Origin of the sequence: Klebsiella sp. GW_Kp181 (assembly GCF_040062315.1) — a bacterium.
Lineage (GTDB): Bacteria > Pseudomonadota > Gammaproteobacteria > Enterobacterales > Enterobacteriaceae > Klebsiella > Klebsiella oxytoca.
In genome coordinates, this window is record NZ_JBEAFR010000046.1 from 1 (window position 1) to 57,671 (window position 57,671).

52 protein-coding genes and 2 tRNA genes (1 of these 54 running past the window's edge) are annotated in these 57,671 nt (G+C 54.2%); 31 read left to right on the forward strand and 23 right to left on the reverse strand.

The features are described from left to right. Positions 1–104: 104 nt before the first annotated feature. From ABLV11_RS09025 to dkgB, 8 genes are all read left to right on the forward strand, one after another. Positions 105–181: transfer RNA gene (locus ABLV11_RS09025), tRNA-Asp, on the forward strand. A gap of 863 nt (positions 182–1,044) precedes the next feature. Then, on the forward strand, positions 1,045–1,533 hold the full coding sequence (gene tssB / locus ABLV11_RS09030) for a type VI secretion system contractile sheath small subunit (RefSeq protein ID WP_004099108.1): 489 nt from the start codon (positions 1,045–1,047) through the stop codon (positions 1,531–1,533). Positions 1,534–1,598: 65 nt separating this feature from the next. Next, positions 1,599–3,131 (forward strand): type VI secretion system contractile sheath large subunit, encoded by a 1,533-nt coding sequence (tssC, locus tag ABLV11_RS09035; protein ID WP_004099110.1) that lies wholly within the window; start codon positions 1,599–1,601, stop codon positions 3,129–3,131. Positions 3,132–3,490: 359 nt separating this feature from the next. Further along, entirely contained in the window at positions 3,491–3,982 is a 492-nt protein-coding gene (locus ABLV11_RS09040) for an Hcp family type VI secretion system effector (protein ID WP_004099111.1), read from the forward strand. Positions 3,983–4,170: 188 nt separating this feature from the next. Next, on the forward strand, positions 4,171–6,804 hold the full coding sequence (tssH, locus tag ABLV11_RS09045) for a type VI secretion system ATPase TssH (RefSeq protein ID WP_126488498.1): 2,634 nt from the start codon (positions 4,171–4,173) through the stop codon (positions 6,802–6,804). A 164-nt stretch (positions 6,805–6,968) separates the two neighbouring features. Then, positions 6,969–8,573, forward strand: a complete 1,605-nt coding sequence (gene tssA, locus ABLV11_RS09050; RefSeq protein ID WP_126488500.1) for a type VI secretion system protein TssA — start codon at positions 6,969–6,971, stop codon at positions 8,571–8,573. A 336-nt stretch (positions 8,574–8,909) separates the two neighbouring features. Continuing rightward, positions 8,910–10,277: a VasL domain-containing protein gene (locus tag ABLV11_RS09055; protein WP_126488502.1), complete on the forward strand. Its 1,368-nt coding sequence runs from the start codon at positions 8,910–8,912 to the stop codon at positions 10,275–10,277. Positions 10,278–10,459: 182 nt separating this feature from the next. Further along, the gene (dkgB, locus tag ABLV11_RS09060; RefSeq protein ID WP_126488504.1) at positions 10,460–11,263 is read left to right on the forward strand and encodes a 2,5-didehydrogluconate reductase DkgB; all 804 of its coding nucleotides are present in this window, start codon (positions 10,460–10,462) and stop codon (positions 11,261–11,263) included. Between the two features lie 29 nt (positions 11,264–11,292). On the opposite strand, the gene yafC is transcribed toward dkgB, so the two are convergent. Next, positions 11,293–12,195 (reverse strand): DNA-binding transcriptional regulator YafC, encoded by a 903-nt coding sequence (gene yafC / locus ABLV11_RS09065; RefSeq protein ID WP_126488507.1) that lies wholly within the window; start codon positions 12,193–12,195, stop codon positions 11,293–11,295. A gap of 104 nt (positions 12,196–12,299) precedes the next feature. On the opposite strand from yafC, the gene ABLV11_RS09070 reads away from it, so the two are divergent. The 3 genes from ABLV11_RS09070 to ABLV11_RS09080 all read left to right on the forward strand — a co-directional run bounded on the left by ABLV11_RS09070 (position 12,300) and on the right by ABLV11_RS09080 (position 15,247). Next, positions 12,300–13,490 carry an MFS transporter gene (locus ABLV11_RS09070; RefSeq protein ID WP_126488509.1) on the forward strand — a complete coding sequence of 397 codons (1,191 nt, stop codon included), beginning with the start codon at positions 12,300–12,302 and terminating at the stop codon, positions 13,488–13,490. 103 nt (positions 13,491–13,593) lie between these two features. Next, on the forward strand, positions 13,594–14,391 hold the full coding sequence (locus ABLV11_RS09075; RefSeq protein ID WP_024359141.1) for an endonuclease/exonuclease/phosphatase family protein: 798 nt from the start codon (positions 13,594–13,596) through the stop codon (positions 14,389–14,391). A gap of 85 nt (positions 14,392–14,476) precedes the next feature. Further along, positions 14,477–15,247: a class I SAM-dependent methyltransferase gene (locus ABLV11_RS09080; RefSeq protein WP_004099138.1), complete on the forward strand. Its 771-nt coding sequence runs from the start codon at positions 14,477–14,479 to the stop codon at positions 15,245–15,247. Positions 15,248–15,301: 54 nt separating this feature from the next. Here the strand turns inward: ABLV11_RS09080 and mltD are convergent, their stop codons facing one another. Further along, positions 15,302–16,669, reverse strand: a complete 1,368-nt coding sequence (mltD, locus tag ABLV11_RS09085) for a murein transglycosylase D (protein WP_004099139.1) — start codon at positions 16,667–16,669, stop codon at positions 15,302–15,304. A gap of 71 nt (positions 16,670–16,740) precedes the next feature. Next, complete coding sequence (gene gloB, locus ABLV11_RS09090) at positions 16,741–17,496, reverse strand: hydroxyacylglutathione hydrolase (RefSeq protein WP_126488511.1); 756 nt, start codon at positions 17,494–17,496, stop codon at positions 16,741–16,743. 32 nt (positions 17,497–17,528) lie between these two features. Between gloB and ABLV11_RS09095 the strand changes: the two genes are divergently transcribed. Then, positions 17,529–18,251: a class I SAM-dependent methyltransferase gene (locus tag ABLV11_RS09095; protein ID WP_004099141.1), complete on the forward strand. Its 723-nt coding sequence runs from the start codon at positions 17,529–17,531 to the stop codon at positions 18,249–18,251. Here the strand turns inward: ABLV11_RS09095 and rnhA are convergent. Then, a complete protein-coding gene (gene rnhA, locus ABLV11_RS09100) occupies positions 18,248–18,715 on the reverse strand; it encodes a ribonuclease HI (RefSeq protein WP_004099142.1) in 468 nt (155 codons plus the stop codon). The two genes, ABLV11_RS09095 and rnhA, sit on opposite strands and share 4 nt — an antisense overlap. A 65-nt stretch (positions 18,716–18,780) precedes the next feature. Here rnhA and dnaQ point away from each other — a divergent pair, with 65 nt between their 5' ends. Beyond that, positions 18,781–19,512 carry a DNA polymerase III subunit epsilon gene (gene dnaQ, locus ABLV11_RS09105; protein WP_126488513.1) on the forward strand — a complete coding sequence of 244 codons (732 nt, stop codon included), beginning with the start codon at positions 18,781–18,783 and terminating at the stop codon, positions 19,510–19,512. Positions 19,513–19,644: 132 nt separating this feature from the next. Next, positions 19,645–19,721 (forward strand) — tRNA-Asp (locus tag ABLV11_RS09110). A gap of 211 nt (positions 19,722–19,932) precedes the next feature. On the opposite strand, the gene ABLV11_RS09115 is transcribed toward ABLV11_RS09110, so the two are convergent. Both ABLV11_RS09115 and fadE read right to left on the reverse strand, forming a co-directional pair. Next, positions 19,933–20,703, reverse strand: coding sequence for an amidohydrolase (locus ABLV11_RS09115; protein WP_004099144.1), 771 nt, complete (start codon positions 20,701–20,703; stop codon positions 19,933–19,935). A gap of 179 nt (positions 20,704–20,882) precedes the next feature. Beyond that, entirely contained in the window at positions 20,883–23,327 is a 2,445-nt protein-coding gene (gene fadE, locus ABLV11_RS09120) for an acyl-CoA dehydrogenase FadE (RefSeq protein WP_126488515.1), read from the reverse strand. Positions 23,328–23,565: 238 nt separating this feature from the next. Between fadE and lpcA the strand changes: the two genes are divergently transcribed. After that, the gene (gene lpcA / locus ABLV11_RS09125; RefSeq protein WP_004099149.1) at positions 23,566–24,147 is read left to right on the forward strand and encodes a D-sedoheptulose 7-phosphate isomerase; all 582 of its coding nucleotides are present in this window, start codon (positions 23,566–23,568) and stop codon (positions 24,145–24,147) included. A gap of 209 nt (positions 24,148–24,356) precedes the next feature. Continuing rightward, positions 24,357–25,124 (forward strand): class II glutamine amidotransferase, encoded by a 768-nt coding sequence (locus ABLV11_RS09130; protein WP_004099151.1) that lies wholly within the window; start codon positions 24,357–24,359, stop codon positions 25,122–25,124. Here ABLV11_RS09130 and dpaA read toward each other — a convergent pair. Further along, a complete protein-coding gene (dpaA, locus tag ABLV11_RS09135) occupies positions 25,095–25,835 on the reverse strand; it encodes a peptidoglycan meso-diaminopimelic acid protein amidase (RefSeq protein WP_004099152.1) in 741 nt (246 codons plus the stop codon). The two genes, ABLV11_RS09130 and dpaA, sit on opposite strands and share 30 nt — an antisense overlap. Positions 25,836–26,248: 413 nt before the next feature. Here dpaA and ABLV11_RS09140 point away from each other — a divergent pair, with 413 nt between their 5' ends. The 7 genes from ABLV11_RS09140 to nqrM are packed head-to-tail and all read left to right on the forward strand — an operon-like array spanning position 26,249 to position 32,308. Then, entirely contained in the window at positions 26,249–27,592 is a 1,344-nt protein-coding gene (locus tag ABLV11_RS09140) for a Na(+)-translocating NADH-quinone reductase subunit A (RefSeq protein WP_105889742.1), read from the forward strand. Positions 27,593–27,595: 3 nt separating this feature from the next. After that, positions 27,596–28,834 (forward strand): NADH:ubiquinone reductase (Na(+)-transporting) subunit B, encoded by a 1,239-nt coding sequence (locus ABLV11_RS09145; RefSeq protein ID WP_004099158.1) that lies wholly within the window; start codon positions 27,596–27,598, stop codon positions 28,832–28,834. After that, a complete protein-coding gene (locus tag ABLV11_RS09150; protein ID WP_004099160.1) occupies positions 28,827–29,621 on the forward strand; it encodes a Na(+)-translocating NADH-quinone reductase subunit C in 795 nt (264 codons plus the stop codon). The genes ABLV11_RS09145 and ABLV11_RS09150 overlap by 8 nt, the downstream gene beginning before the upstream one ends. Further along, complete coding sequence (locus ABLV11_RS09155) at positions 29,614–30,252, forward strand: NADH:ubiquinone reductase (Na(+)-transporting) subunit D (protein WP_126488519.1); 639 nt, start codon at positions 29,614–29,616, stop codon at positions 30,250–30,252. The genes ABLV11_RS09150 and ABLV11_RS09155 overlap by 8 nt, the downstream gene beginning before the upstream one ends. A 6-nt stretch (positions 30,253–30,258) precedes the next feature. After that, on the forward strand, positions 30,259–30,855 hold the full coding sequence (gene nqrE, locus ABLV11_RS09160; RefSeq protein WP_004099164.1) for an NADH:ubiquinone reductase (Na(+)-transporting) subunit E: 597 nt from the start codon (positions 30,259–30,261) through the stop codon (positions 30,853–30,855). 11 nt (positions 30,856–30,866) lie between these two features. Continuing rightward, positions 30,867–32,090, forward strand: coding sequence for an NADH:ubiquinone reductase (Na(+)-transporting) subunit F (nqrF, locus tag ABLV11_RS09165; RefSeq protein WP_004099166.1), 1,224 nt, complete (start codon positions 30,867–30,869; stop codon positions 32,088–32,090). Positions 32,091–32,092: 2 nt separating this feature from the next. Then, positions 32,093–32,308, forward strand: coding sequence for a (Na+)-NQR maturation NqrM (nqrM, locus tag ABLV11_RS09170; RefSeq protein ID WP_004099168.1), 216 nt, complete (start codon positions 32,093–32,095; stop codon positions 32,306–32,308). Between the two features lie 32 nt (positions 32,309–32,340). Here the strand turns inward: nqrM and ABLV11_RS09175 are convergent, their stop codons facing one another. Further along, complete coding sequence (locus ABLV11_RS09175) at positions 32,341–33,198, reverse strand: glycerophosphodiester phosphodiesterase family protein (protein ID WP_004099170.1); 858 nt, start codon at positions 33,196–33,198, stop codon at positions 32,341–32,343. A 160-nt stretch (positions 33,199–33,358) separates the two neighbouring features. Between ABLV11_RS09175 and dinB the strand changes: the two genes are divergently transcribed. The 4 genes from dinB (at position 33,359) to prfH (ending at position 36,782) form a co-directional block, all read left to right on the forward strand. Continuing rightward, positions 33,359–34,414 carry a DNA polymerase IV gene (gene dinB / locus ABLV11_RS09180; RefSeq protein ID WP_126488521.1) on the forward strand — a complete coding sequence of 352 codons (1,056 nt, stop codon included), beginning with the start codon at positions 33,359–33,361 and terminating at the stop codon, positions 34,412–34,414. 2 nt (positions 34,415–34,416) lie between these two features. Next, entirely contained in the window at positions 34,417–34,872 is a 456-nt protein-coding gene (locus ABLV11_RS09185) for a GNAT family N-acetyltransferase (RefSeq protein ID WP_224250568.1), read from the forward strand. A 174-nt stretch (positions 34,873–35,046) separates the two neighbouring features. After that, positions 35,047–36,186, forward strand: a complete 1,140-nt coding sequence (locus tag ABLV11_RS09190) for an RNA ligase RtcB family protein (RefSeq protein ID WP_126488523.1) — start codon at positions 35,047–35,049, stop codon at positions 36,184–36,186. After that, positions 36,183–36,782, forward strand: a complete 600-nt coding sequence (gene prfH / locus ABLV11_RS09195; protein WP_126488525.1) for a peptide chain release factor H — start codon at positions 36,183–36,185, stop codon at positions 36,780–36,782. Before ABLV11_RS09190 ends, prfH begins: the two co-directional genes overlap by 4 nt. A 56-nt stretch (positions 36,783–36,838) precedes the next feature. Here prfH and pepD read toward each other — a convergent pair whose 3' ends face one another. Next, a complete protein-coding gene (gene pepD, locus ABLV11_RS09200) occupies positions 36,839–38,296 on the reverse strand; it encodes a cytosol nonspecific dipeptidase (protein WP_126488527.1) in 1,458 nt (485 codons plus the stop codon). 257 nt (positions 38,297–38,553) lie between these two features. On the opposite strand from pepD, the gene gpt reads away from it, so the two are divergent. From gpt to crl, 3 genes are all read left to right on the forward strand, one after another. After that, entirely contained in the window at positions 38,554–39,012 is a 459-nt protein-coding gene (gpt, locus tag ABLV11_RS09205) for a xanthine phosphoribosyltransferase (protein WP_004099178.1), read from the forward strand. 106 nt (positions 39,013–39,118) lie between these two features. Next, positions 39,119–40,363, forward strand: coding sequence for an esterase FrsA (frsA, locus tag ABLV11_RS09210; RefSeq protein ID WP_004099186.1), 1,245 nt, complete (start codon positions 39,119–39,121; stop codon positions 40,361–40,363). Between the two features lie 57 nt (positions 40,364–40,420). Further along, the gene (crl, locus tag ABLV11_RS09215; RefSeq protein ID WP_004099188.1) at positions 40,421–40,819 is read left to right on the forward strand and encodes a sigma factor-binding protein Crl; all 399 of its coding nucleotides are present in this window, start codon (positions 40,421–40,423) and stop codon (positions 40,817–40,819) included. 82 nt (positions 40,820–40,901) lie between these two features. Here crl and ABLV11_RS09220 read toward each other — a convergent pair whose 3' ends face one another. From ABLV11_RS09220 to gabD, 13 genes are all read right to left on the reverse strand, one after another. Further along, positions 40,902–41,408, reverse strand: a complete 507-nt coding sequence (locus ABLV11_RS09220; protein ID WP_004099190.1) for a serine acetyltransferase — start codon at positions 41,406–41,408, stop codon at positions 40,902–40,904. Positions 41,409–41,410: 2 nt separating this feature from the next. Then, entirely contained in the window at positions 41,411–42,829 is a 1,419-nt protein-coding gene (locus ABLV11_RS09225; RefSeq protein WP_126488529.1) for a DUF4832 domain-containing protein, read from the reverse strand. A gap of 2 nt (positions 42,830–42,831) precedes the next feature. After that, the gene (locus tag ABLV11_RS09230) at positions 42,832–43,242 is read right to left on the reverse strand and encodes a hypothetical protein (RefSeq protein WP_004110797.1); all 411 of its coding nucleotides are present in this window, start codon (positions 43,240–43,242) and stop codon (positions 42,832–42,834) included. Then, on the reverse strand, positions 43,239–44,354 hold the full coding sequence (locus ABLV11_RS09235; protein WP_023320367.1) for a glycosyltransferase family 4 protein: 1,116 nt from the start codon (positions 44,352–44,354) through the stop codon (positions 43,239–43,241). Before ABLV11_RS09235 ends, ABLV11_RS09230 begins: the two co-directional genes overlap by 4 nt. Continuing rightward, on the reverse strand, positions 44,351–45,565 hold the full coding sequence (locus ABLV11_RS09240; protein ID WP_016809607.1) for a glycosyltransferase family 4 protein: 1,215 nt from the start codon (positions 45,563–45,565) through the stop codon (positions 44,351–44,353). The genes ABLV11_RS09235 and ABLV11_RS09240 overlap by 4 nt, the downstream gene beginning before the upstream one ends. Continuing rightward, complete coding sequence (locus ABLV11_RS09245; protein ID WP_004099199.1) at positions 45,546–46,571, reverse strand: glycosyltransferase; 1,026 nt, start codon at positions 46,569–46,571, stop codon at positions 45,546–45,548. Before ABLV11_RS09245 ends, ABLV11_RS09240 begins: the two co-directional genes overlap by 20 nt. Continuing rightward, positions 46,564–47,946: a capsular biosynthesis protein gene (locus ABLV11_RS09250; protein WP_126488533.1), complete on the reverse strand. Its 1,383-nt coding sequence runs from the start codon at positions 47,944–47,946 to the stop codon at positions 46,564–46,566. The genes ABLV11_RS09245 and ABLV11_RS09250 overlap by 8 nt, the downstream gene beginning before the upstream one ends. After that, positions 47,937–49,154, reverse strand: coding sequence for a capsular biosynthesis protein (locus ABLV11_RS09255; protein WP_049094098.1), 1,218 nt, complete (start codon positions 49,152–49,154; stop codon positions 47,937–47,939). The genes ABLV11_RS09250 and ABLV11_RS09255 overlap by 10 nt, the downstream gene beginning before the upstream one ends. A 5-nt stretch (positions 49,155–49,159) precedes the next feature. Then, entirely contained in the window at positions 49,160–51,247 is a 2,088-nt protein-coding gene (locus ABLV11_RS09260; RefSeq protein ID WP_126488535.1) for a polysaccharide biosynthesis tyrosine autokinase, read from the reverse strand. Between the two features lies 1 nt (position 51,248). Then, complete coding sequence (locus tag ABLV11_RS09265) at positions 51,249–51,803, reverse strand: polysaccharide biosynthesis/export family protein (RefSeq protein WP_023320370.1); 555 nt, start codon at positions 51,801–51,803, stop codon at positions 51,249–51,251. After that, positions 51,800–53,086, reverse strand: coding sequence for an outer membrane beta-barrel protein (locus ABLV11_RS09270; RefSeq protein ID WP_004099216.1), 1,287 nt, complete (start codon positions 53,084–53,086; stop codon positions 51,800–51,802). Before ABLV11_RS09270 ends, ABLV11_RS09265 begins: the two co-directional genes overlap by 4 nt. Further along, positions 53,076–54,479, reverse strand: coding sequence for an undecaprenyl-phosphate glucose phosphotransferase (locus ABLV11_RS09275; RefSeq protein WP_126488537.1), 1,404 nt, complete (start codon positions 54,477–54,479; stop codon positions 53,076–53,078). The genes ABLV11_RS09270 and ABLV11_RS09275 overlap by 11 nt, the downstream gene beginning before the upstream one ends. Before the next feature lie 338 nt (positions 54,480–54,817). Next, on the reverse strand, positions 54,818–56,266 hold the full coding sequence (gene gabD / locus ABLV11_RS09280) for an NADP-dependent succinate-semialdehyde dehydrogenase (RefSeq protein WP_004099219.1): 1,449 nt from the start codon (positions 56,264–56,266) through the stop codon (positions 54,818–54,820). 225 nt (positions 56,267–56,491) lie between these two features. On the opposite strand from gabD, the gene ABLV11_RS09285 reads away from it, so the two are divergent. Then, positions 56,492–56,743 (forward strand): zinc ribbon domain-containing protein, encoded by a 252-nt coding sequence (locus ABLV11_RS09285; RefSeq protein WP_004099220.1) that lies wholly within the window; start codon positions 56,492–56,494, stop codon positions 56,741–56,743. Positions 56,744–56,783: 40 nt separating this feature from the next. Here ABLV11_RS09285 and foxA read toward each other — a convergent pair whose 3' ends face one another. After that, a protein-coding gene (foxA, locus tag ABLV11_RS09290) for a ferrioxamine B receptor FoxA (protein WP_348855289.1) crosses the window boundary here: on the reverse strand, positions 56,784–57,671 show its end. The gene runs 1,221 nt beyond the window's last position; 888 of the gene's 2,109 nt are visible here — the last part of the coding sequence; the start codon falls outside the window, past its right edge; its stop codon occupies positions 56,784–56,786.

Sequence of the window (57,671 nt, forward strand, 5' to 3'; positions counted from 1 at the left end):
CCGATGGTAGTGTGGGGTCTCCCCATGTGAGAGTAGGGAACTGCCAGGCATCAAATTAAGTAGTAAGCCGGTGCATAAATCCGGTGGTTACAGAAGTATTCGGTGGAGCGGTAGTTCAGTCGGTTAGAATACCTGCCTGTCACGCAGGGGGTCGCGGGTTCGAGTCCCGTCCGTTCCGCCACTTATCACATAGAACCGCAAGTCATTGACGTGACTTGCGGTTTTTTTGTTTTTGTATGCAGATCGTTGTTGGACCTAAAGTAATTGCAGATTACATCTACGACAATCTATCATTAACGCTTAGCGCTTAGCGCTTAGCGCTTAACGCTTAACGCTTAACGCGGGCTGAAAAATTACAGACCCGGCAGTCTGTCAGGCAGACGGATAGCCAATCATAATGTGTCTGTCATCGTACAACGATCGCCGCTTGCAAGGCCGGAGAACACAGATATGTTCTCCGGCCTTTTTACTTTTTGTCGCCGCTTCAGGAGCTCTTTCCGGCGGAACATTCGCGGTCCTCGAAGCTGTTATTTGGTATCAGGCTGCATCATTTTATTCATTTAATACAGAATGATTTAAAATGAAACTATCTTTTCAAATTTTAATAACGTTTGATATATCTATCCCGGGAATATATTTCGCTTAAATGTTTATTATATTACGATGATGAACTGATTCATTAATGTGATTTTTATCATTTATTAGCGTTTATGGTTATTATTTAATGGAGTGAAAATATATTTTTCAGAGTGGTCAGCTAGCATTGAATTTCATGTTAAGAACTTTAAGAATGAGATGAAGTACTATAAATTCATATGAATCATAGTTAATCCCTTTGTTTTTTAAGTGGTATTTTTTAATTGTGAAGGTTTTTGAAGTTTGTTTTAGTTGAGAGCTTTTTGTGAGATATAAAGACTTCTTTGCAAGTATAATATTAATCGAGACCGTAGTGCGTCTATCTTCAATTATTGCAATTTGTATTAGTGAGGTGATATTTTGTTTTTGCTCACCGTCTGGTGGGTATATATCCTGAGGAGGAGTAATATGGGTAATAGTTTTCAAAATGAGGTGCCAAAATCTCGAGTTAATCTTCAATTGGATCTTCACACTGGCGGGGCGGGAAAGAAAAGCGAGTTACCGTTAAAGTTACTTGCGGTAGGCGATTTTAGTAACGGAAAAGAACAACGGTCTTTATCTGAAAGAAATAAAATAAATATCAATAAAAACAATTTTGATAGCGTAATGGCTGAACTCTTACCTACGGTCGATTTGCTGGTCGAAAGCACTCTGTCAGGAGAGGCCCGGATAGAAAATATTAAACTTAACTTTGGTAGCGTCAAAGATTTTGAACCAGAACAGGTTGCTCGCAATATCCCATCGCTTCGTGCATTGATTTCTATGCGTAATTTACTACGCGATCTCAAAGCCAACTTGCTGGATAACGTCGAGTTCCGTCGTGAACTGGAAAAGATTATGAAAGATCCTGCGATGAGTAGTGAACTACGCGCAGAGCTAACGGCACTCGCACCGTAAAAAAGTAATGGACAACGACCGGAATAAATACGGTTCATCAAGGAAATGAAGAGGAGGGCATGCTGATGTCTGTACAAGAACATGACGCACCGGTAGCGCAGGCGCAGGCTGTGACCAGAGAAAATGTTTATCAGTCTCTGTTTAAAAAAATTCACCTGACGCCGGTTTCTTCTCTGAAACAACTCGGAGAGTGGCAGGATAGTGAAGCAATGGCGGAAGCATCAACGGAGGAGAGGGTCTCTGCAGCCATCCAGGTATTGCTTTCCTGCGTGGCGAAATCCGGAAAAAATGTTGAAAAGTTAGATAAATCACTGCTGGATTTTCATATCAGCGAGCTGGATCAAAAAATCAGCCAGCAGCTGGATACCGTGATGCACCACCCGGACTTTCAGGCGCTCGAATCGCTCTGGCGCGGCCTGTGGTTTCTCGTCCAGCGAACCGACCCTCGAAAGAATACCAAAATTGAGCTTCTGGATGTCAGCAAGGAAGACTTACGTCAGGACTTTGATGATGCGCCGGAAATTGTCCAGAGCGGGCTTTATCACCACACTTATGTGCAGGAATATGACACTCCCGGCGGCGAGCCAATAGCCTCAGTGATTTCCAGCTATGAGTTTGATAACAGCCCGCAGGACATCGCGTTGCTGCGTAATATCTCTCGTGTGGCCGCGGCTTCGCATATGCCGTTTATTGGTTCTGTCGGACCTGAATTCTTCCTTAAAAACTCAATGGAAGAGGTGGCTGCCATAAAAGATATCGGTAGTTATTTCGATCGTGCCGAATATATCAAATGGAAAAGTTTTCGCGACACTGATGATTCCCGCTATATCGGTCTTGTAATGCCCCGTGTACTTGGCCGTCTGCCGTATGGCCCGGATACGATTCCCGTCCGCAGTTTCAACTATGTGGAAGAGGTGAAAGGGCCCGATCACGAAAAATATCTCTGGACCAACGCGTCATTCGCCTTTGCGGCGAATATGGTGAAAAGCTTTGTTAACAACGGCTGGTGCGTACAAATTCGCGGACCGCAGGCGGGGGGAGCGGTCACCGATTTACCGATCCATCTTTACGACCTCGGTACCGGCAATCAGATCAAGATCCCCTCGGAGGTGATGATCCCGGAGACCCGTGAATTCGAATTTGCCAACCTTGGATTTATTCCACTCTCTTATTACAAAAATCGTGATTACGCATGCTTCTTTTCGGCTAACTCGGCACAGAAACCGGCGCTGTATGAGACGGCGGATGCCACTGCTAACAGCCGCATTAATGCCCGCCTGCCGTATGTCTTCCTGCTGTCGCGAATTGCGCACTATCTGAAGATTATTCAGCGCGAGAATATTGGTACCACCAAAGACCGACGTTTGCTGGAACTGGAGCTTAATACCTGGCTGCGTAATCTGGTGACGGAAATGACCGATCCTGGTGATGCGCTTCAGGCATCGCATCCTCTGCGCGATGGAAAAGTGGTTGTGGAAGATATTGAGGACAATCCGGGCTTCTTCCGTATCAGGCTTTATGCCGTGCCGCATTTTCAGATTGAAGGAATGGATATCAGCCTGTCGCTGGTATCGCAAATGCCGAAGGCTAAATCGTAAGCCACAGGCGCGATGAAAATCTCTCGTCTGCTGCGGGCTGAGGAGATCGACCTTCCTCTCAGCGGCAATTTCGTTGGGAAACCTTCAGTAATAATGGCTTTGCTCAACTCGCCATCTGCCCTCCCTCGGAGTGGCTGCTGTGGCGTTAGATAGCGCGGTGCTGGCGTTGAAAAAACTAAAGATGCCATTCCTGCGCCTGTGTTTCCCCAACGATACGTTGATGGTACGGAAGTATCAGATGGGCTCTCTTCTGCTTGCGACCTGAATACGCGTGCGGAAGAGAATACGGTGGACGCGGAGCAGAACATACCGTCGGAGGCGGCGGTACCTCAATCACACTAACAAGGAGAGTAATTCTCATGGCAATTCCTGCTTACCTTTGGCTGAAAGATGACGGTGGCGCGGATATCAAAGGTTCCGTAGACGTACAGGGACGTGAGGGCAGCATCGAGGTCGTGGCGCTGGACCACGATGTGTATATCCCGACGGATAACAATACCGGCAAACTGACCGGCACCCGTACCCATAAGCCATTTACCTTCACTAAGGAAATCGACGTATCCAGCCCGTATCTCTACAAGGCCGTCACGACGGGTCAGACTCTGAAAACGGCAGAGTTCAAGTTTTACCGGATAAATGACGCCGGTCAGGAAGTTGAGTATTTCAACATTACGCTGGATAACGTCAAGCTGGTCAGAGTGGCTCCGCTGATGCACGACATTAAGGATCCTGCGCGCGAGAGGCACAATCATCTGGAGCGTATCGAATTCCGTTACGAAAAGATTACCTGGACCTACAAGGACGGAAACATCATTCATTCCGATGCATGGAATGAACGTCCTTCGGCCTGATAACCGCGGCAGACAGGCAACTGTCTGCTTTTTTATGCGTATTTGCTGATAAGCCGGTCCTTCCGGTGGGGCAAACCCTATCACATTCTGACAGAAACCTGCCAGGCACAGGGTTACGGCTACGGGCGGTAGCGTGCCTGAACAGGATTCAGTAAAGGAAAAATCACTACATTGAAGAAGGGATATCTATGACCGTAAACCAGCCAGCTGCACTGCTACGCCGCCTCAACCCGTTCTGCGCCCGCGCGCTGGACTCCGCCGCATCGCTGTGCCAGACCCGCGCTCACGCCGAGATTACTATTGAGCACTGGTTGTTGAAGCTGCTGGAACAGGGAGAAGGGGATATCACCGTCATTGCCCGGCGCTATGAGTGGGATATGGAGATTCTCTGGCAAGCGTTGCTGGGGCATCTTGAAACGCTTCCACGCTCGGTACGTGAGCGTCCGCAGCTTTCTAAACGCCTGACGGCGCTGATGACGCAGGCATGGTTGTTCGCTTCGCTGGAGAGCAACGAGCCGCAGATCCGTAGTCAGCACTTGCTGATGGCGCTGACGGAGAAGCCCGAACTGCTGGCTTGCGACGATCTGTGGGTGTTGTTGAGCGTGGGTCGCGTCCAGTTAGGGCGGCTGCGCGCGCTACTGGACGAGCAGTCGGAAGAGTGTCCGGTGCGGCAAAGGCAGGCAGGCGAACCGCTGGTGGAAGATATAAGTACAAATTCTTCTGCGCTTGCGGCGGATGATAGACAAGATGATGCGCATCGAGCTGTCCTTAAACGTTTCACTTCGAATATTACAGAAAAGGCCCGGATGGGCCAGATCGATCCGGTGTTTGGCCGCGATGTTGAGATCCGCCAGATGGTGGATATTCTGTCGCGCCGTCGCAAGAACAATCCGCTGCTTGTGGGCGAGCCTGGCGTCGGCAAAACCGCGCTGGTGGAAGGGCTGGCGCTGCGTATTGTAGATGGCAACGTGCCGGATAGCCTGAAAATCGTGCATATTCACTCGCTGGATCTGGGGCTGCTACAGGCAGGGGCTGGCGTTAAGGGGGAATTCGAGCAGCGGCTAAAAAACGTCATCGACGCGGTGCAGGCATCGCCGGAGCCGGTGCTGCTGTTTATCGATGAAGCCCATACTATCATCGGCGCGGGAAATCCTGCGGGCGGCGCAGATGCGGCTAATTTACTGAAACCTGCTTTGGCCCGCGGTGAGCTACGCACTATCGCAGCGACGACCTGGAGCGAGTACAAACAATATTTTGAGCGCGATGCCGCTCTGGACCGCCGTTTTCAATTGGTCAAAGTGGATGAGCCTGATGACGACACGGCCTGCCTGATGCTGCGCGGGCTGAAGACCCGCTACGCGGAGCACCATGGGGTGCACATCCAGGATAGCGCCATTCAGGCCGCGGTACGTCTGTCGCGGCGTTATCTGTCCGGACGCCAGTTGCCTGACAAGGCGGTAGATCTGCTGGACACTGCCGGGGCGCGTGTCCGGATGAGTCTTGACACCCTGCCGGAGCCGTTAACTCAGCTTCAGGGACATCTGGCCGCGCTGGATATTGAGCAGAAGGCGCTTGAAAAGGATCGCGCGTTTTATCCTGCATCCGCGCAGGCTCGACTGGCAGAGCTCGCCGACCTGCGGGATCAACTCCAGCAAAAGGCGGATCATCTGGAGTATCAGTACCAACAAGAAAAAGCGCTGGTGCAGCAGATTATAGCGCTACGCCGGGAAAGTCCGGACAGTGATCGGCTACCTCAACTGCAACAGCAGCTGCTATCGCAACAGGGATTAACGCCATTGCTGGCGCTGGATGTGGATGCCCGGGCCGTCGCTACCGTCGTAGCTGACTGGACCGGCGTACCGCTCTCTTCGCTGCTGAAAGATGAGCAGAGCGAGCTGCTGAATATGGAACAGATGCTCGCCAGGCGGGTGGTAGGCCAGGATGGTGCGCTAAAGGCTATTGCGCAGCGGTTGCGAGCAGCAAAAACCGGACTCACGCCGGAAAATGGCCCGCAGGGCGTATTTCTGCTGACCGGTCCTGGCGGCACAGGTAAGACCGAAACTGCGCTGGCGATGGCGGATGCGCTGTTCGGCGGCGAAAAGTCGCTTATTACCATCAATCTCTCAGAGTATCAGGAACCGCATACGGTTTCTCAGCTTAAGGGGGCGCCGCCGGGTTATGTCGGCTTCGGCCAGGGCGGCGTATTGACGGAAGCCGTCAGAAAACGTCCGTATAGTCTGGTTCTGCTCGACGAGGTAGAAAAAGCGCACCGCGACGTCATGAACCTTTTTTACCAGGTGTTCGATCGCGGTTTTATGCGCGATGGGGAAGGCAGGGAAATCGACTTTCGCAACACCATTATCCTGATGACCGCTAATCTCGGAAGCGATCACATTATACAACTGCTGGAAAAGAGGCCGGCGGCCACGGATCTGGATCTGCAGGAACTGCTGTATCCGCTGTTGCGGGAGCACTTCCAGCCTGCGCTGCTGGCGCGTTTCCAAACGGTAATTTATCGCCCTCTCGGGTGGGAGGCGATGCGGTTCATTGTGGAAATGAAGCTGGCGGCAGTGAGCCGCCGCCTGCACGAACACTACGGTATGGAGACGGTGATCGGGGCCAGTCTTTACGATCAACTGGCCTCCTCCTGTCTGCTGCCGGATACCGGGGCGCGTAATATCGACAGCTTACTGAACCAGCAGATTCTGCCTGTACTGAGCCAGCAGCTGCTGGCGAATCAGGCGGCGCGACGGCAACCCAGGCTGCTGGCGCTCGGCTGGAGTCAAGAGGACGGCATCGTGCTGGAATTAGATACGGAATAACGGGGACGGCGATGAATGCGCTGTGCGCTGGGTGTTACGACTGCCGTTCCCCATTCATCCCGAAACCCGTCATGGCCGATAGTGCTGCAAGCCTTCCCCTTGCCGGGAAAATATTCCGGACCGGAAAAATCATCACCGATAGCCTAAGTTAGGGGGCGATGCGAATGAGTGAATTACTGCAGCAGTTAACCCGCAGCTGTTTTCCCGAACGGAATGCGCTTGAGGCAGGGCAACAACAGGCGGCGCTGTGGCAGACGTGGCTGCTGCCAGTGACGACGGAGTCTCCGGTCGGGAGAGACCCCGTCTACCACGACGATTTCCAGCTGATGCGCGACGAGCTGAATAAGCTTTCCGGCGCGGATACCGCTCTGATTTGTCAGCTTGCGGAATCCCTGCTGCTCACTCAGGCAAAAGATGTACGCATCGCCACCTGCTATATCTGGGCGCGATTGCACCGCGACGGCGAACGCGGATTAGCGGAAGGTCTCGCCCTACTGGCCGGACTGGTGCAGCGCTTCGGAACGCAACTGCTTCCCTCTCGTCCGGCGGGCCGGAAAATGGCGCTGGAATGGTTAACTGGCGAAAAGATACTCGACAGCCTGGCGCGTTACCCGGAAGTGGCAAAAGAAGACTTTGCCAATATTGTCGCGGCTCTCAATCTGCTGGTCGCTTCTTTTTCTACATGGCCGGAAGAGCAACAGCCGCCGTCCCTGATACCGCTGATCCAGGCGCTGGAGTCGCGGCTGGCGCAGTCGGGCGGGATGAACGCGGTGGTGCCGCAGAACAGCGCGGCAACCGCTTCACCTCCGACAAATTCGCTACAGATACAGTCCATCAGTTCCGGGCGCGACCTGCTGGATCAGGCAAAAGCGCTGGCCCGCTACCTGAACGCGCAGCCGCAGGGCTGGCTGGCGGCGCATCGGTTGATGAAAACTATGCGCTGGGACACCGTGCATGAACTGCCGCCTGATGTGGACGGCAGAACCCGGCTGGCTCCGCCGCGTAGCGAGTCACGTACTCAGCTTAAACGTTTGTATTCGCAACAGAACTGGACCGAGCTGCTGGAACAGGCCGACCTGATGTTCAGCGCCGGGGTCAATCATTTCTGGTTCGATATTCAATGGTATTTGTATCAGGCGCTGGGCAAAGCGGGCGCGCCGTGGGACAAGTGGACGGCAATTATCCGCCAGGACCTGATGCTGTTGCTTGAGCGTTTACCTGGGCTGGAGAGCCTGGCGTGGACCGACGGCACGCCGTTTGCCGATGAGGTGACCCGCAGTTGGATTACCCGGCAGGTGCTGCCGCAAGAGGAGGGGAACTGGCTTAGCAGGACGCCAACGGCCCCGGCGGAAGAGCCGGACAACGATGTGCTGGCGCTGGAACCGGAGGCGCTGGCGCTGGCGGACCGCGAGGGCGTTGATGCTGCGCTGGGCTGGCTCCAGTCCCGTCCGGGGATCGTCACGGCACGCCAGCGTCTGCTGTTGCGTCTGTTGATGGCTCGCATAGCGGAGCAGTACGGTAAAAGCGAAATGGCGCTGCTGCTGCTGGAAGAGCTGCATGGCGCTGCGCAGGGGCTGACGTTGACACAATGGGAGCCGGCGTTAATTTTCGAAGTCACGGCACGACAGCTGAAGCTGCTGCGCCTGCGGGCGCACCGCTATGCAGATAAAGCCCATCTGGCGCGGAAAATGGAAAATCTGCTGGCGGCACTGGTGGCGATGGATCCTGCGCGGGCGGCAGTACTGTGTGATACGCAATATAAAGACTGAGAACTCACCCGGTATTGAGATTAAAGGCGCCAATCCTGACGTTATTGCAAAGCCGAAATACGCTGCCGATAAGAAGCCGACAGAGACTTTGCCCGGCTTACCCTGACCGCGCGCCATTGAGAAGATAAATAGCAAGCTGCGGCTGTTTCCGCTAAAGGATAAAAATAGTATGGAAATCGCTTCGTTATACCCAATGCCGACGTTTAATTTCAATCATGAATGGCCGCGAGCTCAGGGCAGTGAAAAGGATCGGCGGCTTCTTTCAGGGAGTCATAATATGCAATGTACTCACTATTGCCGGGCGATTATGCATTATTTGCAGCAACAGGAGCGTATATGAAGACGCCGCACTCTTCATTTATCAGCCCGTTCCGCACGGGCGGCGATCCCTGTACCTTTCGGGAGGCCGGCGAACTGCAGGCCGAAATAGGCAAACTTACGCATCCGGCGCGGCCGGATGTGGACTGGGGCAGGGTAGAGAGCCTGAGTCTGGCTCTGTTTCGGCAAAACGGCGTGGAGTTGCAAACGCTGGTCTGTTACGCGCTGGCGAGGACCCGGCAGTATGGGATAGCAGGAATGGTGGACGCTCTGGATGCCCTCGCGGCATTGATAAACCAGCGCTGGGGAGATTTCTGGCCGCTGCAGGTCCATTCAAGGATCGCGCTGCTGGCGTGGCTTGCCGAGAAGATGAAGCAGGCGCTGCGCGCGCAGGATCTTCAGTATCAGGATCTGGCGCAGATTAACCACTGCAGCCAGCACCTGACGGAAATAGAGAACGTGCTGCGGCGGTGCGAGGTCTGGCATATGTCAAAACTGGAGCAACTGGCCGTTCAGTTGCGAAATGCGGCGATGCGCCTGGAGCGACTGGCGCCGCAGGGTGAAAAAACGGCGGCGAAGAAAATCGCCAGGGAGCGCCCCTGGCCGAGAGATGTAAAAAATGGGGCCAAAAAAACCGCTGAAGCGCAGGCATTGCGAAAGCATGACGAAAGCTTGTTATTGAAGAAAACTACGGAGAGTCCTCGCCAGCGGCGGGTATGGCCCGGCTTTATCGCCGGGATGCTGACGATGGTTTGCCTGGGAGGTTGCGGTTTCTGGGGTTGGTCATGGCTGAACCCGCCAGAAATGGGCCTACGGGAGGCACAGACCGCGACGTCGGTGTTGGCGTTGGCGTTGCCCTCAGCGCCGGGGAGGGATGGCAACAAGATGCTGAGCTGGGCGCAGGGAATGGCGACGACCCGCGCGCAGCTGAAGATGCTGAATGACCTGCCGCCGCTGTGGCCCCTGCGCCAGGAAGAGGCGCTGCTCCTGGCCCTTGAAAGCCGCTGGCCGAATAATTCGCAAATTAAGGCGATGAGGGCCGAGTGGCGCAAGCAGCGGGAAGCCAGCGCGCTGGCGGTGCCTGAATTACAGCGCTATGCCCAGGCGCAGGCGAAGCTACGGCAGCTTTCACTAAGGCTGGATGCGCTGGATGAACGCAAGGGGCGGTATATGACTGCTTCTGAGTTGAAATCGGCAATTTTCAGCATCCGGCAGCTGTTACAGACGCCGCCGCTGGAAGAACAGCTCAGGCAACTGGAGGCTCAGGTACGAGCCGGAAGTCTCTCACCGGTGCTGCAAATGCAGATTGATTTTCATTTTAAGCAGTTGCTAAGCCGCTACGCTATTTTGCTGGATAGCACAGAAGTGAAACCGAACCCTCAGTAGTAGGATGTCGGCTGCGGTAGAGTAAAAACAGACTGGAAAAGTTGGCCCAGGATTTTTTCAGCCCGCCATTTGATTATTGCTGTTTTAGCAAAAATCCTCTGCGTTAAACGATCTTTTTCTCGCTCCTCTCGTTGGTCATAATGTTTCTCATTAACCGCTATTGATAAATAATGAGGAAAATCATGACAATCCCTGCATTTGGTCTTGGGACCTTCCGTCTGAAAGATGACGTAGTGATCGCATCTGTAAAAACAGCGCTTGAGCTGGGCTATCGCGCCATTGATACCGCGCAAATCTATGACAATGAAGCGGCCGTGGGCCAGGCTATCGCAGAAAGCGGCGTCGCGCGCGATGAACTGTTCATCACCACCAAGATCTGGATTGAAAATTTAAGCAAAGATAAGCTCATCGCAAGCCTGAAAGAGAGTCTGCAGAAGCTGCGTACCGAATATGTCGATCTCACGCTGATCCACTGGCCGTCGCCAAACGATGCGGTTGCCGTGGAAGAGTATATGGCTGCTCTGCTGGAGGCGAAACGCCAGGGATTGACTCGCCAGATTGGTATCTCTAACTTCACTATTCCGCTGATGGAGCGCGCCATTGCTGCCGTTGGGGTAGAGAATATCGCGACCAACCAGATTGAACTGTCACCTTATTTGCAAAATCGTAAGGTCGTCGATTGGGCCTCTGAGCATGGCATCCACATTACCTCTTATATGACTCTGGCTTATGGTAAAGCGTTAAAAGATGAAGCCATTGCCCGGATTGCGGCGAAACACAATGCTTCTCCGGCGCAGATTATCCTCGCGTGGGCAATGGGTGAAGGCTATGCGGTGATCCCATCTTCGACCAGGCGCGAAAACCTGGCAAGCAACCTGAAAGCTCAGGAGCTGCAGCTTGATGAAGACGATCGCCTGGCGATCGCCGCGCTGGACTGTCACGATCGTCTGGTTAGCCCGGAAGGTCTTGCGCCTGAATGGGATTAAGCTAACCCCCTCTGTACTCTACAACCCTTTTACAGCTCCTGCGGGAGCTGTTTTACATGCTCACTAAGAAAGTCGATAAAAGCCCTGATCCGCGTGCTTACCGCCCTGTCGCTGTAGTACACCGCGCTAAACGGCATTTCAATCGGCAGCCGTTTGTCAGCCAGCAGTTCGACAAACTCCCCTTCAGCAATTTCTTTATCCACCATATAGTCCGACAGACAGGCTATACCGTTACCGGCCAGACACAGCTGCTTGAGCGTTTCCCCGCTATTGGAAGATATCTCGCTTTCGATTTCCAGCAGTTGGCCATCGCAGCAGGAAACTGGCCAGGTATTCAGGGATACGGGCTCGCTAAAGCCGAGGCACTGATGATGTTTTAGCTCGGCGACGCTTTGCGGCGTTCCGTGCCGGGCAAGATAGTCCGGCGAGGCGATAATTTTGCGGTAGCTATTGAACAGCGGCCGGGCGCGCAGGCTGGAATCGGTTAGCGTCCCGGCGCGGATCGCGACGTCCACTTTCCGCTCAATCAGATTGATAAAGGTCTCTGACGAGACCAGCGAAAGGCTCATTTCCGGGTAGCGCTCACGGAAGGGCCTGATCAAAGGCATCAGAAAATGCAATATCACCGGCGTCGCGGCATCAACGCGAAGTAATCCTCTTGGCGTCGTTCGGCTCTCCAGAAGCTCATTTTCGGCGGCGGCCATCTCCTGAAGCACAACCTGCACTCGGCGGAAATAACGCTCGCCCTCTTCGGTCAGGCTTAGCTGGCGAGTAGTACGGTTAAGCAGGCTGACGCCGAGCTTTGACTCCAGCTTTTTTACTGCCCGGCTGACGGCGGAATTAGCCTGACCAAGCTGTTCGGCAGCGCGACTAAAACTGCCGCTCTCTACCACGGCGACAAAAATGGCGATTTCTTCTGAGGTAGCTCTCATTGTTGCACCTGTGGCAAAATTCTATTGATACTTTGGCTATTTTTGTTATTAAAACATCTCTTCATACTACGTGTCATCTTAATCCTGTTGATACGGAGTACATTATGCCGCTGGCGCTACTTGCCTTAACTATCGGTGCCTTTGCGATTGGCACGACTGAATTTGTCATTGTGGGCCTGGTGCCTGACATTGCTGAGCAACTAGCTATTTCGCTACCCTCTGCAGGGCTGCTGGTTTCTATCTATGCGTTGGGCGTAGCGATAGGTGCTCCTGTGCTCACCGCGCTGACCGGGCGTATGCCGCGTAAGCAGCTACTGCTGGCGTTAATGGCGCTGTTTACCGCTGGCAATCTGCTGGCATGGCAGGCGCCGGGTTACGAGACTCTGGTTCTGGCGCGCCTGCTGACCGGGCTGGCGCATGGGGTATTCTTTTCGATCGGTTCGACAATTGCGACCAGCCTGGTCGCGAAGGAGAAAGCGGCCTCGGCGATTGCGATGATGTTCGGCGGGTTAACCGTTGCGCTGGTGACCGGCGTGCCGCTAGGCACCTTCATTGGCCAACACTTTGGCTGGCGTGAAACATTCCTGGCCGTGTCTATTCTTGGCGTAATCGCGTTAATGAGCAGCCTTATTCTGGTGCCTGGTAACATTCCGGGCCGCGTCAGCGCGGGTCTGCGCGCTCAGCTTAAGGTTCTGACCCATCCGCGTTTACTGATTATCTACGCGATCACTGCTCTGGGGTATGGCGGCGTATTTACGGCATTTACCTTCCTGGCGCCGATGATGCAGGATCTTGCCGGATTTAGCCCATCGGCCGTCAGCTGGATCCTTCTGGGCTACGGTGTTTCAGTGGCGATAGGTAACGTATGGGGCGGAAGGCTGGCGGATAAACATGGCGCCGTGCCCGCGCTGAAGCTGATTTTTGCCGCCCTGGCTGCGCTACTGGCGATCTTTCAATTTACGGCCAGTGTGCATCATGCTGCTCTGGCGACGGTTTTGGTGATGGGGATCTTTGCTTTTGGTAACGTTCCGGGACTGCAGGTGTACGTGGTGCAGAACGCGGAGCAATACACTCCTGGCGCGGTTGACGTTGCCTCTGGCCTGAATATTGCGGCATTTAACATTGGCATTGCGTTAGGTTCGGTGATTGGCGGGCAGATCGTAGCGCATTATGGTCTGGCCCAGACGCCTTGGATCGGCGCTCTGATTGTGCTGGTGGCGCTCTTACTGGTCGGAATTAGCGGCCGGCTTGATAAGCCAGGGCTTCGCGCTAACGGCCCTGGCGTAGAAGGCTAAAGGTTTCTGGCAAATTGCATTGAAAGTGTCTACAAAAATCCCTATAACAGAAGAACCAGCCGCAGTCGGGCTGGTTTCCTGTTATCGAGGTTTGATGCCTAAATTGCGAAAGAATACCTATGCCATGCGCTATGTCGCCGGACAGCCTGCGGAGAGAATTTTACCTCCGGGGTCGTTTGCAGGCATGACTCCGGCTTTTCCGGCGGGAGTACCGTTAAGTTCGGATGAAAAAATCCGCGTACTGGTGTGGAACATCTTCAAGCAGCAGCGCGCCGAGTGGAAATCAGTTCTTAACAACTTTGGTAAAGATGCGCACCTGGTGTTGTTACAGGAAGCGCAAACTACACCTGAATTAGTGAAGTTTGCCACGTCCAACTACCTTGCAGCGGATCAGGTTCCGGCGCTGGTGCTGCCCCAGCATCCTTCCGGCGTGATGACGTTAGCCTCTGCGCATCCTATCTACTGTTGTCCTCTGCGTGAACGCGAGCCTATCCTGCGGTTGGCGAAGTCGGCATTAGTGACGGTGTATCCGTTACCGGATTCCCGCCTGCTGATGGTGGTCAATATTCATGCGGTTAACTTCAGCCTTGGCGTCGATGTCTACAGCAAGCAGCTGCTGCCGATTGGCGATCAGATCGCCCATCACAGCGGGCCGGTGATTATGGCAGGCGACTTTAATGCCTGGAGCCGCCCGCGAATGAATGCCCTGTACCGCTTTGCGCGCGAAATGTCGCTGCGCGAAGTTCGCTTCTCTGACGATCAGCGTCGCCGTACGTTTGGCCGCCCGCTTGATTTTGTCTTCTATCGTGGGTTAAGCGTACACGATGCTTCCGTACTGGTGACGCGTGCCTCCGACCACAACCCTCTACTAGTCGAATTCAGTCCCGGCAAGCCTGATTAATTAAGGTATGTCAGGCCTGCCACGGGGCAGGCCTGCGTATGTATGGTGCTGCCTTTATTACTCAAAAAAACCGAAGGACAATGCAATGACAACACGCTCTCATCATGACCATGTAGAAATGCAGTTTGGCTCACAGGCCAGCGCCTACCTGACCAGCGCCGTACACGCCTCCGGGCGCGATCTGCAACGTCTGGCCGAAAGGCTGGCGGATTTTCCTCAGGCGCACGTGCTGGATATGGGATGCGGCGCCGGCCACGCCAGCTTTGCGGCGGCAGGGCAGGTTGCACAGGTGACGGCGTATGATTTATCCAGCCAGATGCTGGACGTTGTGGCTCAGGCCGCACGTGATAAAGGTTTTGCTAATATTACCACTCAGCAGGGATATGCCGAGTCTTTGCCTTTCGCTGACGCCAGCTTTGATGTAGCGATCAGTCGTTATTCTGCGCATCACTGGCACGATGTCGGTCTGGCGCTGCGTGAAGTGAAGCGAGTGCTGAAGCCGGGCGGAGTAATGATTATTATGGATGTGATGTCGCCCGGTCATCCGGTTCGCGACGTCTGGCTGCAGACTGTTGAGGCCCTGCGCGATACTTCCCATGTCCGCAACTATTCCAGCGGCGAATGGCTGGCAATGACGAGTGAGGCGGGTCTGGTGATTAATCATCTGCTGACCGACCGCTTGCCGCTGGAGTTTGGCTCATGGATTGCGCGCATGCGAACGCCAGCGGCGCTGGCGGAAGCGATTCGCTTATATCAGGAGAGCGCATCGGCTGAGGTTAAGGCCTATTTTGCCCTGCAGCACGATGGTTCGTTCACCAGCGATACGATTATGTTTGAGGCCCACAAGGCGGCCTGACGCCGGGATAAAAAAAGGCACCGCATGGGTGCCTTTATCATGCCTGATGAATCATCAGGATTCTGGTCTGTCGCTGTTTTTCACGAACAGCGTCAGCTGATCGCCGGGCTTCAGGTTGCCGGTATCGCTATTCCAGCGCATGACATCACGAATGTTGACGCCATGGCGTTTCGCAATGCTCGACAGGGAGTCGCCTTTGCGCACGCGATAAGTGATGCTATCGCTGTTGTTAGCCAGACGCTCGGCGCTGCTGCCTGCGCCAATCACCAGATTCTGACCAACCTTCAGGTTAGAACCGCGAATACCGTTCCACTGCTGCAGATCTTTGGTTGATACGCCGAGACGCGACGCAATGCCGGAAATCGTATCGCCGGAACGCACCTTGTAGCTACGGCTGGTTAACGGCTTGTTATCAGCCAGCAGCGTCGGCTGCACGGCTGCAATATCGCCGGAAGCCAACGATTCGCGCAGCTGTGCGGCGTGCTTCTGCGGCACCAGCACGTAGTTTGGCCCATTCGCGCCCAGGGTTGATCCTTTGACGCCAGCATTGAAGGTCTTCAGTTTGCTGACCGGCATTCCTGCCATATCGGCTAACTGTGAAATCTCAACCGGGCTGTCGAGACGTACGCGCGCCAGAGCCCGGCTTTCGTCTGCCGTCGGCAGCCTCACGCCGTAGCGCTTGCTGTTCTTGAGGATATCGCTCAGGGCCAGCATTTTCGGTACGTATATTTTGGTTTCATGCGGCAAAGACAGCGACCAGAAATCGGTGGGTTTACCACGCGCTTTGTTCGCTTTGATCGCCTTCATGACCCGGCCTTCGCCGCTGTTATACGCCGCAACGGTTAACAACCAGTCGCCGTCGAACATTTTGTTCAGACGTTGCATCATGTTTAACGCTGCCGTGGTTGAGGCAACGATGTCACGACGCGCATCGTAACTGCGGGTCTGTTTCAAACCATAATTGCGCCCGGTGCTCGGAATGATCTGCCAGATGCCTGCGGCATTGGCGCCAGACGTTGCGTGCGGGTCAAAAGCGCTCTCCACTATGGGTAGTAATACCAGTTCCATCGGCATGTTACGTTTCTTAACTTGCCCGGCTATCCAGTACATATACGGCTCTGCCCGTAAAGTTACATCGTGGAGATAGCTCTTATTTCTTAAATACTTCTGTTTTTGTTCGCGAATCCGGACGTTTTCCGGAATTCCCATCTTTAGCTCGTCGCCTATCGAAGTCCACAGATCCTGGTCTTGCGCGTAGAAGGTTCCATCATCTAACCAGCGCGCTCGACTTGTGAACTTGCTTGCTTCCCCTTGACTCGCTGCAGAAAGGCTCTGTGCGTGCTGTTGTACGGTGCCATCGTTCTTAGACGCCTGGCACCCCACCAGCAGGACAGAGGCGAGTAAAATCGCTCGTGCCTTCATGTGTGTGTCAATAGTTGCTTAAAAGACGAGCAAGGATAACGGTGAAGTCCCCCGAAGACAAGAATTAAATCTCAGAAGTCGTCTTTCTTTGACCTTAACCACGCAAATCTCTGAACAGAGTGTTGCAAATTTGTTTCTTTGTTTATTTCTTCAATTAAATCATGATCATCTGTACGTAAAAATAAATTTATACGACGCTCATTTTTCAGAGTTACGGGTAGTGTCTTTTGTTTTTTTGCGCGTAACTCATTAACTTTGCGATAGTAATCATTTATATCCTTATCATGGGGCAAGATGCTCATAGCAAACTTCATATTTGCTAAAGTGTACTCATGTGCGCAACATATTAACGTTTCATCAGGAAGGGCGTTAATCTTGTTAAATGATTGATACATCTGGTCCGGGGTGCCTTCAAAGAGTCTGCCGCAGCCGCCGGAAAACATTGTATCGCCACAAAATAGATAAGGTTTACTGTAGAAACAGATGTGTCCTAAAGTGTGACCTGGCGTAGCAAAAATAGAAAATTCGCGGCCCAAAACGGACAGGCTTTCTCCGTCCTTTACGATGCAGGTTGCTCCCTTATCCTGGGTTTCTGCCGGTCCGTAAACCGCTATTGCCGGGAATTTTTCACGTAGTTGTTTTACGCCGCCAACGTGGTCGTGATGGTGATGCGTTAAGAAGATGGCTTCTGGTTGCCAGCGGTTTTGTTCTATCGCGGCGAGCACCGGCGCGGCTTCTCCCGGGTCGACTATCAGACAGCGGCCGCTATCTTCACAGAGAACCCAGATGTAGTTGTCCTGAAATGCGGGAATACTGATAAGATTCATAAATTACCTCTAAAGCGTAGCGGAAGGTTGCGATGAAGCCGGCAAGGATACCTCAGACAGTTACAGCGCCAGAGCACTGGTCCAGCATGCCCTGGGGCGAATACTACCGCGAATCGCTGGAACGGCAGATGAAACCGTGGCTGGCTAAATTATATGGCTTTCATTTACTTAAGATTGGCAATCTGAGCGCGGAAATCAATACGGAGTCCTGCGCGATTTCCCATCAGGTGAATGTCTCTTTACAGGGTAATCCAGTGCAGGTAAAGGCCGATCCGCTGCATTTGCCTTTTGCCGAGAAGTCGGTTGATGCCTGCCTGCTGGCGCATACCTTACCCTGGTGCAGCGATCCGCATCGACTGCTGCGGGAAGCAGACCGAGTGCTGATTGACGATGGCTGGATCATTTTGACCAGTTTTAACCCCATGAGCCTGATGGGATTACGCAAGCTGGTGCCGGTCTTGCGCAATAAGCCCCCCTATAACAGCCGCATGTTTACTTTAACGCGTCAGATGGACTGGCTGGCGCTGCTGAATTTTGAAGTGATGCATCACGGTTGCTACCAGGTCCTTCCCTGGTCTCGTCACGGGGGGAAAATGCTCAGCACCCATTTACCTGCTTTAGGATGTTTACAGCTCATTATTGCCCGTAAACGTACGATCCCCTTGACGCTAAACCCGATGAAATCGGGCAAAGCAAAAAAACGGATACCGCAGGCGGTGGGCGCCACACGTCAGTGGCGCAAGGGGCAAAATTAGCGCTCTGCCAGATAACCGGTATCATCCCGGGTGGGATGAGAGGCGGCCGCGCGCGCCAGTTCGTCGCAGCGTTCGTTTTCCGGATGCCCCGCGTGGCCTTTGACCCACTCCCATTTTATTTTGTGTTGACCCAGCGCAGCGTCCAGGCGCTGCCAGAGATCGACATTTTTAACCGGTTTTTTGTCCGCCGTTTTCCAGCCGCGCTTTTTCCAGTTGTGGATCCACTGAGTAATACCCTGACGCACGTACTGGCTGTCGGTACTGAGGATCACTTCGCAATGTTCTTTCAGCGCTTCGAGGGCGACGATGGCGGCCATCATCTCCATGCGGTTATTCGTCGTGAGGTTAAAGCCTTCGCTAAAGGTTTTTTCTTTTCCGCGATAGCGTAAAATCGCACCGTAGCCGCCGGGGCCTGGATTGCCCAGGCAGGAACCATCGGTGAAAATTTCTACCTGTTTGAGCATCTCTGGTAGACTTCCTGTAATTGAAATCGATACGTAAAACGGTAAGTCTGACATAAATGACCGCTATGAGCACTGCAATTACACGACAGATCGTTCTCGATACCGAAACCACCGGTATGAATCAGATTGGTGCGCACTATGAGGGGCACAAGATAATCGAGATCGGCGCGGTAGAGGTGATCAACCGCCGCCTGACCGGGAACAACTTCCACGTCTATCTTAAGCCGGACCGCCTGGTGGACCCTGAAGCTTTTGGCGTCCACGGTATTGCGGACGAATTCCTCATGGATAAGCCCGTGTTTGGCGATGTTGTCGATGAGTTTCTCGATTACATCCGCGGCGCGGAGCTGGTCATCCATAACGCATCGTTCGATATCGGCTTTATGGACTATGAATTTAGCAAGCTGAATCGCGGTATTCCGAAGACCGATACTTTTTGCAAGGTGACCGACAGCCTGGCCCTGGCGCGTAAAATGTTCCCGGGCAAGCGCAATAGCCTTGATGCTCTTTGCTCGCGTTATGAAATAGATAACAGCAAGCGAACGCTCCACGGGGCTCTGCTCGATGCCCAGATTCTGGCCGATGTTTATCTGATGATGACCGGCGGCCAGACGACGATGGCTTTCTCTATGGAAGGGGAAGGGCAGCGGCAGGCCGGAGATACGGGAATACAGCGCGTTGTCCGGGCAACCAGTAAGCTACGCGTAGTTTATGCCACTGATGAAGAGCTGGTGAACCATGAATCCCGCCTCGATCTGGTACAAAAGAAAGGCGGAAGCTGCCTGTGGCGGGCATGATTGGGCAGTAAACGCGTTAAAAATAATCTGATGGGTGATTTTTGCAGCAAGCGATTCAAAAATGAAGAAAAAGCGTTGACGGAGTAGAGGGGAAACCGTAATATTCGCCTCGTTCCCAACGGAACAGTATGTGGAGCGGTAGTTCAGTCGGTTAGAATACCTGCCTGTCACGCAGGGGGTCGCGGGTTCGAGTCCCGTCCGTTCCGCCACTATTCAGAAAGCCTGAATCAGAAATGATTCAGGCTTTCGTCGTTTTAGCCTGCTGAATCATTACTCTTCCCTCTTTTTGCCAGCGAGCGGTATGCCGCATTAACGCTTTTGCTCTGAGCAGCGTGAGTTTTCTCTGGGGTCTCAGGGGCGCGTTATCGCGGGGGTTTAAGGCATAAAGAAAGGGAGCACAGGCTCCCTGATATGCGGTCTTTAATTGAGCGTGAAGGGGTCGGCATCCTGCCAGGCTGGAAACTTCTCGCGATACTCGTTCAGCGCCGTCAATGAAAGCTCTGCGTCAAGGCGAGTGGCCTGATGCGGCTCGGCTGTGGCGATAATTTCGCCCTGCGGCGTAATTATCCGACTGTCGCCCCGGTAATGGTGGCCATTGCCGTCGGTACCGACGCGATTGCATCCGGCAACATAAGCCTGATTTTCGATAGCCCTGGCCACCAGTAGCGACTGCCAGTGCGTTGAGCGTGGTGCGGGCCAGTTGGCAACATACAGCGCTAAATCGTAGTCGTTATGATTGCGCGACCAGACCGGGAAGCGCAGGTCGTAGCACACCAGCGGCAGGATCCTCCAGCCGCGCCATGCAAAAATGACCCGTTCGTTACCCGCCTGGTAATGGTGATGTTCATCCGCCATGCGGAACAGATGTCGTTTATCATAGAAATGGATTTTACCCTCGGGCTCCACCAGCAAAAAACGGTTAACGGGCCCGCGTTCCGTTTGCAGCGCCGCGCTGCCGGCAATCAGCGCATTGGTTTGCGCGGCTTTAGCTCCCATCCAGGCAACCACTTCCTCTTGCGATAGCGACTGTTTTGCCGCCTCCATCGCGAAACCGGTGGTGAACATTTCGGGTAAAACAATGAGGTCCCGCCCGGTAATCCCTTCCAGTTGACGATCGAAATGACGCAGGTTGGCGGGACCGTCCATCCACACCAGCGGTTGTTGTAAAAGGGTAATTTTCAGTCCGGGCACGGTGGTAACTCCAGCGTTGTGAAAGGAATGATAAATACTTTAACACCATATCAGCAGGCGGAGGGCTCACGGAATAGTTTGTCAAAGAAATGACAGGACGGGATATAGCTTATGGAGAACTGCCAGAAAAAAGAGAGGCGGGAGGCCCGCCTCGATCGTGATGTGATTATTTTTTAGTTTTAGGCCGCTTCAATCTTGCGAACCTTCTCCGGCAGCTTTACCGGTCGGGTCGCCAGTTCATCCGGGGCGAAGTCGTCGACGTTAATGCTGCGCAGACGGCTGGTTTCAGCACGGACCAGGATGTCCGCCTCGTCCTGATTGATTAACCCTTTTGCCAGCGCGTTACGGGCCAGTTCATCAAGTCGGGTAAAGGACAGATTCTTGCCCAGCTCTTTACAGATACGCTGGTGGATAGGATCTGCCGCCATCACATCAAGCAGCGCTTCCTCCAGCAGACCGACCGGGTTATGCTCGCTCGGCGTCAGATACTGACCGCGGCCGATACGAGAACGCGTCGCGCTCGGAACCTGCAGGATTTTCGCGACTTTATGATCCAGCTTGTCTGAAGGCGCCAGGTAATGACGTCCGGTCGGGAAGATAGCCACGCGAAGCGCGCCCGCTACCAGACGATTCGGGAAGTTCACCAACAGATCGTCAATCGCCTGCTCGGCCTGATACAGCGCATCCTGCACCCCCCAGTGCACCAGCGGTAAGTCCGCTTCGTTACGCCCCTCATCGTCATAGCGTTTCAGGACCGCCGACGCCAGGTAGAGCTGGCTCAGCACATCGCCCAGACGCGCAGAAATTCTTTCACGACGCTTCAGACTACCGCCCAGTACCGCCATTGAGACATCGGACAGCAGAGCCAGGTTGGCGCTCAGGCGGTTCATATGCTGATAGTAGCGACGAGTGGCATCGCGGGTCGGCGAGCTGCTGGTAAGGCCGCGAGTCAGGCCCAGCCAGAAACTGCGTACCTTGTTGCTTCCTACGTGGCCGATGTGTTTAAACAGCAGCTTATCGAAAGCGTTAACGTCGTTATTCTGCGCCGCCGCCATTTCATCCAGCACGTATGGATGGCAACGAATCGCCCCCTGGCCGAAGATCATCATGCTGCGGGTAAGAATATTCGCGCCTTCAACGGTGATGGCGATTGGCGCGCCCTGATAAGCCCGCGCCAGGAAGTTTCCGCTGCCGAGCATAATGCCTTTACCACCGGTAATATCCATTGCATCGATGATCGAGCGCTGGCCGCGGTGGGTACAGTGGTACTTCACGATTGCCGACAGTACCGCGGGTTTTTCGCCAAGCATAATGCCGTAGGTAATCAACGAGGCGGCAGCATCCATTACGTAGGCGTTGCCTGCAATACGCGCCAGCGGTTCTTCGATCCCTTCCATTTTACCGATGGAGATTTTGAACTGGCGGCGAATGTGCGCATAGGCGCCGGTGGCCATGGCGACAGACTTCAGGCCCCCGGTGGCGTTCGATGGCAGGGTGATACCGCGACCTACGGATAAGCACTCAACGAGCATCCGCCAGCCCTGGCCGGCCATGGTCGGGCCACCGATAATGTAGTCGATAGGAACGAAAATATCTTTTCCCTGGGTCGGACCATTCTGGAATGGAACGTTCAGCGGGAAATGACGACGACCGATCTCAACGCCCGGCGTGGTTGTCGGGATGAGGGCGCAGGTAATACCCAGCTCTTCTTCACCTCCCAGCAGACGGTCGGGGTCGGAGAGTTTAAATGCCAGCCCCAGCACGGTGGCGATAGGGGCAAGCGTAATATAGCGTTTGTTCCAGGTCAGACGCATACCCAGTACCTGCTGGCCTTGCCATTCGCCCATGCAGACCACGCCGGTATCCGGAATCGCGCCGGCATCTGAACCCGCTTCCGGGCTGGTCAGCGCGAAGCAGGGAATTTCCTGGCCGCGAGCCAGGCGTGGCAGATAGTGATTTTTCTGTTCTTCCGTACCGTAATGCTGCAGCAGCTCGCCCGGGCCTAATGAGTTAGGCACGCCGACGGTAATCGCCAGAATACCGGAGACGCCCGACAACTTTTGCAGAACGCGAGCCTGTGCATAAGCGGAGAACTCCAGCCCGCCGTACTCTTTCTTAATGATCATCGCAAAGAAGCGATGCTCTTTCAGATAAGCCCACAGCTCCGGCGGCAGATCCGCCATTTCGTGAGTGATTTCGAAGTCGTTCGCCATTCGGCAGGCTTCTTCAACCGGGCCGTCAATAAAGGCTTGTTCTTCGGCAGTCAGGCGCGGCTGCGGGTAGTTGTGCAGTTTCTGCCAGTCGGGATTGCCGCGGAACAGATCGCCTTCCCACCATGTTGTCCCGGCATCAATTGCTTCTTTCTCGGTACGCGACATCGGCGGCATGACCTTACGGAAAGCGCGAAAGGCTGGCACTGAAATCATAGATTTGCGCATCGGCGTAAAATTGAACGGCAGTAAAAGGATGGCCAGCGGGACCAGCAGCCAGATATTCCACAGCCCTGCAATGCCGAGCGCGGCGGTCCAGAGCAGCAAAATCGCGCTGCTGAGCAGCAGATTGATTCGGTGATAGAAGAGCGCACCGAGTAAAACAACGGTTGCAACAATACTCAAAATCATCATAGAGAAATGCTCCCTGTCTTGTAGGAGGTCTGACCACTTGTGATGATATGGTTGTAGTGGATGTAATTTGTTTTAGCAATGTGTTTACAAAATAATTACAACCTTGCTCACATTGTTGTACGGAATTGCGGCACATAAAAGCAAAACGCCAGAGGATAACCGCGCCTGCGGCTTCTCGCTTCGCCGGCTATCCGGTAAACTGCCTGGGTTATCCCACCCATACTGAAGGATTATCCTCATGTACCAGGATCTTATTCGTAACGAACTGAACGAAGCCGCCGAAACGCTGGCCAATTTTCTGCAGGACGAAGCCAATATCCATGCGATTCAGCGCGCAGCGGTGCTGCTGGCGGATAGCTTTAAGGCCGGCGGTAAGGTGCTCTCCTGCGGTAATGGCGGTTCGCACTGCGATGCGATGCACTTTGCGGAAGAGCTGACCGGGCGCTATCGTGAAAATCGCCCCGGCTATCCGGCCATTGCGATTTCAGACGTGAGCCACCTTTCTTGCGTGAGTAATGATTTTGGCTATGAATATGTTTTCTCGCGCTATGTGGAATCTGTGGGGCGTGCAGGGGACGTACTGCTGGGGATCTCCACTTCCGGAAATTCTGGTAACGTCATCAAAGCGATCGAAGCTGCCCGCGCTCAGGGCATGAAAGTTATTACCCTGACCGGTAAAGACGGCGGTAAAATGGCAGGCTCTGCGGACGTTGAAATCCGCGTACCGCATTTTGGTTATGCCGACCGCATTCAGGAAATCCATATTAAAGTGATTCATATCCTGATTATGCTGATCGAAAAAGAGATGGTTAAAGCTTAAGAGGCTATTTTGTTAGCCATTTTGAACCCGGTCAGTGCTCAGACAAAACTCACCGAGTTTTGAACGCCCTTCAGGGCGGCCCGGAGGGTGAGCGTAGCGAATCATCCTCACGTACATGATGTACGCTCCGGTTTCTGTGCGCTGGCCGTGTCCAAACTGACAGCACCAATAACGCCTTTTATGTTTCAGTAAGTGGTATGAGGTGATCTATGTGCGAACTGCTCGGGATGAGCGCGAATGTGCCAACTGATATTTGTTTCAGCTTTACCGGGCTGGTTCAGCGCGGTGGCGGAACCGGGCCGCATAAGGACGGCTGGGGAATTACCTTTTATGAAGGTAAAGGCTGTCGCACATTTAAAGATCCGCAGCCTAGCTTTCAATCGCCCATCGCTAAGCTGGTGCAGGAATACCCCATTAAATCCTGCTCGGTTATCGCCCATATTCGTCAGGCCAACCGCGGTATTGTCGCGCTGGAAAATACTCATCCCTTTACCCGCGAACTCTGGGGACGTAACTGGACCTATGCGCATAACGGCCAGCTGGAGGGGTATGAGTCTCTCGAGACGGGAAATCTGTATCCTGTCGGGGAAACCGATAGCGAAAAGGCGTTCTGCTGGCTGCTACATAGCATCACCGAACGCTATCCGGAAATGCCGGGAGACATGGTTGAGGTTTTCCGGTTTATCGCCACGCTCGCCGGGGAGCTGCGTGAAAAAGGCGTGTTTAACATGCTGCTCTCCGATGGGCGCTACGTCATGGCGTTTTGCTCAACGAATTTATACTGGATTACGCGACGGGCGCCGTTTGGCGTAGCGACGCTGCTGGATCAGGATGTTGAGATTGACTTTCAACGCGAGACCACACCGAATGATGTGGTCACCGTTATCGCCACCCAGCCGCTGACCGGTAACGAAACCTGGCATAAAATCATGCCAGGCGAGTGGGCGCTATTTTGCCTCGGGGACCGTGTAGTTTGAAGCAAGCTGTGGCTGAACGACTTCGTGGCTGAGCGGTTTGCTCACTACGTAGCGGCCATCGACTACGGAAACCACCGGCGGCTTGTGCGTCAGGCGGAAGTAATCATACCCGGGTTTCAGCTGCTTCCAGAAATCCGCGAAGTAGGAAAACTTGTGGCGCGCCATGTTGGCATCGGTCATGCGGAAAGGATAAATACTCACCTGAACGTTGGGCTGACCAAAAACTAAGGCGCCGGTGACGAACTGGAAAATCTCGTCAATGCCGGTATCGGTCATGGCGTAGCAGCCGACCGATACGCAGGCGCCGTGAATCATCAGATATTTGCCTTCGTAACCATGCGCGCGATCGTAGGCGTTCGGAAAGCCGATATTGATCGCTTTATAGAAACGACTATCGGGTTTTAACTGGTTACGGGAAACATTGTAAAAACCTTCCGGGCTTTTGAAGTCGCCCTGACGCTGCTTTGGCCCGAGACCGCCGGAGTAGTTACAAATGCGGTAGCTGTCGAGAAGCTGCCAGGTTTCGCCCATCTTGACGTAAAGATCGAGCATGCGCTCTTCTTTAAAGATCTCAATGTAGACCGGCGAGCCCATGAGCTGCTGCTTATACTCTTTGCTCATCGGCGTTGTCGAGCTGTTACTGCTAAGTAGCCCTGCGAATGAAACGCATGGCAACAGAAGCATCGCAATAAATAATGCGATTTTGCGCATACTACTTGTTCCTTGATAAAACAAATAACCACATTGCCAGGACGGCAAGAGAGACCCGAAATCAGAGTATTCTGGTTTTAGAGCGCTCACATTAGCATCACGGCATTTTTTCGCAAGCACGACGTGCTGCGTTTACGTCTGAGTTTTCCGTTATAGCGAATCCTGGGGCAAAGCGCAGTCAGAACTTTGCGTAATAGCTCGCATTTTAGAACCACTTAGTGGCGGTTTGTCTACAGGCGCCGCTCACGAAATGTTACACTTGGCCCGCTAACTGTTCAGGGTAAGAAAGGATGCTTCTCTCCCGTCTTGTGAATCACCAGGACTATGATGTTCCTTTCTTCCTCATATATTCCATTAATTATGCTGGCCTCGGCCTGAAACCGGGGTTTAAGTAACGGATACCTGCTAACGATATGATTAAAATCACGAAAGGGCTGAATTTGCCCATAGCTGGCATGCCATCACAGCAGATTTCTTCGAAGACTGCGGTCAAGCGCGTTGCGCTGTTGGGTGAAGAGTACGTCGGTATGCGCCCATCAATGGCGGTGCGTGAAGGGGACCGGGTGCAAAAAGGTCAACTTCTGTTCGAAGATAAAAAAAATCCTGGCGTGCGTTTTACTGCACCTGCGAGTGGAACCGTCAGCGCCATTCATCGCGGCGAGCGCCGGGTTCTGCAGTCGGTCGTTATTGATGTGGATGGCGAAGAGTCCGTTCATTTTCCCCGCTATGAATTAGCCGAACTTGCCGGATTGACGCGCGAGAGCGTTCAGCAGCAGCTGCTGGAGTCCGGGCTGTGGACGGCATTTCGCACCCGTCCTTTCAGTAAAATACCTGCGCCGGGCAGCGTTCCTGCGGCCATTTTTGTCACCGCGATAGACACGAATCCGCTGGCGGCCGATCCTCAGCCAATCATTCTGGCCCAGCGCGAAGCGTTTGACGCCGGTTTGACGCTGTTGACGCGGTTGACCGACGGTAAAGTTCACGTGTGTCAGGCTGGCGGCGGCAAGCTTGGCGGGCATCCTGTCGGCCAGGTGACCTTTAATCAGTTTGCCGGTCCGCATCCGGCCGGGCTGGCGGGGACTCACATTCATTTTCTTGAGCCGGTCAGCCTGAAAAAGCAGGTCTGGCATCTTAACTATCAGGATGTTATCGCCGTCGGCAAAGTGTTCCTTGAAGGGGAGTTGTACAACGAACGCATCGTTGCTCTCGGCGGCCCGCAGGTCAAAGAGCCTCGTTTGTTAAAGACCTGCTTAGGCGCCAGCCTTGATGAACTGCTTGAAGATGAGCTGCTGGACGATGAAAACCGCATTATCTCTGGTTCAGTCCTCAGCGGAACCCATGCGTGCGGGCCTCATGCTTTCCTTGGACGCTTTCATTTACAGATAAGCGTTGTGAAAGAGGGGCGCGAGAAAGAGCTATTCGGCTGGGTGATGCCGGGGAAAGATAAATTCTCCATTACCCGTACCACCGTCGGTCACTTTCTGAAGCGTAAGCTATTTAATTTCTCGACGGATACCAACGGCGGCGAGCGGGCTATGGTACCGATTGGCAACTATGAGCGAGTGATGCCGCTGGATATTCTGCCCACCATGCTGCTGCGCGATTTGCTGGCGGGCGATACCGACAGCGCGCAGGCGCTGGGCTGTCTGGAACTGGATGAAGAAGACCTGGCGCTTTGCACCTACGTTTGTCCCGGCAAGTATGAATATGGTCCGGCATTGCGCAGCGTGTTAACCCAGATTGAGCAGGAAGGATAAGTGATGGGCTTAAAGCAACTGTTTGACAAACTTGAGCCGCACTTTACGCACGGCGGCAAGCTGGAAAAATACTACCCGTTGTTCGAAGCGACGGCGACCCTGTTCTATACACCCGGTCAGGTGACGCGCGGAGCGGCGCACGTCAGAGACGCCATCGACCTTAAGCGGATGATGATACTGGTGTGGTTCGCCGTTTTCCCGGCGATGTTCTGGGGAATGTATAACGTTGGTCTGCAGACCATACCGGCGCTGGCTAAATTATATAGCGCTGAACAGCTGCAGCAGGTCATCGCCGGGAACTGGCACTACAGTATTGCCCAGTGGCTGGGGGTAAACTTCACCGCAGATGCCGGCTGGCTCAGTATGATGACGCTGGGTGCGGTATTTTTCCTGCCTATCTACATCACCGTGTTTCTTGTCGGTGGGTTCTGGGAAGTCCTGTTTGCTATCGTGCGTAAGCACGAAATAAACGAAGGCTTCTTCGTGACCTCAATCCTGTTCGCGCTGATTGTACCGCCATCGCTGCCGCTATGGCAGGCTGCGCTCGGGATCACGTTTGGCGTCGTCATGGCCAAAGAGATCTTTGGCGGAACCGGGCGTAACTTTCTCAACCCGGCGCTGGCGGGGCGGGCCTTTCTGTTCTTTGCCTGGCCGGCGCAAATTTCCGGCGATCTGGTGTGGACCGCAGCGGATGGCTTTTCCGGCGCGACGCCGCTGTCCCAGTGGGCTAGCGGCGGCGGTGAATCGCTGGTTAATGTCACAAGCGGACAGCCGGTAAGCTGGATGGATGCCTTCCTCGGCAATATCCCGGGCTCGATTGGCGAGGTCTCGACGCTGATGATTCTGATCGGCGGCGCCATCATCATTTTCGGTCGCGTGGCTTCCTGGCGCATTGTTGCTGGGGTATTCCTCGGCATGGTGGCTACCGCGACGCTGTTTAACTTCATTGGCTCTGATACTAACCCGATGTTTGCCATGCCGTGGTACTGGCATCTGGTTCTCGGCGGTTTTGCTTTCGGCATGATGTTTATGGCGACGGATCCTGTGTCCGCGTCGTTTACGGATAAGGGTAAATGGAGCTACGGCCTGCTGATCGGCGTGATGTGCGTCCTGATTCGCGTCGTCAACCCGGCCTATCCGGAAGGGATGATGCTGGCGATCCTCTTCGCCAACCTCTTTGCGCCGCTGTTCGATTACCTGGTGGTGCGGGCCAATATTAAGCGGAGGAAGTCGCGTGGCTGAGAATAAAAGTAACGATAGCATCGGCAAAACGCTGCTGGTGGTGCTGGTGCTTTGTCTGGTCTGCTCAATCGTGGTCGCCGGTTCTGCCGTCGGGCTAAAATCGCGCCAGCAGGAGCAGCGCGCGCTTGATAAACAGCGCAATATCCTGGCGGTTGCCGGTCTGATGAAGCAGGGAATGAGCGCAGATGAAGTGGCCGATATTTTTAAGGCCCGCATCTCTCCACGATTAGTCGATCTCGCTAGCGGGGAGCTGCTGGATAAAGACCCGAGCAAATTCAATCAGGCCCAGGCCCTGAAAGATCCGCAGCAGAGCTTGCAGCTGGAAGCCAGCCAGGATCCGGCGGGTATTAAACGCCGCAGTAATATCGCCGAAATATATCTGGTGCGTGATGAAAAACAGCAGATTCAGGAAGTCGTTCTCCCTATTTACGGCAACGGTCTGTGGTCGGTGATGTACGCGTTTGTGGCGCTGGAAACCGATGGCCGTACGGTAAAAGGGATCACTTATTACGATCATGGCGAAACGCCGGGGCTGGGCGGGGAAATTGAAAACCCCAACTGGCGTCAGCAGTTCGTCGGTAAACAGGTGCTTGATGATAAAGGGATGCCTGCGCTGAGAATCGTCAAAGGCGGCGCGCGTCCTGGCGACCTGCACGCCGTTGATGGCCTGTCGGGCGCAACGCTGACGTCAAATGGTGTGCAGCATAGCTTTGATTTCTGGATGGGCAAACTGGGCTTTGGCCCATTCCTGCAAAAGGTGCGAGAAGGGGAGCTGAATAATGGCTGATTTGGGCGAAATGAAAGAAATGAAGCGCGTGCTGGTGGGGCCGCTTATCGCTAATAACCCTATCACTCTGCAGGTACTGGGCGTCTGCTCCGCGCTGGCGGTGACCACCAAGCTGGAGACCGCTTTTGTAATGACCATCGCGGTGACGCTGGTTACGGCATTCTCCAGCATGTTTATCTCCATGATTCGCCACCACATTCCGAATAGCGTGCGCATCATTGTACAGATGGCGATTATCGCTTCGCTGGTTATCGTCGTCGATCAGGTGCTACGCGCGTTTGCCTATGAGATCTCGAAACAGCTTTCGGTTTTCGTCGGTTTGATCATCACTAACTGTATTGTGATGGGGCGCGCCGAAGCCTATGCCATGAAGTCGCCGCCGTTGGCGAGCTTTATGGACGGTATTGGCAACGGTCTGGGATACGGGGCGATCCTAATCATCGTCGGTTTCCTGAGAGAGCTGATCGGCAGTGGTAAGCTATTCGGTATTACCGTGCTGGAAACGGTGCAGAACGGCGGCTGGTATCAGCCAAATGGTCTGTTTCTTCTGGCACCCAGTGCGTTCTTCATTATCGGTTTGTTGATTTGGGCGGTGCGCAGCTGGAAGCCTGAACAGCAGGAAAAGGAGTAACCGACCATGGCTCACTACATTAGCCTGTTTGTCCGCGCCGTGTTTGTTGAAAACATGGCGCTGGCCTTCTTCCTGGGAATGTGTACCTTCCTTGCCGTGTCGAAAAAGGTCTCAACCGCTTTCGGTCTCGGCGTTGCGGTAACGGTCGTACTCGGACTGGCGGTACCGATCAATAACCTCGTGTATAACCTGGTGCTGCGTGACGGCGCGCTGGTGGAAGGCGTTGACTTAAGCTTTCTGAACTTCATCACCTTTATTGGCGTGATTGCCGCGCTGGTACAAATTCTGGAGATGATCCTCGATAAGTACTTCCCGACGCTTTATAACGCGTTGGGGATCTTTCTGCCGCTGATTGCCGTTAACTGTGCGATTTTTGGCGGCGTCTCCTTCATGGTACAGCGCGACTATAACTTCACCGAATCCATCGTTTACGGTTTTGGTTCCGGCGTCGGCTGGCTGCTGGCGATTGTGGCGATGGCGGGTATTCGCGAAAAAATGAAATACGCAAACGTGCCTGCGGGTCTGCGCGGGTTAGGGATCACCTTTATTACCACGGGTCTGATGGCGCTGGGCTTTATGTCATTCTCCGGTGTGCAGCTATAAGGGCGGAAAGTATGGAAATAATTCTTGGCGTAGTGATGTTCACGCTGATCGTCCTGGTGCTATCCGGGCTGATATTGGCCGCGCGTTCGAAGCTGGTGAATGCGGGCGATGTGGTCATTGAAATCAATAACGAAGCGGATAAACAGATCCGTACTCCGGCGGGTGACAAGCTGCTGAATACGCTCTCCAGCAACGGAATCTTCGTCTCGTCGGCCTGCGGTGGGGGCGGCTCCTGCGGCCAATGCCGGGTGACGGTGAAAGAGGGCGGCGGTGATATCCTGCCTACCGAACTTTCTCATATCACCAAGCGTGAGGCGAGAGAGGGCTGCCGCCTGGCCTGCCAGGTCGCGGTGAAGCAGAACATGAAAATTGAGCTGCCGGAGGAGATTTTTGGCGTTAAGAAGTGGGAATGTGAAGTTATCTCGAACGATAACAAAGCCACTTTTATCAAAGAGCTGAAGCTGCGCGTGCCGGACGGCGACGCGGTTCCGTTCCGCGCAGGCGGGTATATTCAGATCGAATGTCCATCGCACAAAGTCGCTTATGCTGACTTTGACGTTCCGGATGAGTATCGCGGCGATTGGGATAAATTTAATCTCTTCCGCTATGTCTCGGATGTAAAAGAGCCTACGTTGCGCGCCTACTCCATGGCTAACTATCCGGAAGAGAGGGGCATCATCATGCTCAACGTGCGTATCGCAACCCCGCCGCCGCAGGTACCTGATGCGCCTCCGGGGATTATGTCTTCCTATATCTGGTCGTTGAAGCCGGGCGATAAAGTGACGATTTCCGGGCCGTTTGGGGAATTTTTTGCCAAAGAAACGGACGCTGAAATGGTCTTTATCGGCGGCGGTGCCGGGATGGCGCCGATGCGCTCGCATATTTTCGATCAGCTTAAGCGCCTGCACAGTAAGCGTAAAATCAGCTTCTGGTACGGCGCGCGCTCTCTGCGAGAAATGTTCTATGATGACGAATTCGAGCAGCTGGCACGTGAAAATCCGAACTTTACCTTCCACGTGGCGCTCTCCGATCCGCAGCCTGAAGATAACTGGACCGGTCATACCGGCTTTATTCACAACGTCCTGTATGAAAACTATCTGCGCGATCACCCGGCGCCGGAAGATTGTGAATTCTATATGTGCGGGCCGCCGGTGATGAACGCCGCGGTCATCAAAATGCTGAAAGATCTCGGCGTTGAGGATGAAAACATCATGCTCGACGATTTTGGAGGCTAATGATGCTGACGGTATTTGTCGCGACCTTTGTGATTTTCGCGCTGGTTATTCTGGGAATGTCGCTCGGGTATCTGATCAAGCGAAAAACCATCCAGGGCAGCTGCGGGGGGATCTCATCGCTGGGTCTGGAAAAGGTTTGCGACTGCCCTGAGCCCTGCGATGCGCGTAAAAAACGCATGGCACGCGAAGCGCAGCGCAATCAGGATCGCATCATTTAACTAGCAGGCCGCACCGTGCGGCCTTTTTTGATTTACCACGTTTTCGCTTTTGCCGGTGAGTCGACCATTACGCCGTCGGCGCCAAGCTCGCTTGCCGTACGAAAATCATCAGCATTATTAATGCCGAAGAATATGATATGGGCTTTGCCCTGTGAGCGGAAACAGTCCATCGCTTCTTTATCCCAGGTGAGTGTGGCCGGCGATACGCCTTCGCCCAGGGTGAACTTCTCGATGACTTCTACTTTGCGTTTCAGCTCAAGGCCGTACCAGTGCTCGTCCCCTGGTGAGTTGGTGGGCTGACACTGGTGGCTAAGAGAAATGGTCGCCAGCTTTGTTCGCGTTTCGTCCCGGCTGACGAAATGGGGAATTGACTCTGGTAGCGCTGCGATATAGCGAGCGTCCGTTGAATACACGCGTACGCGGGCGAGGCTATGGGTTTTATTTAACACATCGCCAAGCCGAGCCGCCATTATCGCAGGGTCGGCATCAGGCGATTTGATATCGATGTAAAAGAAGGTCTCCGGCCACTGTTCCAGCACCGATTGTAGCGTGGGAATCGTTGCATTTTTACCGCGCCAGGGGTGAGTTTCATCACCCCATTTCCACCCCGCGTCCATGCGTGCCAGTTCGGCTGCGCTATAGCTTGAGATTTTCCCTGTATGATTAGTCAGCGCGGAAAGATCGCCAGGACGATATAAAACCGGGACGCCATCCTGGCTTAATTGCACCGTTATCCAGATCGCCTCGGCCTTATTTTCCAGGGCGAGTTTTATTGCTGGAAGTGTATTTTCCGGGGCATCGCCGGTACCTCCGCGATGAGCAATAAGCTGAGGTGCTGCGCAGGCGCTGCTGGCAATAAGTAAACCGAGCGCAGTTACTATTGATTTCATGATTGGGTTTTACCTTATTTATTAATATAACTATATGAAAAATAAATCATATTTGTTGCATTTTTATGTTGTAGCACGTTTTTTAAGGTTGTGGATTTAAAAAGATTAAATTTCGCCATAGTTTGCTATACTGTATGCATGTACAGTCTAAGGTTTGGCTATGCGTAAAATCATCCATGTAGATATGGACTGCTTCTTCGCAGCGGTTGAAATGCGTGATAACCCGGCGCTGCGCGATATCCCTATCGCCATTGGCGGCAGTCGGGTACAGCGCGGCGTTATCAGCACGGCTAACTATCCGGCGCGTAAGTTCGGCGTGCGCAGCGCTATGCCTACTGCCACCGCCCTGAAACTTTGCCCACACCTGACGCTCCTTCCCGGCCGTTTCGACGCTTACAAAGAGGCCTCGAACCATATCCGGGAGATTTTTTCCCGCTATACCTCGTTAATCGAACCCCTATCGCTGGATGAAGCCTATCTTGACGTCAGCGACAGCGTCCATTGTCAGGGGTCAGCAACGCTGATGGCGCAGGAGATCCGTGAGACCATCCATCGCGAGCTCAATCTGACTGCTTCTGCCGGCATTGCGCCGGTAAAATTTTTGGCAAAAATCGCCTCGGATCTGAATAAACCTGACGGCCAGTTTGTCATTGCGCCGCACCAGGTAGCGAAGTTTGTCAAAACGCTGTCGCTGTCGAAGATCCCGGGCGTCGGCAAAGTCTCCGCCGCGAAGCTGGAAAGCATGGGTCTGAGAACCTGCGAAGATGTACAGAACAGCGATCTGGCAATGTTGCTCAAGCGCTTTGGTAAATTCGGGCGAATATTGTGGGAACGCAGCCACGGCATTGATGAACGAGAAATCAGCAGCGAGCGCCAGCGCAAATCGGTGGGGGTTGAGCGAACCCTGATAGAGGATATCCACGAATGGGCGGAGTGTGAGTCAATTATTGAAAACCTCTATCCCGAACTTGAACGGCGCCTGGCGAAAGTTAAACCGGATTTGCGGATTGCTCGCCAGGGGGTCAAGCTGAAGTTTAATGATTTCCAGCTCACGACCCAGGAGCATGTCTGGCCCCGGCTGAATAAAGATGATTTGATTTCTACCGCGCATAAAGCCTGGCACGAGCGGCGCGGAGGTCGGGGAGTCAGGCTGGTGGGGCTGCACGTGACGCTGCTTGATCCGCAGCTGGAGCGGCAACTCGTTTTGGGATTGTAACGATGTTAACGATAAGAATGTACGAAGAGCGGGATTTTCCGGCGCTATGCGCACTCTTTTTACGCGCCGTTAAAGAGACCGCCAGCGCCGATTATTCCCCCCGGCAAATTGCCGCCTGGGCGCAGGTTGATGAAGCCCGCTGGCGGCAAAAACTCGCGGCGTCACGCGTACTGGTGGCAATAAATGATGCCTCGCCGGTCGGGTTTATCACTGCCGTAGATGACTATATCGATTTACTCTTCGTTTCTCCCGATTTTAGTCGTCAGGGAATCGCCGGCGAGTTGCTTAATACACTACTGATGCAGCTGCCTGAACGCATTTTCACGGTAGAGGCCAGTATTACGGCAAAGCCCTTTTTTGCGCGTCATGGCTTCACGGTTATTCAGCCACAGGAAGTGGAGGCGCGGGGTGAACGATTTCTTAATTATTTGATGCGGCGGCAAATCGGCTTGCAATAGATTTAACGCCTGATTACTATACGCGCACTTTCACCTATTTATTAACTGCAAAGGAGGTTCACCATGAATACAGATTTCCAGAACGCACTTTGCAGGCCTTCCCAGGAATAACTCTCTTTTTGCCCTGGTAATGTCTGCCACATCCTTTATTTATTTTTTAATATGGATTGGTATATGGGCAATAATGTTCATTATACGTCTGAATCTATTTCTTATATTCGTTCAGACGATCTGTGGATCGAAGGTTTAGCGATCCAACAATTACACTCGACGGCAAATTTACCCCACATGCAGCGCGTGGTGGGAATGCCAGACTTACATCCCGGGCGCGGCTATCCCATCGGCGCAGTCTTCTTCTCGCTGGGCCATCTCTACCCGGCACTGGTGGGTAACGATATCGGCTGCGGCATGGCGCTGTGGCAAACGGATATCCTCGCGCGAAAATACAATGCGGATAAGTTTGAGAAGAAACTGTCCGCTATGGGGGACGTTGCGCAAGCAAGCTGGCTGGACGAGCATCTGCCGGAAAATTTGTTGACCCATCCCTGGCGCAGCGCCCTGGGATCAATTGGCGGCGGTAACCATTTCGCTGAACTGCAGCAGGTGGAGCAGGTTGTGGATAACGACCGTTTCCAGCAGGCCGGCCTTGATGCTCAGCGCCTGCTGCTGCTGGCGCACAGCGGATCGCGCGGCCTCGGGCAATCCATACTGCAGCGCCATATTGCGGCCTTTTCGCACGATGGCCTGGCGGAAGGTAGCGCTGCGGCTCGGGATTATCTGGCAGAACATGATGATGCGCTGGCTTTTGCCCGCGTGAATCGTCATCTGATTGCCACCCGCATCCTGCAACAGATACGGGCCGACGGACGGAGCGTACTGGATATCGCGCATAACTTTGTCGAGTCCTGTTCTGTTGACGGGCAGCAGGGTTGGCTGCATCGCAAAGGGGCTACGCCGGACGACCGGGGCCTGGTGATAATCCCGGGCTCTCGCGGCGACCACAGCTGGCTGGTGCAGCCTGTTACCCGCGAGGAGACCCTGCATTCGCTGGCGCATGGCGCCGGGCGGAAATGGATGCGAACCGAATGCAAAGGGCGTCTGTCCGGCAAATATACGCCGGCTCAGCTGGCGCGCACCGAGCTGGGAAGCAGGGTGATCTGCCGCGATCGTCAGCTGATCTATGAAGAAGCGCCGCAGGCGTATAAATCCGTGGAAAGCGTACTTAACTGTCTGGTGCAGGCCGGACTGGTCGAACCGATCGCCCGTCTGCGTCCGCTGCTGACGCTGAAAACCAGCGGAGGGAAAAGCGCATGATTTTATTGCAACTCTCTTCCGCTCAGGGGCCGGATGAATGCTGTCTGGCGGTGAAACTGACGTTGGAGCGGCTCATAAAGGAAGCCGCAGAGCGGCGGCTTTCCCTGACGCTGCTGGAAAGTGAGCCAGGACGTCATGCCGGCACCCTGCGTTCTGTTCTGCTTTCGCTGAATGGCGACGGCGCGTTTGCTTTCAGCGAAAGCTGGTGCGGCACTTTGCAATGGGTCTTTTCCAGTCCGTTCAGGCCGCATCACGGGCGCAAAAACTGGTATGTTGGCGTAGGGCGCTTTTCCTGCGATGAACAGATGCTCTCCAGCGAGATCCGTTTTGAAACGCTGCGCGCTTCCGGGCCTGGCGGGCAGCACGTGAACAAGACCGATTCCGCGGTGCGCGCCATTCATACGGCAAGCGGCATCAGCGTAAAGGTGCAGTCGGAGCGGAGTCAGCATGCGAACAAACGGCTGGCGCGTCTGCTGATTGCCTGGAAGCTGGAACAGCAGCGGCAGAATGAGAGTGCGGCGTTGAAGTCTGAGCGGAGAATGTTCCATCATCAGATTGAGCGCGGTAATCCGCTGCGAACGTTTAGCGGGCGTTAATGAGCGAGTCGTTATAAAGAAAAGGCCCACTTCCTGAGGAGTGGGCCTTTGTTGTCTTACTTCGCCGGAATGGATTTCAGCAGCTCAGTCAGCAGCGTCCAGTACTGGCCCACGCTTTCGATATGCACCTGTTCATCCGGAGAGTGAGGGCCAGTAATGGTTGGCCCGATGGAAACCATATCCAGTTCCGGATACGGTTTCTTGAACAGACCGCACTCCAGGCCCGCGTGGATAATCTGGATATTCGGCGTTTTGTTGAACAGACGCTGATAGGTTTCACGTACCAGATGCATCACCGGAGAGTTGGCGTCCGGCTGCCAGCCTGGATAGGCGCCTTTGGCTTCGGTTTTCGCACCGGCCAGCTTGCCCAGAGAGTCCAGCATGCTCACGACGTAATCTTTACCGCTGTCAATCAGCGAACGAATCAGGCAGTGAATCTGCACGTTGTCGCTGGTCATGGTCACCACGCCGACGTTCAGAGAGGTTTCCACCACCCCTTTTGCCACGTCAGAGTTGCGGATGACGCCGTTCGGCGTGGCGTTAAGCAGGCGCACAAAGGTATCACGAGATTGAGTCGTCAGCGCAGGCTGGTCATTTTCCGCCGACTCCAGCAGCACAGCGAGATTTTTCTCTTTAGCCGCCAGCTCGTTTTTCAGGATCTCCTGGTACTCATTCGCTCGCGCTTTCAGCGTTTCCGCTTTGTCCGCGGCTACGGCTACCGTCGCGAACGCTTCGCGCGGGATGGCGTTGCGCAGGGTGCCGCCATTGAAATCGACCAGGCGCAGATCGAGCTCTTCAGCATGGCCCGCCAGGAAGCGTGCCAGCAGTTTGTTCGCATTGCCTAAACCGACGTGGATCTCGCCGCCGGAGTGGCCGCCTTTCAGCCCTTTAAGGGTCAGCTTAAAGCTCTGGAAACCGGCCGGAACGGCTTCACGGGTCAGCGCCAGGTCAGAGGTGAAGTCGATCCCACCCGCGCAGCCCATGTAAATTTCACCCTCTTCTTCGGAGTCGGTGTTGATCAGGATATCCGCCTGCAGCCAGTTGGGCTGCAGGCCAAAGGCGCCGTCCATACCGGCTTCTTCCGTCATGGTCAGCAGCACTTCCAGCGGGCCATGAACAACGTTGTCGTCAGCCAGCACCGCCAGCGCGGAAGCCATGCCGATACCGTTATCGGCGCCCAGAGTCGTGCCGCGCGCTTTGACCCACTCGCCGTCGATGTACGGTTGAATCGGGTCCTGAGTGAAGTCGTGAACGGTATCGTTATTTTTCTGCGGCACCATATCGAGGTGCGCCTGCAGCACTACCGGTTTGCGGTTTTCCATACCGGCAGTGGCGCCTTTACGAATCAGAATGTTGCCAACCTGGTCGCGTTCCGCGTGTAAGCCTTTTTCTTTTGCCCAGCCCATAATGTGCTCAGCGAGCTGTTCTTCGTGATAGGACGGGTGGGGAATAGAGCAGATTTTGGCAAAAATATCCCACAGCGGCTGAGGGGATAATTGAGACAGTTCAGACACGATGAGTCTCCTTACAATCATCTGCAAAAGTCGTTTGCAGATCGAGGGTTAGCAATCAAATACACTACAAGCCCGGGCTTGCGCGATGGGGTTGAGAATACCACTTTCCGCGTGCTCTGGTAGTGTAAACCACGTAAAAAGAGTCGTCGTGGCCGCTTAACGCTGGTTTTTAGCGCGTCAGATCTCTATAATCTCGCGCAACCATTTTCCCCCTCGAACATTATTTAAGCCGTATTACACAGGCTGGGACACTTCACATGAGCGAAAAATACGTCGTCACCTGGGACATGTTGCAGATTCACGCCCGCAAGCTGGCAACCCGCCTGCTGCCGGTTGAACAGTGGAAAGGCATTATTGCCGTTAGCCGCGGCGGTCTGGTACCGGGAGCACTACTGGCGCGTGAACTGGGTATTCGTCATGTTGACACCGTTTGCATCTCAAGCTACGACCACGATAACCAGCGTGAGCTGACGGTTCTGAAACGTGCAGAAGGCGACGGCGAAGGCTTCATCGTTATCGATGACCTGGTCGATACCGGCGGTACCGCCGTTGCTATCCGCGAAATGTATCCTAAAGCGCATTTTGTCACTATTTTCGCAAAACCGGCCGGCCGTCCGCTGGTTGACGATTATGTTATTGATATTCCGCAGGATACCTGGATTGAACAGCCGTGGGATATGGGCGTGGTGTTCGTACCGCCTATCGCAGGCCGTTAATTTCCCGCATAAATGCTAATTACCACGCCCGGTTTTGCCGGGCGTGGTTTTTTTTACCCTTGCGCAGGTTACAATAGCTTCAGTGGCAACATGATGGAGGCTGCACATGTCCCAGGCTAACCTTAGCGAAACGCTGTTTAAACCCCGATTCAAACATCCGGAAACCTCTACGCTGGTGCGCCGGTTCAATACCGGAGCGCAGCAACCGATCCAGTCCGCGCTCAGCGGCAATAACGTTGATCACTGGTATCGATTGATTAATCGCCTGATGTGGATCTGGCGTGGCGTGACGCCGCAGGAAATCCTCGACGTGCAGGCGCGCATCGTCATGAGCGATGCGGAGCGAACCGATCCGGAGCTTTACGATACGGTTGTCGGCTATCGCGGCGGCAACTGGATCTTTGAATGGGCGAAACAGGCGATGGACTGGCAGCAAAAGGCCGGCCAGGAAGAGGATCTGCTCATCAGCGGCCGCCACTGGCTGCATGCGGCAAACCTGTACAGCATTGCCGCCTATCCGCACATTAAAGGCGATGAGCTGGCGGAACAGGCGCAGGTGCTGGCATACCGGGCTTACGAAGAGGCGGCTCAGCGGCTGCCCGGCAAGCTGCGCGAGCTGGAGTTTTCCATCCCTGGCGCGGCGCCGATCACCGGGTTCCTGCATATGCCGCCAGGCGAGGGGCCGTTCCCGACGGTGCTGATGTGCGGCGGCCTTGACGCGCTCCAGACCGATTATTACAACCTGTATGAGAACTATTTTGCGCCATTGGGCATCGCTATGCTGACCGTGGATATGCCTTCAATTGGTTTCTCGTCAAAATGCAAGCTGACCCAGGATACCAGTATGCTGCACCAGTATGTGCTGCAGCATCTGGCCAATGTGCCATGGGTCGATCATACCCGCGTGGCCGCCTTTGGTTTCCGTTTTGGCGCCAACATTGCCGTACGGCTGGGCTATCTGGAATCCCAGCGCCTGAAGGCGGTTGCCTGCCTGGGCCCGGTGGTGCACGGCCTGCTGGTGGATCCGCTGCATCAGGGACGGGTGCCGGAAATGTATCTTGACGTTCTGGCTTCGCGTCTGGGAATGCACGATGCTTCCGACGAAGCGCTGCGCGTGGAGCTTAACCGCTACTCCCTGAAGGTTCAGGGACTGCTGGGGCGCCGCTGCCCTACGCCGATGCTTTCGGGCTTCTGGAAAGACGATCCGTTCAGCCCCGAAGAGGAGTCGCGATTGATCACTTCATCCTCATCCGACGGCAAGCTGCTGGAGATCCCGTTCAATCCGGTTTATCGCAATTTCGATCACGCCCTGCGGCAGATCGCCCGCTGGATTAGCCATAGATTTAGTTAATATATTGCTAAATTCTATCGATTTGGTAACGTCATGGCATCACCAAAGGAGATTGCAATGACGTTACCGAGTGGACACCTAAAGAGTAAGCTGATTAAGAAATTCACGGCGCTAGGCCCTTACATCCGTGAGGAGCAATGTGAAGACAACCGCTTCTTTTTCGATTGCCTGGCAGTTTGCGTCAACGTAAAACCGGCGCCTGAAAAACGCGAGTTCTGGGGATGGTGGATGGAGATGGAAGCGCAGGCATCGCGCTTCACCTATAGCTACCAGTTTGGATTATTCGATAAAGAAGGCGACTGGCGTCCGGTCGCGATTGACGATCCTGAAGTCACCGAAAAGCTCGAAAAGACGCTGCGCGATTTTCACCAACGAGCCGAAGCGCTATTGGCAACGTTTAACCTTAAGCTGGAACCTGCTGATGATTTTAGCGAGCCGGTTAAGCTGAGAGCCTAAGAGTCAACCTTCTGTTGCCATCCGGCTAGCAATAAAACCCGCGTTTCTACCAGCGTGGGTTTTGTCCCCAGGCAAACCCACACTAATTGCCGTTTAATACCCGATAGGGTTGACCGACGGCAATCATGCCTGCGGCCAGATCTTTGGTCACTACCGTGCCTGCCCCGACTTTGACGTTATCGCCCAGCGTGACCGCGCCGATCACCACGGCGTGGGCGCCAAATTCTACGTTATCGCCGATTCGCGGGCTGTTGCCTTCCTGACCCTGGCTATCGGTTACGCTGCCAATAGTGACCCCCTGGCGCAGAGTACAATTTTGGCCGATGATCGTTCCCCGATTAATAACGATGCAGTGCGGATGAAACAGCTTCAGCCCATATCCAATGCGCGCTCGCCACGGCAGCTCAATGCAAAATAAACACTCGTTAATCACGATATTGAGAATAACGAACGGAATTGCGCAGATCTTCCACAGCGGGTTACGACTGCGATAGAGCGTTGCCAGACGATAGAGCAGAAGCGCGATTTTCGCTTTAATGCCGCCGCAGGATTTGATTTCCCGGCCGACCAGCCTGATAGCCTCAAACATGGTTATTCCTTAAGGTTAAACGAAGCCAGTGAATACCATCCGTCACCGGTTTGACCTTCGTTAGCAAGTTGTATACGCGGTAGATTTTGATGGTTGGTCAGCGCCGCTTCCAGGCGGTACTGGCCGTCAGGCAGGCCCGCAGGCAGCGGCAGCGTGACGTTGCTTTGATGGTCGCCGGGCAGCCACTGGCGAACATCGTCCGACGTACGGACTTGCGTCATCGTCGCGCCCGCATCATTAACTATTCGCCACTGTACAAGCCACGGGAGATAGGCTGGAGCGACGCCGTCGTTACGCCAGGTAACATTCAGCGTAAGCGGAGTGCCGCTACGCACGGGCGTATCAAATTCCAGCCGGCTCACCCGGTAGCGATAGCCGATACGCAATAATGCGTTATCAACGATATCGCGATAGGCGGCCGGTACCGGACGCGATTTCAGATTCAGGGTACTGGCGTGCTGCGCTAATGCCCAGTCAAAGCTGGCCTGAACCTCCTCGCGGGTATAGTGCTGAACGCTTTCCCACTCCGCCATATAACCGCAAATTTCAAGACTAACGGGAGCGTGCTGCCAGCCAGTGTTAAAACCGGCCCACGCCGTCTGCGCTGCGGCCAGGCGTTGAGGATAGTCATCGCGCATATGGCTCCACTCCGGGGAAAAGTTATGCCAGTCTCCCCAGCAGTCCGCGCGCCATCCGGCGCCTTTTTGGCTGGCCCAGGCCAGCGAGTCGCCGCCGCTGACTAACATAATTTTGGGCGTTTTCGGGAAACTGCTGAAGTGCATATCAACGTAGCGATTGAGCTGTTGCGGAGTGTACTTTTCCATCAACGGCGCGACGTCAGGGAAATTGGAGTTATGCCATTCGCCCCATGAACCCACCATGCCGATATCGACAAACGCCAGTTCAGGATTGCCGTCATAACGCGCGCCGAGGGCGTTAAGCAGCTTTTGCGCATAGGCGATAAAAGTCGGATCGCTGAGATCCGGGACAAAGGTTTTGCCATTTTCGACCCATTGTCCCTGAATGCCTTTGGCGATAAGCCAGGCGGGGATTTTCGAGCCTGATTGTGGCTCATCGAGCGCCATGAAACGTAATCCGACGTTCATTGCCGGCTGATGTTGGGCGGCGACGCTGAAGGCATGATCGATCGGCGCAAAATTATAGACGCCTTCTTCAGGCTCCAGATCGCTCCAGTAAAAGCGATCGTATTCAAATCCGGTGTCCGGATACTCTTTCAGAGAGGGCTTCTGACCATAACCATCGTGGAAACTGGCCACGCCGATCCCAGGATTCGTTAACAGACCGGTGAAGGCCGGCGGGGTGACAACCGTACGTTCAGCCAGTACCGCTGCAGAGGGTATGGCTCCGGCCAGCAGTAGCGCCAAAAGCAGCGCGGCGCGGCGCAGTGAAAAAGAGCTCATCGTTAATTCACTTTATCGTGGAGGTTTACAAACCACGTCCAGATACCCACGTGGAAGTTCTTAAACACATCGATACCCAGCGCAGATTTAAGCATATAGAGCGCCAGCAGCACGGCAAGAATGGCAAACAGTACGGCAAACGTAATCGCCAGGGTGGAAAATATACGCCCGAGCAGCGTGCTTTCTCGCGGAATTTTGCGCAGATCGCGACCGCATAAAAAGACTACAAAATAGCGACGATGCAGAAACGGAAAGCTATGGCGAAAGTCGATACGATGGCGCGACGCCAGGCTCGATCTCACCAGCGCCTGTTCGATACCGCGTTTCTGCTCCGGCGTTAATGAGGCTTCTGTTTCCGGGTCAAGCGCGGAATAAAAGCGCTCGATGACCAGGTCGGATGTTGATTTTGTCACGGTTGACTCTTATTCGTTAATCGCTGATAGACCTGAGCCGTTTTCGCTGCAATGTCCGGCCAGCGGTATTTGGGCATTAACTGGCTGTAATCCACGGTCTCCTCGCCGCTCCAGGACTGCAACTTTTGCGCCAGCGCGGCGACATCACCTGCCGGGAAATAGTCCCCGGCAGGCAGGCCAATCTCCAGGTTAGCGGGGATATCGCTGACGATAACCGGCAGTGACCAGGACATGGCCTCCAGCAGGGCAATAGGCAGCCCTTCATGGTAAGACGGTAGAACAAAAAGCCCGGCCTGTGAGAACAGGGTATGCAACGGATCGCCGCTAATAAAACCGGTCATGATCACCCCCGGGGTAGCGGCCGCCTGTTTCTTCAGCCGCTCGCTATACTCATCCGGATGATCGGCATCGCCAATCAGCACCAGCGGCTGCGAGCAGTTGGCGGCTTTGTGGGCGGCAATCAGATCGTGCAGCCCTTTTTCTTCAACAAAGCGGGCGACGGCGACAACGTATTGCCCGGCTTTGAGAGAGTACTGATCCAACGTGGCCTGCCGGGCCTCTTCGGCGGGAAGCTGCGACTGGCGCACGCCGTTATAGATCACGTTCGCGTTATAACGACCATGTTTGGTCTGAATCAACGTATTAATCACTTCCGAGATAACAATGACCTCGTTGGCATATTTCACCGCCCATTTTTCACCGAGGCGCAGCATCTCCTTCGCCATTTTCCCCCACTTCTGCCGGTCATAGTCCGGGCCGTGGTGGGTAAAAACGACGCGTTTGCCGAGCAGGCGCAGCAGCGGGACCACCAGGCCAGGCCCGACCGCGTGAACGTGCACGACATTTGAACCGTCGAACAGGGTACTGAAGGCGGCCAGCGTAGAGTGAATAATGGCTTCGAACTTGCGGCTTTTGGGCGCCCACAGGCTTTTCAGCTGTACGCCTTTATATTCGCTACGGCGGTAGTCGACGTACGGCGAGCGGGCAATGACGCAGATATCAGCATGATTCTGTTGATAGATTTCGGGATACAAATTCTGGCAATGGGTCTCCACGCCGCCCTGGACGTTCGGTATACCGCGGGTGCCGAGCACCGTCACTTTAAGCTTCATTTCGCTTCCCCCACAAGCTGCTGATAGAGTTCCTGCAGAACCTGCATATGCCGGGCGAGATCGTATTTATCCTCTAACCGCTGGCGTGCGTTAATGCCCATTTCACGCGCCTGCTGAGGATTGGCGGCCAGGCTATCCATGATGCGCGCCAGCGCGTCGGCATCTCCAGGTTCCACCAGATAGCCATCAATGCCATCGCGAATCTGCTCCGGAATACCGCCGATATTGCCGCCGACGACGGGGCGGCCGAACGCCATCGCCTCCAGCACCGACATCGAGCAGTTTTCATAATATTCGGAAGGGACGATCACCGCTCGCGCGCCGCGAATCAGCGCGTTGAGCGCTTCTCCATGGCGCATATAGCCGAGAAATTCCGGACCGCTAAAGCGGGCGCGCAGGTCGCTGCCGAGAGGGCCATCGCCGACGATTTTCAGCGGCATGGACTGCTGCATTTTTTGCTGCGCCAGCGCCAGGGTAGCCACGCCTTTCTCACGGCTCAAGCGGCCGATATAGAGGAAATAATCCCCCGCAGTATCGCCCGGGACCGTGGTGCTGGCATCAATACCGTTGACGATCACATCGATCCGCGACCTGGGTAATTTACGCAGCAGCGTCTGACGCATAAATTCGCTGGGAGCGATAATGCAATCGAGCATGGCGTAATTTTGCGCGAACTTTTGCCAGTAGGCCTCAAGCGAGAGCAGCAGGCTTTTAAAGGTGTCTCCCTGCTGGCAGCGATGGCGAAAGGCATTGCTCACCGAACCGGTAAGACAGTCATCGCAGACGTGGCCATCGCGCAGCATGGTGTAAGATGGACAAACGATTTTATAATCGTGCGCCGTCAGTACCGTTTTGCAGCCAAAGCGTTTAGCGACGCCAATCAATGCGGGCGTCAGCTGATGATAGATATTGTGAAAGTGCACAATATCCGGGCGCTGTTCCAGCAGCAGCGTATTGAGTTTATTGCAGGCCTCGGCGTTGTAGATAAAATCGATACCCGCTTTGAGCTTACCCGTCAGGCCATGGCTTTGATGATAATCCACGTTATGTACGAAGAAATTCTCCCAGGGCGAAGGCTTATTTTCCGCATGCTGCATGCTGAAGTCGACAACCTGATAGCCGGCTTGCAGCATGGCGTCTCGTTCCTGAAAAAAAACGGTTTCCGCTCCGCCCTTAATAAAGAAGAATTTATTAACGAATAATATTTTCATGTTCTGTCTGGATATGTTTTGGGTTAGAGACGGTCACGGCGGGCTGTTTCAGCGGATCGCGAACGGGGTTAATGACGCCTCGCACCATGCCTGCGGAAAATAACGATAAATTGATCACGCTCTGGACGCCGTCGCGCAGCGATTTATTTTTAATCGCCTTCAGCGCGATAAACGCCAGCAGCGGAAGCAGGGCGATGATAATCACTCCGGGATTGAACGTCAGCAGGCAAATAATCAATATCAGGATATACAGCGTGAATATCAGTTCGTTGCGAACAATCTTAAGCGCGGCGGGGAAATGCTTTTTTCCCCAGCAGTTGCGTAATAGTTCACCCGGCGCCCATAAAAAGCCGTTCTTCCAGCGATAGGCCAGCATTTTGAAGGTCGGCATGGTATAGGATGCATGGCTAAAATAGGGTGCGGCAAGACGATGGAGCTTATAGCCCGCGGCCTGCAAACGGATCCCCAGTTCAGCTTCTTCATAACCGTGAAGGTTCAGATTAGTCAGATAGCCTATTTTCTCGATTGCTGAACGGCGATAGAGCCCGCCGCCGCCAAGATGATCGGTATCGCCCTGCGGATAGATAAGATGCAGACGCTGCTTGCGCGATTTAAACTCATAGTTAGCGGCGTCATCCATCTCGACGCTGCCCGCCACGCCGGCATACTCGGGATGCGTTTCGAGAAAAGCCACAGCGGTGTCGAGAAAACCCGGCTCCAGCTCCATATCGCCATCCAGCAGCAGCAGGTAATCCCCTTCGCTGAACAACCAGCCCAGCTGATGACCCACGCCGCAGCAGCGATCTTTCGCGTTATCGAGGCAGACCACCATCGCGTCTTTGGCGACGGCCAGCTCCCGGGTATTGTCGGTGGACAGGCTATCGGCGACGATAATTTGATGCGGATAAGGCTGCAATTGCTTGCGGACGCTGTCGATCGTTTTTTCAATACCCTGCGCTTCGTTGAGGGTTTTAATGCTGACGGTAATTGATGGCGTTTTATTCATATTGGGTACCGGAATTCAGACGGACAGAACGATGAATGACAATAAGCGCCCCGAGGGCCAGCCATAATAAAAACTGTAGCATGGGAATGATCATCAGGATCTGGCTGTAGGGAAGACTGAGCAAACAGCCAATGGCAAAGACGTAAAATGCAGGCGCGGAGCTGAGCAGCTGTAAATCTTCACGTTTAAGATCGTAGCGGGAAAAGGTCTCTTTCGGCCGCATACCGACGAGAATAGAAGCAATCATGGCGATAAATAAGATCACGCCGATAATACCGACTTCCCACAGCAGCATGCTCAGCGCGGTGGAATCGAGAATAAGGTGATACCAGGCGCCAATATAGCCGGGGGAGACGGTACTGCCGCTGTTGGTGGCGTTCAGACCGTAACCAAACAGCATTCCGCCGGGGCCAAAAAGTTCGTTATGCTGGAGCCAGAAGAAAATAGTGGTAAATCGGCCGAGCTCGCCGCTTTCCATAATGTAGTTGGTATCAAAGATATAGCCGAGGGAATCGATAAATACCGAGAGCGCGCTTTTTGTCGGATCTCCGCCGAAGGCCGACGAGTAGTTGGACGCCAGAATAGTGATAGCGGCAAAAATTAATACCACCATGCCGGCGGCGATAATCATCAATGAGCGCAGGGTGACTTTACTGATACCGCTAACGTAAGCGGGCATGATCCACAGCAGCGCCAGTAAGAACGGCGACAGCAGAATCACGAATTTTACCTCGCCGACCACGCAGAGGAAAAAGGCCAGCACGATATGCGCCGCCATCGACTTGAACGAGCAGATACCGTGCTTAAATTCGGACACCTTCAGCAGCATAATCAGCAGGCAGAACATCCCCATTGCTGCGGTATTGCCGCCGCCCATCGGGTCGCCGCCAAACGTGCCGACCACCGAATCCCACTTTTCATCCTCACCGCGTAGCGCCACGCGTTTTGGCACCACTACCAGCACCTGATAGATAGCCAGCGGGAACTGGACGTAGAATAGCCAGTAAAAAAGCTGTGTCAGGCGATGCAGCTGCGACTCGCGAAACATGCCGAGCAGCATGCAAAACATCACCAGCGACAGAGCCAGTTCGTTTTTAAAGCCGACGATAGCGGTGACGATGCCGGATTGTAAAACCGTGGCGCAGAGGCTGAGGATGATAAAAGTCAGGTACAGCGCCAGCACCACCTTCTCGCGCGCGCTAAGCGCCAGCGGCTGCGCCCGGCTTTGCATCATCAGCAGAACCACCATCACCAGCACCATGAAAAAAGGAAGCCACAGTACGGCTGCCACGCCGGTGAAATACTGAATCGTGCCGCAGAAGACGATGGTCGTCAGCGCGAATGCCTCCAGATAGCGGCCGGTATTTAGCTGCATATTTTCTGCTCCTGCCGGGAGAGCTGTAGCGCCCGTTTGTTCATTTTCAGCAGGATGAACAGATAGCGAATGCTGGTCAGAAGAGAGAACGTCAGCAGGGCTATCTCATAGCTCTGGCCCAACTTAGGCAGAACGACAAAAGCGACGGCGATGATTAGCAACTGCTCTATCTGAATACGTAAAAAATAGCGTTTAGAACCAAAGATAAGCTCAATAACGGTCAGCGGACTGACGGCCAGCGCGGCGAACAGATAGGGCAACATATAGCGTGAGGTCGGAATGGAATTGAGCCACTCCTGGCTAAAGCCGAGGCGCATAACCAGCGGATAGAAAATCCAGATCCCAAGGATACAGATCAGCGCCGCGGCCATCAGCAGCAGGCGAATCTTTTTGTACTCCGGATAGTTAAAGGTGCTGTTGCGAAAATCCATCGACCATTTTGAAAAGATGGAGTTGCGCACCGCGTTACCGACAATCATCACCGGAGATAAACAGAAGCGGCTTACCACCGAGAAATAGCCCGCGACCAGCGGTGAAAACCAGACATTTATCAACATCGTCGGCAGGTTATTGCTGGCCATCGCCAGCACTTCCGCGCTGCCGACGCGACTGAGATGCTGCCAGTGCTGACGCGCAAAAAGAGCGTTCGCGCGCGGAGAAAAATGCGCTGGCGTCAGGGTCCTGAAGCGGAACAAGCGCAGCAGACAGAGGCTGAGCAGCAGCAAAATACCGGCCATCCAGGCGATATAGAACAGCGTGGTATTCGGCATCGCCAGCAGGGCTATCGCTACGACCAGCGACACGGCGATGCGCTGAAAGGTCAGAAACTGATAGTTGCCGCCGCGCAGCGAGAGGTTCTCGGCAATCAAAACCAGCGCATAGCCGAAGGTGAGCAGATAGAGAAACGCAATATTGAGATGGAAAATCAGCCCGGTGATGACCGCCCAGGGCAGCGCCAGAATCAGGCTTTGTAGCAGGCAAAACACTACGTTCTGCCCCAGCTCATGCTCCTCCTGGCGCGGGATCAGCAGCTGCGACGCAAAGGTGCAAACCTGAGCGCCAATCAGCACGTTGCTGTAGATCATCGCATAGTGTCCGACTTCCGCCATGCCGTAGCGATGGGAAATCAGCCACACGGAAAATGCGCCGATCGCCTGCGAAAGAACCGAGGAGCTGGCGATTGAAGAAATACTCTTAATTAAATTCATAATCGCTACTTCGGTGAAATCAGTTCGCCCATGCCGCGCTCGGGCAGGCGTTTGCCTTCCTGAGTCTCCAGATTCTCTTCTTGAACCCGGTTAAGCATGGTGGCGACTGGCGTAGGCGCGGCGGTTTGCAGACGATTCTGCGCGTCGCGAATGCGCGACGCCTGCTCGCCAGCGTTGATCGCCAGCAGGGTAATATCGACGTGCGGCGCCAGCAGCAGGGCGTCCTGCGCCAGCCCGAGCGAAGGCGCATTAATAATCAGATAATCGTAGGTCTGCCGCAGCGTCGTCAGCAGCGCCGGGAGCCGCTCAGAGGTGAACAGCAGCAGCGCGGAGTCGCTCAGCTCGCCTCGGGGCATAAAATCAAGCGTGTCGGCCAGGGGGACCACCGCCTGAGGCGCGGCGCTGCGGTCAGCAAGACGCTCGCTAAAGCCCGTTTTATGCTGCGGATAGCGCGCGGAGAGCCCATCGCTTGCCAGGTAGTCCACATCAATGAGCAGCGTTTTACCTGACTTAGCGGCGGACCACGCCAGCATTTCGGCAATCAGGCTGCTGCCGGCATCGGCCTGCGCCGAGGTCACCAGTATCATCCCGCCATGATTATTCTGACCGAGCAGCGCCAGGCGCAGGCTGTGGATCATGTCGGCATACAGCAGGTTCTGGAACGTTAGCTTCGCGCTGTTCGCCTGAGGCAATTGCGGGAATTCACCGCTGGCATCAAGGCCCGTTTTAGCTTTAAGTTCGCTGATGCTGTTGACCGTTTTATCCAGCGCGGTGCTGACAATCAGGTACATAATGTACAGCGCCAGCGCCATCAGGGTCGCCATCACGATAAGCAGACCGCGCTGCGGTTTAGACGGTTGATTTGGCGGCACGGCGGCATCGTAGATCACTTCATCAGGAACCGAAAAGCTCTCGGAGAGCTTCTGCTCGTTCGCCCGCTGATACAGCGATTTATACAGCTCTTCGGTTTTGTTCAGCGCGGTCATCATGGTGTTGTATTTATCGCGCTTAGCGCCCAGCGCCTGGAAGTCGGCTTTCTGATCGTTGAGCATCTGCTGATAGTGCTGCTCATCGTCCAGCGCAATCTGATACTGCTGACGTAACCCATTGAGCAGTTCACCCAGCACCTGGCCTATTTGTCCGTTAACGACCTGCAGCTGGGCCTGAGCCTGGAGGTATTTCGGATGCTTAGGACCATAGTGTTTTGCCGCTTCCGATAAGTTACGTCGCGTCTGGATCAGCGCGATCCGCAGATCCTGAATCTGCGGATGACCGGAAATTTCCGGCAGTGAGATGATCGCTTCCGGCGCTTTTCCCTGCTGGCGGCGCACTTTGTCCCATACCGTTTGCGCTTTCAAACGGCGCTGGGTCGCGTCAGCCAGATGGTTAATCACGATCCCCAGGCGCTCGGTTTCGTAGCCATCCATGCTGCGAAAAGTCAGCAGACCGTTCTGTTTGAGAAAATCATCGATATCGGCTTTCTGGCGATCGAGTTTATTGCGCAGATCGTCCATCATTTTTTCGTTCCAGCCCTGAGCCTGAAGTAAGATTTTCTGCTTCTGCGCCAGGCTGTAATCGATAAAGGCCTGCGCCACGCCGTTGGCAATATCGGCGGCTTTTTGCGGCGATTTCGCCTCCATCGAAACGGATACCAGCTGCGTGGTGCGCACGCCGGAGATGGTCAGGTTTTTTTGCAGGGAGCGCACGGCATTATTGACGCGCGCGGCCTCATCAAGCTTATCCCCGCCGTTAAATTCCGGGTCCTGATCCAGCTTTAGCGCTTTCACTGCGGCTTCCAGTACCACGCGGGAGCCCATCAGCGCGTATTTGGTTTCATAGTAATCGCTGCGGGTGGAATCGTAGTTTTCCAGCCGCGGCAGGGGGGTTACATCCTGCGACTGCGCTTTAAACAGCACCGTTGCGGTTGCGGTATAGCTGGATGACATAAAGCGCGTCAGGATCCACGACGCCGCCGCAGCCACCACGACCACCACCAGGCACCAAATCAGCTTGTGCTTGATTTTGTTGAAATAAGGCGTGAAGTCGATAAAGCCTTCTTTCTTCTTTCCATTTTCAACTAATGAAATAGCCATATCAGAAGAAACTCATGCCAATGATGATGGTATCTCCGGCCTGTACGGCGGAGTCGGCGGCGACGTTTTCCAGCAGTTTACCGCTGCGAAACTGGCGAATGCGGATGTCATGGCGATCGGCGCGGTCGGTGAACCCTCCGGCCAGCGCAATGGCTTTTTCCGCCGTTAAGCCGGGCTCCCAGGCGTAGCCGTCCGGTTTTTTGACTTCGCCTAACAGATAAATTTTACGGTATTCGGCAATGCTCACGGTGACCATTGGCGCCTGCAGATAGCTTCCGCGCAGCTTATCGGCAATTTCATTGCCGACCTGTTCGGGCGTTTTTCCTTTCAGCATCAGGGAGCCTATATAAGGATAATCAACGCTGCCGCTATTATCGATTTTTACGCGCATAGTGAGATCCTGCTCGCCGGAAACCGCGATATTGATCTCATCCCCCTGGTCCAGATGATAAACGGCATCCGGCGGCGTTCGGATCGTCTGCGGCGGCGCCGAACAGGCCGCCAGCCATAGCGCCAGAAGAGAAATCGCCGCCCGTTTTCCATAGCTAAGGATCATATTTGTACCTGCGTCATAAAAATAATGGCCGAGTCGTTGTAGCCCAGCGTGCGCTCGACCTCATGGTCATAGTCTGGCCCAATATAAAAGGCATCTTTTTCTTTATTCGAATGCATCGTGTTCCATTGCAGCTTCAGCTGAAAATTAACGGATGGTCGATAGTCGTAGTTGAAGGTCAGCGATACGAGGTTTGATCGATCTTTACGTCCGTTGGTCTGGTGCTTGTAATCCTCTGTAATATAAGAGTAATCAACCAGGGTGGAGAATCTGTCGACCAGCCAGTGGTGCTCGTAGCCCAGGCCAAAATTGGATACCAGAATATAGCCGCCGGAGTCGGTGGGATCTTTTATCCGTTGTGAACTGTGTAAGTTGAGTTTTATCTGTTCAAGCGGTTTCCAGTCGGCATTAATATCCCAGTTCAGGCCGTTGAACCCCTGTGAGTCGGGGTTATGGATAAAATCTTTATACAGCCATGCGACGTTGCCGTTGATCTCGGTCTTGCCGGAAAGGCGGTTTTTCATACCCATCAGCAGATAGTATTCATTACTGTCTTTTAACGGGTTGAGCTCATAGCGACGCTGGTTGGTAATAAAACTGTAGCGGTAGCGCAGCGTTTTGGCTTTTTGATCAAAAAGCTCGGCGACCAGGCTGTTTTCATGCCACTCCTGATCGTGCATGTAGTAATGAAAGTCGGCGCTGGCGTCCTCAATGCTGTCAAGATTGCGAAAGCGCAGCTGTTTATGCATCAGCGCAACTTCTGCTTTGCCGCGCCCTTCCGGCGCCCCGTAGCTATAGCGTAGTTCACTGTTAAAGAAGCGCGTGGCGATGGGTTTATTAATGCCAAACTCTTTGAACTGCTCGGGCAGAAACCCCTCGGTGGTATCGCGGCCGCGCTCTTCATGGCCGAACGTTTCATCAAGATCCAACGACAGGCCATGCATACTGCCGAAGCGCCACTTACCGTTAAACATAAAAAAATGGTTATCACGGTTATCAGCGCTATCGCTGGCGTAGCGGCGGTAATCGCCCGAGTACATCAGTAAATAGCGGTCTTCATAGCGCTCGCCGATCGCTTTAAAAATCGGCTTAATACCCTGCCAGGAGGAAGCGATTTCGTTGCCGCCGTAGCGTTGCCAGGTCACGTTGTCATTGTAACCGACGTCATAACCCACCTGGCTCTCGAAATCGATGCCAGCCACGCCGGTATGTGGTTTTGCCTGCAGGTCCGCCCATGCGCAAGGTATCGCCAGCAGACCCGCGAGGAAAGTGAGTTCAGAACGCATTTTTGCCCACAAATCCGCGGAAAAACGTTAAAAATACGATTTTGATATCCAGCAGCAGCGACCACGACTGAATATATTCCAGATCGTACTGAATGCGTTTTTCCATTTTATCAATCGTGTCAGTTTCGCCGCGAAAGCCGTGAATTTGCGCCAGCCCGGTAATGCCGGGCTTCACTTTATGGCGAATCATGTAGTTTTCCACCAGCACGCGATATTGCTCATTGTGCGCGACCGCGTGCGGGCGGGGACCCACTATCGACATGGTTCCCTGCAGCACGTTAAAAAACTGCGGCAATTCATCAAGCGATGTTTTGCGTAGAAAGGCGCCGAAGCGGGTAATACGCGGATCGTTACGCGTGGCCTGGGTGACGACCGCGCTGTTTTCCATCACGCGCATGGTTCTGAACTTCCATACCGCGATCTGCTTACCGTTCAGACCATAACGGCTTTGTTTAAACAGCACCGGGCCTGGCGACGTCAGCTTGATGCCGATGGCCACCGCGAGCATCACCGGCAGGCTGACGAGGGTGAACAAGGTGCCGAGAACAATATCTTCGATACGCTTGAGCACCGCGCCTTCACCTTCAAACGGCGACGTAAAAATGCTGATGGTCTGGATATTGCCAAACATCCGCAGCTGCGAAATATGTGAGCTATAGGAAAACAGGTCCGGTACCAGAAACACATCTACGGTGGTATCGGAAAATTCGTTTAAGAACTGGCGGATGCGCTGCTGGGCGACCATCGGCAGGGCGATATAGACTTCATCTATCTCGCCTGCTTTTGCCAGCGCCAGCAGGTCGCGCGAGTTGCCTTTTTTCTCAATGCTGAGCAGGCGGCTGTCGCGCTGTACGGCGCGGTCCTCAAAGAAGGTAATTTCAATACCGTTATGGGTATACTCCTTAAACAGCGCCTGCTCAATGGCCAACCCGGCTGGCGTAATACCTAAAATAGCCACCTTGAGTCTGGATTTGAAAAAATAGCGGCTGGAGATAATACGAATAAGAAACATACTAATGAATATGGCCAGCGAGCATAGTGCAATCACTTCAGCCAGCAGCAGCGAGTTCGTACTGGCATGATTGTTCATTAATAGTTCAGCAATCACAAACAATAAAAACGTCAGCAGTCCGCTAATACAGACGCTAAAAAAAAGCTTCGTTAATTTTTTAAAATACTGACCTTTAAACTGGCCTGAATATAACTGAAAGTGCTCGTTGGCCCGGATAAAAATCAGGGAATATATTATTCCGAGGAACAGAGAGGCCGTAGATGGTTCGACGAGAAAGTATTTTAAATAAGCAAAAATGAACAGGTTAACGGCAAAAAAATCCAGTAGCTTCATTAGCTTACTGTAGCGGGCGTTATAAATTTTAATTGTGCTATCCGTCATCTTTTTGCTCGTTTTATAGTCAATAAAATGATGTCATATCCCGCTGAAAAGCAAAATTTATCTCTATGAATCTATTAAGAAATTAAGCTTCAGACCGGCGTTGATTATTGTAGCCTACGATTAATCCTATGTCGAACCTGCCCGGAATGGATGATTGATAACTTTTTCTTATAGCCAACGCCCTTTTTCGCATTGTTATTAAGCATAATGAATGGCGCTGAGACGGGCAGGATATCGGGATGTCCTCATGAACCCAGCCGCGAAACGTATTTCCAGCTATTACCGAGGGAAATGACCGCTAAATAAGCTGCGCCAGCAGAAGCTGGCGCGAGGGTTGATTAAATCCCAATACACATGTATTTGATTTCTAAGTAATCCTCTATGCCATACTTCGAACCTTCGCGACCGAGGCCGGAGGATTTCACGCCGCCGAAGGGAGCCACCTCGGTGGAGATAAGGCCGGTATTAATACCGATAATGCCGTATTCCAGCGCTTCGCCAACGCGAAAGACGCGGCCCAGATCGCGGGCGTAGAAATAAGCCGCCAGGCCGAACTCGGTATCGTTGGCCTGAGCGATAACATCTGCCTCATCTTTAAAGCGGAAGAGCGGGGCGAGGGGCCCAAAGGTCTCTTCTTTCGCTACTTTCGCATCGCTGGGGACGTCCACCAGAATTGTGGGCTGAAAGAAGTTTCCGCCCAGCTCATGGGATTTCCCGCCGGTAGCCACCCGCGCGCCTTTGTCCAGCGCATCGGCAATATGTTCCTGCACTTTGGCGATCGCTTTCTCGTCAATCAGCGGCCCGATGGTGACGTTCGGCTGCAGGCCATCGCCGATTTGCAGCTTACTGACCGCCTGCTGAAGCTTTTCGGCGAAGCGATCGTAGACGCCATCCTGAATGTACAGGCGGTTGGCGCAGACGCAGGTCTGTCCGGCGTTGCGGAACTTGGAGGCCAACGCGCCTTCGACAGCTTTATCCAGATCGGCGTCATCAAAAACGATAAACGGCGCGTTGCCGCCCAACTCCAGCGAGACCTTCTTGATATCTTTCGCGCACTGTTCCATCAGCTGGCGACCTATTTCCGTCGAGCCGGTAAAGGAGAGTTTGCGCACCAGCGGGTTACCGGTGAGCTCGTTACCCACTTCGCTGGCCGAACCGGTCACCACGTTAAATACGCCTTCGGGGATCCCGGCGCGATTAGCGAGCTCCGCCAGCGCCAGCGCGGAGAACGGCGTCTGGCTGGCGGGCTTGAGCACCATCGTGCAGCCTGCGGCCAGAGCCGGGCCCGCCTTACGGGTGATCATTGCCGAGGGGAAATTCCACGGAGTGATAGCGGCGGTTACGCCAATCGGTTGTTTAATCACCAGCAGCCGTTTGTCGGCCTGATGACCGGGAATGGTGTCGCCGTAAATGCGTTTACCCTCTTCGGCAAACCACTCGATAAAGGAGGCGGCGTAGCCGATCTCGCCTTTTGCTTCGGCCAGCGGTTTCCCCTGCTCCAGCGTCATCAGGCGCGCTAAATCGTCCTGATGCTCCATCATCAAATCAAACCAGCGGCGCAGGATAGTGGCGCGCTCCCTGGCGGTAAGGGCGCGCCACGCGGGCAGCGCGCGAGCGGCGGCATCGATCGCCTCGCGAGTTTCCTCGGCGCCCATTTTGGGCACGCTGCCCAGCTGCTGACCGTTGGCGGGGTTAGTAACCCCGAGGGTTTCTCCGCTGCTGGCGTCGCGCCAGCGTCCGTCAATAAATGCCTGCTGGCGAAAAAGGGTAGGGTCGTTAAGTTGCATGATTGCGTCCTGTCTTGATTTGTTTTAAACCGTGGATGCGCCTGAATCAGCTGCGTCAAACACCTGTCCCTGTTTAGTGTAGACGAACGCGTTCAGAGAACCGGGAGCAGTGCTGGGTGATACAACAATAACCCTCAATAATTTACGGATATTTGAACTGGCAGAACGTTATTGTGCAAACAATGCTGTATTTTTTATGCTCAATTTGCGAGAAAGGAGCGCCCTATGTCACAGCAAGAACGGTTTTGTCAGGCCTGCGGAATGCCGATGTCCGCCGAGGAGGCGAAAAGCGCAAGCGACGATTACTGCGCCTGGTGCTGCGATAGCGAGGGGAAGCTTAAGTCCTGGGAGGATGCCGTTTCCGGCCTGGCTGAGTTCCTCGATTCCTGGCAGAAAGTTGGGCCTGCGGAATCGCGCAAGCGAGCGATGCGCTATTTAACGGCCATGCCCGCGTGGGCTCATAAAGCGGAAGATTAACCTGCAGCCCGGAGCAAAAACTCCGGGCTTTTTAGCACGATCAGAACTTCCAGGAGACGCTGCCGACGATACTGCGCTCTGCGCCAAAGTAGCAGTATGAGAGCGAGTTACAGGCGGCAACGTAGCTCTTATCGGTCAGATTATTGACGTTCAGCTGCGCGCTAAGGCCTTTAATCCCGACCTGCGACAGGTCATAGCCAATCGTCATATCCACCAGCGTATAGGATGGAAGGGTATGCGTATTCAAGCGGTCGCTGGTAATACCGTTGACGTAGCGCACGCCGGAACCCAGCGTCAGACCATCCAGCGGGCCGCTTTTCACATCATAGCTCAGCCAGGCGCTGGCCTGATTGCGCGGGGCGTAAACGGCACGCTTGCCTTGCTCTTCCGGGCTGCTTTTCTTATAGCGGATGTCGGTGTAGGTATAGGCCGCCTGCAGACGGAGGCTGTCGGTTAGCTGACTGATGGCCTCCAGCTCCACCCCTTTCGACTCAATTTCGCCAATCGAGCGGTACGGATCGGTCGGCTCTTCTTTGGTGGCGATATTGGTCTGATTGATGCGGAATACCGAGGCGCTGAACTGGCTGTTCATTCCTTCTGGCTCATACTTCAGCCCGGCTTCCCACTGCTTGCCTTTCATCGGATCGAGCACGTTGCCGTTTTCGTCGGCGAAGCTGGTGGGCGTAAAGGCGGTAGAGTAGCTGATGTACGGGGCAAACCCGTTGTCGAACAGATACAGCAGGGCGGCGCGGGTGCTGAAATTGTTCTTATCCAGATCGCTGCGCGTTTGATTCAGCTTATCGATATTCGACACGCTGACCTGGTCGTAGCGCCCGCCCAGGGTGAAGCGCCAGCGGTCCCAGGACATCTGGTCCTGAAGATAGTAGCCGGTCTGGCACAGCTTGTGTTTTTCACGGCTGTACATGGT

Coding starts and splice junctions, on each gene's coding strand:
- tssB (WP_004099108.1), top strand. CDS start 1,045: ATGGGTAATAGTTTTCAAAATGAGGTGCCAAAATCTCGAGTTAATCTT.
- tssC (WP_004099110.1), top strand. CDS start 1,599: ATGTCTGTACAAGAACATGACGCACCGGTAGCGCAGGCGCAGGCTGTG.
- ABLV11_RS09040 (WP_004099111.1), top strand. CDS start 3,491: ATGGCAATTCCTGCTTACCTTTGGCTGAAAGATGACGGTGGCGCGGAT.
- tssH (WP_126488498.1), top strand. CDS start 4,171: ATGACCGTAAACCAGCCAGCTGCACTGCTACGCCGCCTCAACCCGTTC.
- tssA (WP_126488500.1), top strand. CDS start 6,969: ATGAGTGAATTACTGCAGCAGTTAACCCGCAGCTGTTTTCCCGAACGG.
- ABLV11_RS09055 (WP_126488502.1), top strand. CDS start 8,910: ATGAAGACGCCGCACTCTTCATTTATCAGCCCGTTCCGCACGGGCGGC.
- dkgB (WP_126488504.1), top strand. CDS start 10,460: ATGACAATCCCTGCATTTGGTCTTGGGACCTTCCGTCTGAAAGATGAC.
- yafC (WP_126488507.1), bottom strand. CDS start 12,195: ATGAGAGCTACCTCAGAAGAAATCGCCATTTTTGTCGCCGTGGTAGAG.
- ABLV11_RS09070 (WP_126488509.1), top strand. CDS start 12,300: ATGCCGCTGGCGCTACTTGCCTTAACTATCGGTGCCTTTGCGATTGGC.
- ABLV11_RS09080 (WP_004099138.1), top strand. CDS start 14,477: ATGACAACACGCTCTCATCATGACCATGTAGAAATGCAGTTTGGCTCA.
- mltD (WP_004099139.1), bottom strand. CDS start 16,669: ATGAAGGCACGAGCGATTTTACTCGCCTCTGTCCTGCTGGTGGGGTGC.
- gloB (WP_126488511.1), bottom strand. CDS start 17,496: ATGAATCTTATCAGTATTCCCGCATTTCAGGACAACTACATCTGGGTT.
- ABLV11_RS09095 (WP_004099141.1), top strand. CDS start 17,529: ATGAAGCCGGCAAGGATACCTCAGACAGTTACAGCGCCAGAGCACTGG.
- rnhA (WP_004099142.1), bottom strand. CDS start 18,715: ATGCTCAAACAGGTAGAAATTTTCACCGATGGTTCCTGCCTGGGCAAT.
- dnaQ (WP_126488513.1), top strand. CDS start 18,781: ATGAGCACTGCAATTACACGACAGATCGTTCTCGATACCGAAACCACC.
- fadE (WP_126488515.1), bottom strand. CDS start 23,327: ATGATGATTTTGAGTATTGTTGCAACCGTTGTTTTACTCGGTGCGCTC.
- lpcA (WP_004099149.1), top strand. CDS start 23,566: ATGTACCAGGATCTTATTCGTAACGAACTGAACGAAGCCGCCGAAACG.
- ABLV11_RS09130 (WP_004099151.1), top strand. CDS start 24,357: ATGTGCGAACTGCTCGGGATGAGCGCGAATGTGCCAACTGATATTTGT.
- dpaA (WP_004099152.1), bottom strand. CDS start 25,835: ATGCGCAAAATCGCATTATTTATTGCGATGCTTCTGTTGCCATGCGTT.
- ABLV11_RS09140 (WP_105889742.1), top strand. CDS start 26,249: ATGATTAAAATCACGAAAGGGCTGAATTTGCCCATAGCTGGCATGCCA.
- ABLV11_RS09145 (WP_004099158.1), top strand. CDS start 27,596: ATGGGCTTAAAGCAACTGTTTGACAAACTTGAGCCGCACTTTACGCAC.
- ABLV11_RS09155 (WP_126488519.1), top strand. CDS start 29,614: ATGGCTGATTTGGGCGAAATGAAAGAAATGAAGCGCGTGCTGGTGGGG.
- nqrE (WP_004099164.1), top strand. CDS start 30,259: ATGGCTCACTACATTAGCCTGTTTGTCCGCGCCGTGTTTGTTGAAAAC.
- nqrF (WP_004099166.1), top strand. CDS start 30,867: ATGGAAATAATTCTTGGCGTAGTGATGTTCACGCTGATCGTCCTGGTG.
- nqrM (WP_004099168.1), top strand. CDS start 32,093: ATGCTGACGGTATTTGTCGCGACCTTTGTGATTTTCGCGCTGGTTATT.
- ABLV11_RS09175 (WP_004099170.1), bottom strand. CDS start 33,198: ATGAAATCAATAGTAACTGCGCTCGGTTTACTTATTGCCAGCAGCGCC.
- dinB (WP_126488521.1), top strand. CDS start 33,359: ATGCGTAAAATCATCCATGTAGATATGGACTGCTTCTTCGCAGCGGTT.
- ABLV11_RS09185 (WP_224250568.1), top strand. CDS start 34,417: ATGTTAACGATAAGAATGTACGAAGAGCGGGATTTTCCGGCGCTATGC.
- ABLV11_RS09190 (WP_126488523.1), top strand. CDS start 35,047: ATGGGCAATAATGTTCATTATACGTCTGAATCTATTTCTTATATTCGT.
- prfH (WP_126488525.1), top strand. CDS start 36,183: ATGATTTTATTGCAACTCTCTTCCGCTCAGGGGCCGGATGAATGCTGT.
- gpt (WP_004099178.1), top strand. CDS start 38,554: ATGAGCGAAAAATACGTCGTCACCTGGGACATGTTGCAGATTCACGCC.
- frsA (WP_004099186.1), top strand. CDS start 39,119: ATGTCCCAGGCTAACCTTAGCGAAACGCTGTTTAAACCCCGATTCAAA.
- crl (WP_004099188.1), top strand. CDS start 40,421: ATGACGTTACCGAGTGGACACCTAAAGAGTAAGCTGATTAAGAAATTC.
- ABLV11_RS09220 (WP_004099190.1), bottom strand. CDS start 41,408: ATGTTTGAGGCTATCAGGCTGGTCGGCCGGGAAATCAAATCCTGCGGC.
- ABLV11_RS09225 (WP_126488529.1), bottom strand. CDS start 42,829: ATGAGCTCTTTTTCACTGCGCCGCGCCGCGCTGCTTTTGGCGCTACTG.
- ABLV11_RS09235 (WP_023320367.1), bottom strand. CDS start 44,354: ATGAAGCTTAAAGTGACGGTGCTCGGCACCCGCGGTATACCGAACGTC.
- ABLV11_RS09240 (WP_016809607.1), bottom strand. CDS start 45,565: ATGAAAATATTATTCGTTAATAAATTCTTCTTTATTAAGGGCGGAGCG.
- ABLV11_RS09245 (WP_004099199.1), bottom strand. CDS start 46,571: ATGAATAAAACGCCATCAATTACCGTCAGCATTAAAACCCTCAACGAA.
- ABLV11_RS09250 (WP_126488533.1), bottom strand. CDS start 47,946: ATGCAGCTAAATACCGGCCGCTATCTGGAGGCATTCGCGCTGACGACC.
- ABLV11_RS09255 (WP_049094098.1), bottom strand. CDS start 49,154: ATGAATTTAATTAAGAGTATTTCTTCAATCGCCAGCTCCTCGGTTCTT.
- ABLV11_RS09260 (WP_126488535.1), bottom strand. CDS start 51,247: ATGGCTATTTCATTAGTTGAAAATGGAAAGAAGAAAGAAGGCTTTATC.
- ABLV11_RS09265 (WP_023320370.1), bottom strand. CDS start 51,803: ATGATCCTTAGCTATGGAAAACGGGCGGCGATTTCTCTTCTGGCGCTA.
- ABLV11_RS09270 (WP_004099216.1), bottom strand. CDS start 53,086: ATGCGTTCTGAACTCACTTTCCTCGCGGGTCTGCTGGCGATACCTTGC.
- ABLV11_RS09275 (WP_126488537.1), bottom strand. CDS start 54,479: ATGACGGATAGCACAATTAAAATTTATAACGCCCGCTACAGTAAGCTA.
- gabD (WP_004099219.1), bottom strand. CDS start 56,266: ATGCAACTTAACGACCCTACCCTTTTTCGCCAGCAGGCATTTATTGAC.
- ABLV11_RS09285 (WP_004099220.1), top strand. CDS start 56,492: ATGTCACAGCAAGAACGGTTTTGTCAGGCCTGCGGAATGCCGATGTCC.